Below are 56,105 nucleotides of genomic sequence, written 5' to 3' on the forward strand. Positions count from 1 at the left end.
GGTGATCACGGTGTCGGGGCGCGTGAGCGTTGAGTGCAGCGTTCCGCGGCCGGGGGCCGGCCCGCGCCACCCCCCGCGACGGGTCCGGGCGCGCGCCGGCCCCGCGCCGGGCCGCCGCCCGCCCGGCCGGCTGGCAGCCGCCGGCGCCGGCGGGCAGGATCGGGGTGTGCCCTCGCCGACCGAGGGGTCCGGTGCGCGCACGGCCCCCCGCATGACGCTGACCGTGGCCGCCGTCGCGCGCCGCCTCGGCGTCGCGCCGGCCACCCTGCGCACGTGGGACCGCCGCTACGGCCTCGGGCCCTCCGAGCACACCGCCGGCGCGCACCGGCGCTACTCGGCCACCGACCTGGCCCGCCTGGTCGTCATGCGCCGCCTGACCCTGGAGGGCGTGGCGCCCGCCGAGGCCGCCGGCATCGCCGCCACCACCGCGGTCGGCGACGGCGGGTTCGCCCTGGCCAGCGTCTCGACCATCCCCGCCTCGGTCATCGAGGCCGCCGTCACCGACGCCGCCGCCATCGCCGGCCCCGGCGGGGACCTGGACCCCTCCCGCGGGCTGGCCGCCCCGCTGCCGCCCCCGGGCGCGCCGGGACCCGCGCCCGCCGCGCTCACCCCCCGGCCCCGCGCCGGCCGCGACGACGGCCGCGACGAGCCCCGGGGCGACGGGCGGGCCGGCGAGCGCGACGAGCCGCGGGACGACGCGCGGGACGACGCCGAGGACGCCGACGACGTCGAGGTGCCCGCGCGGGCCTCGGCCGACGTCGGCGACTGGGCCGTGCAGAGCCTGGCCGACCGCTTCGGGGACGAGGTGCGCGCGCGCGGCGCGGCCGCCGCCTGGGACGCCGTCCTGGCGCCCGCCCTGGCCACCCGGGACACCGCCCTGACCGCCGCCGTCGACCGCGCGCTGCGCGCCACCGCGGTGCTGGAGTCCGAGCGGGCCGTGCTGCTGGCGACCCTGGAGGTGCCCGCCGGGCCCGCCGTGCCCGAGCCGTCGGCCGGCCTGCTGCTGCGCGCGGCCGCCGGCGCCCTGGCCGAGGCGGGGGCGGGCAGCCGCACCACGGGCGCCGGCGTGCCGGTGCGGATGCTGGCCGCGGCCGTGCGCCGCGCCCGGCCGCCCGCGGTGCTCCTGCACGCGCGCGTCCCGCGCTCCACCGCCGACCTGGACCCCCTGCTGCGGGTGCGCCCGGCCCCCCTGCTCGTGCTGTGCGGCACGGCCTGGTCCGGGGACGTGCCCGCCGGGTGCGTGCGCGCCGCGACCCTCACCGAGGCCGTCGCCCACTGCCTGGCTGCCGTCACCGCCTGAGGGGCCGCGGGCCGGCGCCCGACCACCCGTGCGACCACCGCGCCAGCACCGCGCCACCGCCCGGTCACCGGGTCGGCGGCGTTCCGCGCGACGGGCTCAGGTCACCCCACCGGTGTGCCGATGACACCACTGCGTGCCGCCTCCCGCGGTGCGCAGCGGTGCCACGGACGGCCCGCTCCACCGGAACAGGGAAGAGGTAAGGCGGTGGCAACGGTACTGGTCTGCGACGACCTGCCGCTGGCCCGCGAGGCCATGCGTCGCATGGTCGCCGCGGTGCCCGGTGTGACCCGGGTCGTCGGTGCGTCGTCGGGCGAGGAGGCGCTGCAGCGCTGGCCCGTCGAGCGTCCCTCGCTCGTCGTGATGGACGTGCGGATGCCCGGCATCGGGGGGGTCGAGGCGGCGCGCCGCCTGCTGGCCCGGCACCCCGAGGCCAACGTCCTCATGGCCACCATGGCCGAGGACGGCGACGGGGTGGCGCGCGCGGTCGCCGCGGGCGCCCGCGGCTACCTGGTCAAGGACGTCTCGCGCGAGGAGCTGGCCACGGCCGTCCTGCAGGCGCTGCAGGACGTCTCGCGCCGCCGCGGTGGCGCGCGCACCCGCGCGGTGCCCACCGGCCGCGCCCCCGCGCTCACCGAGCGCGAGCAGCAGGTGCTCGTCGGGATGAGCCGCGGGCGCAGCAACGCCGAGATCGGGCGCGAGCTGTTCCTGTCGGAGGACACCGTCAAGACGCACGCCCGCCGCCTCTTCCGCAAGCTCGAGGCCGCCGACCGCGCGCAGGCGGTGGCTGTGGGATTCCGCTGGGGTCTCGTACGGTAGGCGGGTGAGCCCCGGGGGCGACGAGGCCGGAGGCCGGCCTGCAGCGGACGCCGATCGGCGCGCCGCTGCGGGCGCCCCCGGTGACGCCGTCGACGTCCTGGAGGACACCCCCGGGTCCCGCGACGACCTCGACGGGAGCCTCCCGGAGGACCCCCCCGAGGACGTGCTGGAGGACCCGCTGGAGGACCCCGCCGCGGACCGTGTAACGGGACCGGCCGCCCCGCCGATGGACAGGGTGGATGCCGGGGGGCTCCAGGAACTGGCGGCCCGCGCCCTGACGGGGGAGCAGGGCGCGGTCGCCGACCTCCTGGCAGCGGTGCGCCGCCTCGTCCACCGTTACTGCCGGGCTCGGCTCGGGCGTCTGCCCGGTGCCGATCACGCTGCGGAAGACGCAGCACAGGAGGTCTGCATCGCCGTGCTGACGGCACTGCCCCGCTACAAGGACACGGGTCGCCCGTTCGAGGCGTTCGTGTACCGCATCGCGGCCAACAAGGTCGCGGACGCGCAGCGGGCTTCCTACCGGGCGCCGGTGCCCACCGACGAGGTGCCCGACGCGGCGACCGCCGAGCCCGGTCCCGAGCAGCTGGCCCTGGACGCCTTCGACGCCGAGACCGTCGGCCGCCTGCTGGACACCCTGCCGCCCAAGCTGCGCGAGATCATCACGCTGCGCGTGGGTGCCGGGCTGTCCGCCGAGGAGACCGGCCGCGCCCTGGACATGACCGCCGGCGCCGTCCGCGTCGCCCAGCACCGCGCCGTGCAGCGGCTGCGCAAGACCGCCCTGGCCGACGCCTCCCTGCGGGTGACGTCGTGACGCCGCGCCGCGGGCACCTGCGCGAGCAGCGCGAGGCCGCGCCCACCGTGCCCGAGCTGCTCGCCACCGACGCGCTGCTGGACCGCCTGGGCAACCACACCGCCACCGAGGAGGACCTGCGCGACGTCCTGGCGCGCGTCCTGGACGGCTACGCCCTGCACGCCGACCCGCGCACCGCGGGCGTGCGGGCGGTGCCGCTGCCCGAGGAGCTGCCCGCGCCGGAGGCCGAGCCGCCGGGGGAGGTGCGCGCCGGCCACCTGCGCGTGCTCACCGCCCGCCGCCGCACCCTGCAGCGGGCCGCCCGCGGCGGCGCGGCCGTCGCGGCCGCCCTCGCGCTGCTGGGCGGGACGGCCGCCGCGGCCGCCACCCACCGCGCCCCGGCCACCGTCGAGGAGAGCCTGGCCGCCGAGCGCCAGGTGCCCTCGTGGCTGCCGACGCAGGTGTACGAGGTGTTCGGGCCCAGCCGCGACCAGCTGGTGCAGCAGGAGGTGGCCCGCGCGTCGGCCGCCGCCAGCGCGGGGGAGACCGACGTCGCCGTCCAGCGCGTGCGCGACCTGGTGCGCCTGCTGGAGTCCGGCGGCGCCGACCCGGCGCTCGTCGCGGAGGCCAGCAGCGCGTTCGTGGAGCTGAGCCGGACGGCGGCCGTCGCGGTCGGGGCGAGCGCCACCGGCGACCCCGCCGCGGTGCCCGGCGCCTCCGCGGTCGCGAAGCTGCCCGAGCTGGTGCGCGCGTCGCGCACGGCGGCGCCGGTGCAGACGCCGGTGCTGCTGTACCCGCCGAGCACGGCCGCGCCGACGCGCCCGCCGGCCACCGACGGGCCGACCACCGCCCCGACCCGCCCGCCGGCGTCCTCGCCCGCGCAGCCGTCGCCGTCGGCGCCCCCGCAGACGCAGGCCCCGGCCCCGACGCAGACCTCGCCGCAGGCCCCGTCCCCGACGCGGCCGCCGTCGCAGGCCCCGGCCCCGGTCGTGCCGCCGGTGACGCCGAGCACGCCGCCGGTGACGCCCACGACGCCGCCGGTGACGCCCACGACGCCGCCCCCGGTGACGAGCCCGCCGACGAGCGTCCCGCCGACGGGCACGCCGGGCGAGGAGCCCACGGGCACGCCCGGCGACACCGCGGCCCCCGGCCCCACCGAGGTCCCCGGCGGGACGCCGACCGACCCGGTGACCTCCCCGGGCGGGCAGCAGGGCGAGGGCCCGGTGGCGACGCCGAGCACGGCCCTGGCCGTGCCCTCGCCCTCCCCGTCGCCGCAGCCGACGTCGTCCACGGGCGCGGCCGTGCCCACCGGCACGACCACGTCCAGCCCGACGGACCCGCAGGTCCCGAGCGCGGACGGAGCGGGCCCGGCGGCGCCGTAGCATCGACGGTGTGAGCGTGCACCCCGACAGGACCGCGGACGACAGCCACGACACCGGGTGGGCCGAGTGGGCCGAGCGCGACCCGTTCGCCCTCACCGGTCTCACCTACGACGACGTCCTCCTCCTGCCGGGGGAGTCCGACGTCGTCCCCTCCGAGGTGGACGCCTCGACGCGCGTGTCCAAGCGCGTGAGCCTGCGCATCCCGCTGCTCAGCTCGGCGATGGACACCGTCACCGAGTCCCGGATGGCCATCGCGATGGCCCGCCAGGGCGGGCTGGGCGTGCTGCACCGCAACCTGTCCGCCGACGAGCAGGCCGCCCAGGTGGACCTCGTCAAGCGCTCGGAGTCGGGCATGGTCACGCAGCCGGTGACCACCACCCCGGACGCGACGCTGGCCGACGTGGACGCGCTGTGCGCGCGCTACCGCATCTCGGGCGTGCCGGTCGTGGACGGCGAGGGCACCCTCGTCGGCATCGTCACCAACCGCGACCTGCGCTTCGAGGACGACTTCTCCCGCCCGGTGCGCGACGTCATGACGCGGATGCCGCTGGTGACGGCCCCGCGGGGGATCACCCCGGCCGACGCGATGCAGCTGCTGCGCAGGCACAAGATCGAGAAGCTGCCGATCGTCGACGAGCGCGACCGCCTCACCGGGCTGATCACGGTGAAGGACTACACCAAGAGCGAGCAGTACCCGCTGGCCACCAAGGACGCCGACGGCCGGCTGCGGGTGGCCGCCGCCATCGGGATCTTCGAGGACGCCTGGAAGCGGGCGATGGCGCTGGTGGACGCCGGGGTCGACGTGCTGGTCGTCGACATGGCGCACGGGCACTCGCGCGCGGTGCTGGAGATGATCTCGCGGCTGAAGTCCGACAGCGCCGTCGCGCACCTGGACGTGGTGGGCGGCAACGTCGCCACGCGGGCCGCGGCGCAGGCCCTGGTGGACGCGGGCGTGGACGGCATCAAGGTGGGCGTGGGCCCCGGCTCGATCTGCACGACGCGCGTCGTGGCGGGCGTGGGCGTGCCGCAGGTGACGGCGATCCACGAGGCGGCGAAGGCGGCCCGCCCGGCGGGCGTGCCGGTCATCGGCGACGGCGGGCTGCAGTACTCCGGCGACATCGCCAAGGCGCTGGTGGCGGGCGCGGACACGGTGATGCTGGGCTCGCTGCTGGCCGGCTGCGACGAGAGCCCCGGCGAGCTGGTGTTCATCAACGGCAAGCAGTTCAAGAGCTACCGCGGGATGGGTTCGCTGGGCGCGCAGCAGACCCGCCAGGGCGGGCGCTCGTTCTCCAAGGACCGCTACTTCCAGAACGACGTGGCCTCCGACGACCGGTTCGTGCCCGAGGGCGTGGAGGGCCAGGTGCCTTACCGCGGGCCGCTGGGGGCGGTGGCGCACCAGCTCGTCGGCGGGCTGCGCCAGTCGATGTTCTACGCGGGCGCGCGCTCGGTGACCGAGCTGCAGCGCACGGGCCGCTTCGTGCGGATCACGGCGGCGGGGCTGAAGGAGAGCCACCCGCACGACATCCAGATGACGGTGGAGGCCCCCAACTACTCGGGGCGCTGACCCGGGGCTGCTCCGGGCGCTGAACCGGGCCGGCGACCGGCCCCCGCGCGGGGGCCGGTCCCGGCGGCCGGGCGCCCCCGGGACCGGCCGGTAGCCTTGCGCGCGTGCAGGAGATCGAGATCGGCCGCGGCAAGCGGGGACGGCGCGCCTACAGCTTCGACGACATCGCCGTCGTCCCGAGCCGGCGCACGCGCGACCCGGAGGACGTGTCGACCACCTGGCAGATCGACGCGTACCACTTCGACATCCCGGTGCTGAGCGCGCCGATGGACTCGGTGGTCTCCCCGGCGACCGCGGTGGCGCTGGGCCGCCTGGGCGGCCTCGGCGTGCTCGACCTCGAGGGCCTGTGGACCCGCTACGAGGACCCGGAGCCGCTGCTGGCGGAGATCGCCGGCCTGGACCCGGCGGTGGCCACGCGCCGCATGCAGGAGCTGTACGCCGAGCCGGTCAAGCCGGAGCTCATCACCTCCCGGCTGGCGGAGGTCCGCGCGGCGGGCGTGACGGTGGCCGGGGCGCTGTCGCCGCAGCGCACGCAGGAGTTCTGGAAGGTCGTCGTCGACGCCGGTGTCGACCTGTTCGTCATCCGCGGCACGACGGTCTCGGCCGAGCACGTCTCGGGCAGCAGCGAGCCGCTGAACCTCAAGCGCTTCATCTACGAGCTGGACGTGCCCGTCGTCGTGGGCGGCGCGGCCACCTACACGGCGGCGCTGCACCTGATGCGCACGGGGGCGGCGGGCGTGCTGGTCGGGTTCGGCGGCGGCGCGGCGCACACGACCCGCACGACGCTGGGCATCCACGCCCCGATGGCCAGCGCGGTCGCCGACGTGGCCGCCGCGCGCCGCGACTACATGGACGAGTCGGGCGGGCGGTACGTGCACGTCATCGCCGACGGCGGCATGGGCACCAGCGGGGAGATCGTCAAGGCGGTCGCGTGCGGCGCGGACGCCGTCATGCTGGGCGCGGCGCTGGCCCGGGCCACCGAGGCCCCCGGCCGCGGCTGGCACTGGGGCCCGGAGGCCCACCACGCGGTGCTGCCGCGCGGGGAGCGCGTCCACGTCGGCACGGTGGCGCCGCTGGCCGAGATCCTCACCGGCCCCGGCCGCGCCGCGGACGGCACCACGAACCTCGTCGGCGCGCTGCGCCGCTCGATGGCCACGACGGGCTACTCCGACCTCAAGGAGTTCCAGCGCGTCGAGGTCGTCGTCTCCCCGTACCAGCCGACGCGCTGAGGCGCCGCGCCGTGACGCAGCAGCGCTGGACGCCGGACGCGGTGGGCCCGCAGACGGGCCGCACGGTGCTCGTCACGGGCGCCAACTCGGGCCTGGGCCTGGTGGTGGCCACCGAGTTCGCCCGCCGCGGGGCGGACGTGCTGATGGCCTGCCGCAACTCCGAGCGCGCCCGCGCCGCGGTGCAGCGGCTGCGCCGCGACGTCGCCGACTCCGGCCGCGAGGCCTCGGTGGAGGTCGTGGCCCTGGACACCGCCGACCTGGCCAGCGTGCGCCGGGCCGCCGCGGACGTGCTGCGGCGGCGCTCCAGCGTCGACGTGCTGGTCAACAACGCGGGCGTCATGGCGCCCCCGCTCGGCCGCACCGTCGACGGGTTCGAGACGCAGGTCGCCACCAACCACCTGGGCCACTTCGCGCTGACGGGCCTGCTGCTGCCGGCGCTGCTGTCGGGCGGCGGCGGCCGCGTGGTGACGGTCTCCAGCGTCGCGGCGCGCTCGGCCCGCCTGGACCGCGAGGACTACCAGAGCGAGCGCGGGTACCGGGCCTGGCGGGTGTACGGGCGCTCGAAGCTGTCGAACCTGCTGTTCGCGGCGGAGCTGCAGCGCCGGGCGCGGGCCGCCGGCCTGCCGCTGCTGTCGGTGGCCGCGCACCCGGGTGTGGCGCACACGAACCTGACGACCTCGGGACCGGTGCGCGACCGCGGCAAGCTCGTGCGCGCGGTGGCCGGGCGGGTCTCGCGGGTGCTCGGGCAGCCGGCCTCGCAGGGCGCCTGGCCGCTGCTGCGGGCGGCCACGGACCCGTCCGCGGCGGGCGGGGAGTACTTCGGCCCGGACGGGCCCGGGCAGGCGCGCGGGTACCCGGTGCGGGTGCAGGCCCCGGCCGCCGCGCACGACCCCGGCGACGCCGCCTGGCTGTGGGCGCGCTCGGCCGAGTGGACGGGCGTCGACCCGGCCGAGCTCAGGCGCGGCTGACCCCCGCGGGCAGCACGTCCAGCAGGGCGCGCAGCGCCGGCGGCGGGCCGGGCCGGTGCACGCGGTGCAGCTCGGCGCGGTGCCGCTCGGGGCGGTGGCCGTCCCCCTCGCCCAGCTCCAGGTAGCGCACGCCGTCCAGCCGCAGCCGCAGGACGCCGGCGGGCACGACGGCGGCGCCGACACCGGCGTCGACGAGGGCCAGCAGGGTGTGCACCTGGTTGGCGGTGGCGGCCACCGGCGGGTGCGCGCCCACGGCGGTGAACGCGGCGTCGACGAGGCGGTGCAGGGCCGGCGCGAGGTCGGGCGAGTGCGTGACCAGCGGGTGCGCGGCCAGCTCGGTGAGGGTGACCGAGGTCCGTCCGGCCAGCGGGTGGGCGGCGGGGACGGCGGCGACGAGGCGCTCGGAGCGCACGAGCCGCGCGCTCAGGTCCGTCCCGGGCGGCAGCCCGCGCACGAGGCCGAGGTCGAGGGTGCCCGCGGCGAGCCCGGCCAGCTGCGCGCGCGAGTCGGCCTCCTCCAGCTCCAGGCGCACCCCGGGCAGGCGCTCGCGCGCCGGGGCCAGGTGCTCGCCGAGCACGGTGAGCCCGGCCAGGACGGTGAACCCGACCCGCACCCGGCCGGTGCGCCCGGCGGCGGCCTCGCGCGCCGCGGTCCCGGCGTCGGCGGCCTCGGCGAGCAGCCGGCGCGCGTGCGGCAGGAACGCGGCCCCGGCGGCGGTGAGGACGGCCCCGCGCGGGGTGCGCTCCAGCAGGCGCGCGCCGACGGCCGCCTCCAGCTTCTGCACGGCGCGGCTCAGGGGCGGCTGGGTGCGCGACAGGGACTGCGCGGCGCGGCCGAAGTGGCCGGTGTCGGCGACGGCGACGAGCGCGCGGACCTGCTCCAGCGTGTAGTCCACCCGCTCATCGTGGCACCGCGATACCGGTCGTGCACCGGACGATGCCGGATCGATGTTGGACGCGCATGGCCCGGTCTTCCTACGGTGGCGGGACCCCGACCGACCCCGTCCCCTGGAGACCGCCGCGATGACGCTGCAGACCCACACCGTCGTCCCCGACCTCGCCGGCCTGCACCTGGGCCGCGGCGAGGCCAGCACCGACCGCGTCACCGGGATCCGCCTGTCGCGGGCGACGCTGCCGCTGGGCAGTCCCGTCAGCGACGCGAAGGTCTTCACCGGCCGGCAGCGCCCGCTGACCGAGGTCGCGTTCCTGTTCGCCGAGGTCGTCACCGAGAGCGGCCTGACGGGGCTGGGCTGGAGCTACTCCAAGCGCGCCGGCGGTCCGGGGCTGTTCGCCCACGCCCGCGAGATCGCCCCCGACCTGCTGGGGGAGGACCCCAGCGACACCGCCCGGCTGTGGACGAAGCTCGTGTGGGCGGGCGCCTCGGTGGGCCGCAGCGGCCTGGCCACGCAGGCGATCGCCGCCTTCGACGTCGCGCTGTGGGACCTCAAGGGCCGCCGGGCCGGGCTGCCGCTGGCCAAGCTGGTCGGCGCCCACCGCGACACCGTCGCCGCCTACAACACCTCCGGCGGGTTCCTGTCGGTGCCCCTCGAGGCGCTGGTGGACAACTGCCGCGCGGCGGTCGAGCGCGGCATCGGCGGCATCAAGCTGAAGGTCGGCCAGCCGGACCGCAAGGCCGACCTGGCGCGCGTGGCCGCCGTGCGCGAGGCGCTGGGCGACGACGTGACGCTGATGGTCGACGCCAACCAGCAGTGGAACCGCCAGGACGGCCTGCGGATGGGCCGCGCGCTGGAGCCCTTCGGCCTGGAGTGGATCGAGGAGCCGCTGGACGCGTACGACGCCGAGGGGCACGCGGCGCTGGCCGCCGCCCTGGACACCCCGGTCGCCACGGGCGAGATGCTCGCCAGCGTCGCCGAGCACGAGGAGCTGCTGCGGCTGCGCGCGGTGGACTACCTGCAGCCGGACGCCCCGCGGGTGGGCGGCATCACGCCGTTCCTGAAGCTGCTGACGCTCGCGGAGGTCGCCGGGGTGAGCCTGGCCCCGCACTTCGCGATGGAGATCCACGTCCACCTGGCGGCCACCTACCCGCACACGGCGTGGGTGGAGCACTTCGAGTGGCTGGAGCCGCTGTGGAACGAGCGGCTGGAGCTGCGGGAGGGCCGGATGGTCGTGCCCTCGCGCCCCGGCCTGGGCCTGTCGCTGTCCGAGCGGGCGCGCGCCTGGACGAGCGAGACCGCCGAGTTCGGCGCCCCCGTCCCCTCCTGACCCCACCTCCCGCCGTGATCATGGATGGGTGAAGCTTCACCCGTCCATGATCACGGCGGGGGCGGGGCGAGGTGAGGTGACGGAGAGGTGGGCGGTCGGGCAGGGGCGGCGGTCGGGGTCGGGGGCGGGCGGCGCCGGACCGGGGCGGTGGTGCGGGGCCGATAGCCTGGGACCCGTGAGCGAGCCCGTCGGCAGTGCGACCGAGCCGGTCCCCGGCACCACCCCGCAGGAGCCGCCGGAGGTCGCCGCCGAGCGCGCGCACCGCCCCGTCCTCGTCGTCGACTACGGCGCCCAGTACGCCCAGCTGATCGCCCGCCGGGTGCGCGAGGCGGACACCTTCTCCGAGATCGTGCCCAGCACGATGCCGGTGGCGGACATGCTCGCCAAGGACCCGGCCGCGGTGATCCTGTCCGGCGGCCCGGCCAGCGTGTACGCCGAGGGCGCCCCGCAGGTGGACCCGGCGCTGTTCGAGGCCGGGGTGCCCGTGCTGGGCATCTGCTACGGCTTCCAGGCGATGGCCCAGGCCCTGGGCGGCGAGGTCGCCCGCACGGGCGCGCGCGAGTACGGCGGCACGACGGCCACGGTCCACCCGGAGTCCTCGACGCTGCTGCGCGAGCAGCCGGCCGAGCAGTCGGTGTGGATGTCGCACGGGGACTCCGTGGCGCGCGCGCCGGAGGGCTTCCGCGTGGTGGCGCAGTCGCCCGGTGCCGAGGTCGCCGCGTTCGAGGACGACGAGCGGCGCCTGTACGGGGTGCAGTGGCACCCGGAGGTCAAGCACTCCGCGCACGGGCAGGACGTGCTGGTGAACTTCCTGCGCCACGGCGCGCGCGTGGACCCCGACTGGACGACCGGCAACGTCATCGAGGAGCAGGTCGCTCGCATCCGCGCGCAGGTCGGCGACGGCAAGGTCATCTGCGCGCTGTCGGGCGGGGTGGACTCCGCGGTCGCGGCCGCGCTGGTGCAGCGCGCGGTGGGCGAGCAGCTGACGTGCGTCTTCGTCGACCACGGCCTGCTGCGCGCCGGGGAGGCCGAGCAGGTCGAGCAGGACTTCGTGGCCGCCACGGGCGTGAAGCTGCACGTGGTCGACGCGGTGCAGCGCTTCGCCGACGCCCTGGAGGGCGTCAGCGACCCGGAGCAGAAGCGCAAGACCATCGGCCGGGAGTTCATCCGCGTCTTCGAGCAGGCCGCCCGCGACGTCGTGGCCGCCGAGGGCGGCAGCGGCGAGGTGCGCTTCCTCGTGCAGGGCACGCTGTACCCGGACGTGGTGGAGTCCGGCGGCGGCGAGGGCGCGGCGACCATCAAGAGCCACCACAACGTGGGCGGGCTGCCGGACGACCTGACGTTCGAGCTGGTGGAGCCGCTGCGCGCGCTGTTCAAGGACGAGGTGCGCGCGGTGGGCCTGCAGCTGGGCCTGCCGGAGGCGATGGTGTGGCGCCAGCCGTTCCCCGGCCCCGGCCTGGCCATCCGCATCGTCGGCGCGGTGACCCCGCAGCGGCTGGAGGTGCTGCGCGCGGCGGACGCCATCGCCCGCGCGGAGCTGACGGCCGCGGGCCTGGACCGCGAGATCTGGCAGTGCCCGGTGGTGCTGCTGGCGGACGTGCGCTCGGTGGGCGTGCAGGGCGACGGGCGCACGTACGGGCACCCGGTGGTGCTGCGCCCGGTCAGCTCCGAGGACGCCATGACGGCGGACTGGACTCGCCTGCCCTACGACGTCCTGCAGCGCATCTCCACGCGCATCACCAACGAGGTGCCCGAGGTGAACCGGGTGGTGCTCGACGTGACGAGCAAGCCGCCGGGCACCATCGAGTGGGAGTGAGCCGCTGACCCGCTGAGGCGGGGGCGGCTCAGCCGCCCGGCCCGCGCACGGCGCGGGCCAGGCGGCGCACGGCCTCGGGCACCTGGCCGGCGTCCAGCCCGGCCACGCACAGCCGCAGGTGGGCGGCCTCCTCCTCGGCGACGACGTAGTGCCGCCCCGGGCTGACGGCGACGCCCTCCGCGAGGGCGCGGCGGGCCACCTCGGCGTCCTCGGCGCCGCGGGGCAGGCGCAGCCACAGGGAGAACCCGCCGCGCGGCGGCGTCCAGGTGCACTCGGGCAGCTCGGCGGCCAGCGCGGTGCCCAGCGTGCGGACCCGGTCGGCCAGCGCGGCGCTGAGCGCGCGCAGGTGCGCGCCCCAGCCGGCGCCGGTGACCAGCTCGACGGTGGCCTCCTGCAGGGGCCGGGAGACGAACAGGTCGTCGACGACGCGCAGCGCGGTGATGCGCTGCAGGACGGGCCCGCGGGCGACGACGCAGCCGACCCGCAGGCTGGGCGCGGCGGTCTTGGTGAGGGAGTTGACGGTGATGACGCGCCCGTCGGTGTCGTCGCGCAGCAGCGACGGCGGCGGGGTGGGGCCGTGCCCGAGCCAGCGGGCGAAGTCGTCCTCGACGACGAACGCGCCGGCGCGCGCGGCGGCGTCCAGGACGGGCCGGCGGCGCGCGGCGGCCAGGACGTGCCCGTCGGGGTTGGCGTAGGTGGGCTGCAGGTACAGCACGCGCGCGCCGGTGGTGGCGAAGGCGCGCTCGAGCAGCTCGGGGCGCACGCCGTCGGCGTCGGTGGGCACCGGCACGGGTGCGAGCCCGGCGCTGCGCAGCAGGGAGATGACGCCGGGGTAGCCGGGGACGGCGACGAGGACGGGGCTGCCGGCGGGCACGAGCGCGCGCAGCACGGTGGACAGGGCCCCCTGCCCGCCGGGGGTGACGAGGACGTCCTCGCGGTCGGCGCCGAGCTGGTGGGCGAACCAGGAGCGCAGCTCGGGCAGCCCGGCGTGCGGGGGCATCGACCAGGCCCGGGGGCGGCGGGCGGCGCGCGCGGTGGCGGCGGCGAGGCGGGTGGTGGGTTGCAGGCCGGCGTCGAGGTAGCCGCGGGCCATGTCCAGGACGTCCTCGGGTGGGGCGGACAGGGCGGCGACGACGTCGGCGGCCTGCACGGGGGAGGCGCCGAGGGCCACGCGCTGCCAGTCGGTGTCGGCGGAGCTGGTGCGGGTGGGGCGGGCGACGTAGGTGCCGGCGCCGGGGCGGGTGGTGACGGTGCCGTCGGCGACGAGGGCGTCCACGGCGCGCTGGACGGTGACGGGCCCGACGCCGAGGTCGGCGACGAGCCGGCGGCTGCTGGGCAGCCGGGCGCCGGCCGGCAGCCCGCGCGCCAGCTCGCGCAGGTTCGCCACGACGACCGCCACACTGCTACCCGAGTCCACGGACAGGGACGGTAGCGCTACCCGAGCGGGCCGAGCGCCGCCGGGGGGCGTGACGCGGCCCACGCCGGGCGCGCCCGGGCGCCCGGCGCGGCCCACGTACGCTGGAGCGGTGCCCGGCCCGTCCCGTCCCGCCGCAGGTCCCGGGCGGGCGCGCGCGCTCGCGCTGACCGCCGTGGCGTGGACCGCGGTCGCCGTGTGCGTGGTCCTGGGCTGGTGGCAGTGGCGCAGCGGCAACGTCGTCGTCTCCGCCCCTCCGGCGCAGCAGCCGGTGGTGGCGGTCGAGGAGGTCGTGGCCGCGGGCGCCCCGGACGGGCGCGGCGTGCTCGTGCAGGACGAGGTGGGCCGCCGCGTCGTGGTCAGCGGCGTCTTCGACCCGGCCGTGGACCTGCGGGTGCCCTCGCGCCGGGTGGACGACGAGGTCGGCTCCTGGGTGGTGGGCGTGGTGCGCTCGAGCGCCCCGGACGGCACCGAGCGCGGCACGGCCGTCGTGCGCGGGTTCGTCCCCGAGGGCGCCCCGGCGCCGCCGCTGCCGGCCGGCCCCGTCGAGGTCACCGGTGTCGTGCAGCCCCCGGAGGGCTCGGACACGGTGCCCGCGACCCGGGCGCTGGGCCCGGGGGAGGTGCGCGTCGTCAGCGCCGCCGACCTCGTCAACCGCGTCGACTACCCGGTGGCGAACGCCTACGTCACCGACACCGCCCCGCAGGCGGGCCTGGTGGCCGTCCCGCCGTCCGACCCGGGGCAGGCCACCCGCCGGCTGGACCTGCGCAACCTGGCCTACGCCGCCCAGTGGTGGGTGTTCGCGGGCTTCGCGGTGCTGCTGTGGACGCGGTTCCTGCGCGACGACCGCCGCGACCGCGAGGCCCTGCGCGCCGCCGAGCCCGCTGAGCCCGAGGGGGCCGCCGGCCCCGCGGGGCCGGCCGAACCGACCGACCCGACCGATCCGCGTCCAGGAGGACGAGACATGAGCACCGCCCGATGAGCGCCGACGCCGGGCCCCGCGCCGACGGCGGCCCCGACGGCCGCGAGCTGCTGCCGGGCACCACGTCCACCCGCGCCAGCGCGCGCTCCGCGCTGACCCGCTACCGCGTCATGGCGTGGGTGACGGGCATCGGCCTGCTCGTCGTGGTCGCCGGCATGGTGCAGGAGTACGTCCTGCACGCCGGCGACGAGATCACGACGGTCATGGGGCCGGTGCACGGCGGCTTCTACATCCTGCTGCTCATCACGACGTTCGACCTGGGCACGCGGGTGCGCTGGGCGTGGTCGCGGATGCTGCTGACGGCCCTGGCGGGCACCGTGCCGTTCCTGTCCTTCTACGCGGAGCGGAAGAACCACCGCGCCGTCGAAGCCCAGCTCGCCGCCCGGTGAGCCTGACGACCGGCGAGCGGCCGGCGCTGCAGCGCGTCGTCGTGCACGCGGCGCTGCGCTCGCGCGGGCAGCTGCTCGTGGACGGCGACGGGGTGCTGCCGTGGGCGGTGCTGGCGCACGGGGAGACCCCGGCCGCCGGGGTGCAGCGCGCGCTGCTGGCGGTGGGCGCCCCGCCCGCGCGCCCGCGCGGGCCGCTGGAGGTGCGCCACGCGGTGCGGCGCGAGCCGGGCGGCACCGCCGCTGACGGCGTCGTCGTCCCGGCGGGGGGCGTGGACGTGCACAGCGTCCACGTCGTGCTGGCCGCGGAGGTCACCGACCACGCGCTGCGCGACGCGGCCCGCCCGGCGCGCTGGGCGCCGGTGCCGGAGCAGCTGCCCCTGGTGGCCGACGCCGCCGTCGCGGTGGGCGCCGCGGAGGTCGCGCGGGCCACGGGCGCCGCGGCGGGGTCGCCGGGCGCCGACGGGCTGGTGCCGGTGGTGCGCCAGCGGCTGGCCGCCTACGCGGTCGTCGTTAGCCCGGACCAGCGCATCCTGCTGACGCGGCTGTCCGAGCGCACGCCCAGCCCGGGCCGCTGGACGCTGCCGGGCGGCGGGGTGGACCACGGCGAGCACCCGGTGGACGCCGCGGTGCGCGAGGTGCACGAGGAGACGGGCATGGACGTCGTCGTCGACGGCCTGCTCGACGTGGCCTCGGAGCACTTCACGGGCCGCTCCCCGCGCGGGGTGCTGGAGGACTTCCACGCGGTGCGGGTGCTGGTGGCCGCCACGGCCACCCAGGTGCGCGAGCCGGAGGTCCTGGACGTGGGCGGCAGCACCGACCTGAGCCGCTGGGTGCCGCTGGACGAGGCGCCCGCGGTCGGCCTGGTGGGGGTCGCGCACCGCGGCGTGCAGTTCGCCCTGCGCCGCCGCGGTTGCTGAGGGCACGGCTGCCGGAGGCACCGGAAACCCGCTGTTCACGCGCGACCTGTTCCCCGGGCGCCGCGCCGGTGGCAGACTCCGCCCGCGTCACTCCGGCCCCACCGGCCCCGCGGACCCACGAGAGCGAGCCCATGCCCCACCCTCGTCGCGCCCACCCCCTGCTGCCCCTGACGGCCGCCCTCGGCCTGGTCGCCGGTACCGCCCTGTCCGGCGCGGCCGGCGCCGCGGCCTCGACCACCCCCTCGCCGGACCCGGCGCCCGGTGCGGTCGCCGACCTGCTGCCGCCGCCGGAGGACGGCCGCACCCGCGTGCAGATCGGCGCCTTCAACGACTTCCACGGCCGCCTGGAGGCCCCGGAGAGCACCGACGACGGTGAGCCGGTGGGCGGTGCGGCGCAGCTGGCGGGCGCGCTGGACGCCCTGCGCGCGCAGGAGGAGGGCACCGTCGTGGTGTCCGTGGGCGACAACATCGGCGCCTCGACGTTCCCGTCGTTCGTGCAGCAGGACGCGCCGACGATCGCGGCGCTGAACGCGATGGGCGTGGCGCTGTCGGCGGTGGGCAACCACGAGTTCGACGCCGGCTACGACGACCTCGTGGAGCGGGTGGGCGTGGAGGGCCGTCCGGGCCCCGGCGGGGAACCGCCGCTGGCGGCCTTCCCGTACCTGGGGGCGAACGTGGAGCTGGCCGACGGCGGGCCGGCGGTGCCGGAGTACGCGGTGCGCGAGGTCTCGGGGGTGAGCGTCGGGTTCATCGGCGTCGTCACGGCGGCCACGCCCAGCCTGGTCGCCCCGGACGGCATCGCCGGTCTGCGGTTCACCGACCCGGCCGAGGCCGCCAACCGCGTCGCCGACGCGCTCAGCGACGGCGACCCGGCCAACGGGGAGGCCGACGTGCTGGTCCTGCTGGCCCACGAGGGCTCGGCGGGCACCGACTGCGCGCAGGTGGCGACCGAGGGCGACTTCGGCCGGATGCTGCAGGCGCTGTCGCCGCAGGTGGACGCGGTGCTGTCCGGGCACACGCACCAGCTGTACGACTGCGAGGTGCCGGTGCCCGGGCGCGAGCTGCCGCGGCCGGTGCTGTCGGCCGAGGCGTACGGGGTGGCGCTGGACCGCCTCGTGCTGGACGTCGACGACGCCACGGGCGAGGTCGTCGCTCAGGCCCACGAGGTGCTGCCCGTGCAGGGCTTCGCGCCCGACCCGGAGGTGCAGGCGATCGTCGACGCGGCCGTCGAGGTCTCGCAGGAGGTCGGCGCGCGCCCGGTGGGCCGCATCACCGCGGACGTGACCCGCGCGTTCTCCGGCGCCGAGGACGACCGCGGCACCCCGTCCCCGCTGGGGTACCTGGTGGCGGACGCGCAGCTGGCGCTGACGTCGGGGGCGGGTGCGCAGATCGCCTTCATGAACCCCGGCGGCCTGCGCGACGACCTGCTGTTCGCCGGCGGCGAGGAGGAGGACGGGGTCGTCACCTACGCCGAGGCCGCCGCGGTGCAGCCGTTCGCGAACTCCGTGGTGACGATGACGCTGACGGGCGCGCAGGTGCGGCAGGTGCTGGAGGAGCAGTGGCAGCCGGAGGGGTCCTCGCGCCCGTTCCTGGCGCTGGGCGTCTCGCGCGGGTTCGCCTTCACCTACGACCCGCAGGCCCCGGTGGGGCAGCGGGTGGTCTCGGTGACGCTGGACGGCGCGGAGCTGGACCCGGCGGCGACGTACCGGGTCACGGTCAACAGCTTCCTGGCCGCGGGCGGGGACAACTTCTCCACGCTGGCCGAGGGCACCGACCGGGTGGAGCTGGGGCAGACGGACCTGGAGGTCCTCACCACCTACCTGGGGCTGCCGGAGAACCAGCCGCTGACGCCGGACACGGCGCCGCGCTCGTCGGTGGCGGCGGCCCCGGCGCCGACGACCCCGGCGCCCGCGCCCTCGCCGACGACGCCCGCCCCGGTGGTGCCGGCCCCCTCGCCGTCGCCGTCGGCGACCGCGAAGGCGCCGGTGCGCGGCGCGTCACCGGTCCGCGCGGGCGGGACCTCGCGCAGCGCGGGCACGCAGCGCACGGCCCTGCCGCGCACGGGCGCGGACGCGTGGCCGGCGCTCGCGGCGGGCGGTGCGCTGGTGGTGGTGGGCGGCGGGCTGCTCGTCGCGTCGCGGCGCCGCCCGGGGACGCGCTGACCACCCGCTGACACGCCGCCGACCCGCGCTGGCCGGGGTCCACGTCGCTGGACGGGGCCCCGGCCGGCGCTCGTTGTCTACACTCCGACCGTGGCTGGGACGAGGACGCGCGGGCGCGAGGCGGACACCCGCGCCCCCGAGGGGCTCGACGGCGCGCTGGAGGACGACGCGCAGGGGCGCGGGCCGGTGAAGTCGGCGGAGCGGACGGTGCGCATCCTGGAGGCGCTGGCCCGCCCGCCGTACACGTTCACGGTGGCGCAGCTGCAGGAGACGACGGGCTACCCGCGCTCCAGCCTGCACGCGCTGCTGCGCACCCTGGTGGACCTGCACTGGATCGAGCCGCCCACGCCGGGCGGCGGGTACGGCATCGGCGCGCAGGCCCTGCTGACGGGCACCGCGTACCTGGACCGCGACCCGGCGCTGCCGCGGGCGACGGCGGCCATCGAGGCGATCCGCGACGAGGCGGGCTGCACGACGCACGTGGCGCGCCTGGACGGCGGCAACGTCGTCTACCTGGCGACCCGCGAGGCGCCGGACCGGCACCGCTCGGCCTCGCGGGTGGGCCGCTACCTGCCCGCGTACGCGACGTCGCTGGGCAAGGCGCTGCTGTCCGAGCGCACGGCCGCGGAGCTGGACGTCCTGCTGCCGGGCGACGACCTGCCGCCGCTGACGGAGGCGACGGTGCGCACCCGCGCGGACCTGGAGCGCGAGCTGGAGGAGGTCCGCGAGCGCGGCTGGGCGCTGGAGCGCGGGCAGAACCTGCCCGGCACGGTGTGCGTGGGGGTGCGGGTGGAGTACCGCATCCCCGCCACGGACGCCATCAGCTGCAGCCTGCCCGCGGAGCTGGCCACCGACGAGGAGGTGGAGCGGGTCGCCGGGATCGTGCAGCGCCACGCCGGCCGCCTCGCGCGCGAGCTGCGGGCGGCCGGCGTGCGCTGAGGCGCCGGTCCCTCAGCGGGCGGGTGCCACCGCGCGCGCGGGCCGCTCGCGCTCCAGGGCGGTGCCCTCCACGTCCAGCACGGGCAGCCAGCCCAGCCAGCGCGGCAGCCACCAGGCCCGCCGGCCCAGCAGCGCCAGGGCCGCGGGCACGAACACCATCCGCACGACGATCGCGTCGGCGAAGATGCCGACGGCCAGCGCGAACGCGATGGGCCGGATCGTCGCGTCGCCCTCGGGCACGAACCCGGCGAACACCGAGAACATGATCGCGGCGGCGGCGACCACGACGGGCGCGGCCTGGCGGAACCCGGTCGTGATGGCTCGCAGCGGGTCGGCGCCGTGGGCGTGCGCCTCGTGCATCCGCGAGACGAGGAAGATCTGGTAGTCCATCGCCAGCCCGAACAGGATCCCGACGACGATGATCGGCGCCAGGCTGAGCAACGGGCCGGTCGTCTCGGCCAGGCCGAGGAACCCCAGCCAGCCCCACTGGAACACCGCGGTGGTCGCGCCGAGCGTCGTGCCGATGGTCAGCAGGAACCCCAGGACGCCGACGACGGGCACGAGGACCGAGCGGAAGACCAGCACGAGCAGCACGAACGCCAGCCCGACGACGAGGACGAGGTAGACGGGCAGCGCCCGGTCCAGCGTCTGCGAGACGTCGACGCTGACGGCGGTGGTGCCGGTGACGTACGACGCGGTGGCGCCGGCGGTGCCGTCGGCCTCGTCGGCGGCCAGCCGGTCGCGCAGCGCCTGCACGAGGTCGGCGGTCTCGTCCGTGTCCGGGCCCGTCGTGGGGACGACGGTGACGAGCGCGGCGGTGGCGTCGGCGTTCGGCTGCGGCGGGGTGGCCAGCGCCACGCCGGGCAGCTCGGCGGCCTCGGCGCTCACGGCGGCGGCGCGCTCGGGGGCGCCCTCGCCGTCGACGAGCAGGACCAGCGGGCCGGTGACGCCCGCGCCGAAGCGCTCGGACAGGATCTGCTGCGCCCGCGCCTGGGTGCTGTCGTCGGCGGGCAGCTGGTTCAGCGTCGTGCGCAGCGAGGCGACGGGCAGCGAGACGATCCCGAGGACGACGACGACCGCGACCAGGCTGGCCCAGCGCCGGGTGGTGGTGGTGCGCACCCAGCCGGCGTAGACGCCGCGGCCGGTGCCGTCGGCGTCGGCGACCTCGACGTGCCGGCCGCCCTCGTGCGTCAGGGCGCGGCGGGCGCGGCCGGGCAGCGCCCGCAGCCCGACGAGGCCGAGCACCGCGGGCACGAGGGTGAGGGCGACGAGGACGGCGACGACGATGGTCCCGGCGGCCGCCAGGCCCATCTCGGTGAGGAACGGGATGCCGGCGACGGTGAGCCCGGCCAGCGCGATGACGACGGTGGTACCGGCGGTCAGGACGGCCGAGCCGGCGGTGCCGGTGGCGACCGCGACGGCGTCGCGCACGTCGCGCCCGTCCCGCAGCTCGTGCCGGAACCGCGTGAAGATGAACAGCGCGTAGTCGATGCCGACGGCCAGGCCGAGCATGACGGCGAGGATCGGGGTGGTCGACTGCAGGTCGGTGAACCCGGTGAGGGTGGTGATGCCGAGCGCCCCGATGGCCACGCCGACGACGGCGGTCAGCAGGTTCATGCCGGCGGCCACGAGGGAGCCGTAGGTCAGGCCGAGGACGACGAAGGCGGCGACGACGCCGACGGCCTCGGCGGTGCCGCCCAGGTGGAACGGCTCGACCGTCGCCTCGCCGGTGGCCTCCACGGTCAGCCCGGCGTCGCGGGCGCCCTCCAGCGCCGCGCGCAGCGCGTCCTGCTGCTCCTCGGTGACCTCCGGGGCGGGCACGCCGTAGGTGACGGTGCTGTAGGCGGCGCGCAGGTCGGGGGAGACGGTGGGGTTCCGCGGGTCCAGCGGGTTCGTGGCGCTGACGACGCCGGGCAGCTGCCCCAGCTCGGTGACGAGCTGCGTGAGCGGGCCGGCGACGGCCGGGTCGGTGACCTCGGCGCCGTCGGGGGCCTGGACGACGACCTGGGCGCCGGCGCCGCCGGAGGTGTCGCCGAAGCGCTCGTCGATGAGCCGCAGCGCGGTCGTCGACTCCTGCCCGGGGATCTCGAAGGTGTTGACGGTCTCGCCGGACAGGGTCGCGGCGCCCACGCCGACGCCGAGCAGGGCGATGAGCCAGACGGCGACGACGGCGACCCGGTGGCGGAACGCCCCCAGGCCCAGCCGGTGCAGGAAGGTGGCCACGGGTCTCCTCAGCGGTGCGCGGGGTTCTGGTGGTGGTCGTCGGTGGTGGGCCCGGGGTGGCCGAGCGCGCCGCAGGCGGCGCGCACGAGCGCGGGGCGCACGTCCCCGTCCGCGCCCCGGCAGGCCAGCGCGGCGACGGCGAGCCCGCCGAGGGCGGTGACCACGCGGACGGCGCGCTCGTCGGGCGCACCGGGGACGTGACCGGCGGGCGGGTCGAGGTCGGTGCCGAACACCTGCCCGAGCACCCCGGCGACGTCGTCGAGGGGGTGCTGGGGCGACCCGTCGCCGTCGGCGCTGAGCGAGGCCAGCAGCAGGGCGATGAACCCGGGCCGGTCCAGGGCCGTGCGGGCGAGCAGGTCGAGGGCGGCGCGGTCGCGCGCGGGGCCGGGCGGGGCGCCGGCCACGGCGTCGCGCACCTGCACCACCAGGGCGGTGCAGCGCTCGACCACGGCGGCGCGCAGCGCCTCCTTGGTGGGGAAGCGGTGCAGCAGACCGGTCTTGGAGTAGCCGACGGCGTCGGCGATGCGCTGCACGGACGTCTGGTCGACGCCGTGCCGGGCGAACAGCTCGGCGGCGCGGTCGACGATCTCGTCGTCGATCTCCCGGCGGGTGGGTCGGACCACGCCTGGAGGTTACAGGACCGTCCCGGTCCATGATGGACCGGAGTGGTCCGGGGTCGACCTGTCGGAGCAGCGACCTACGCTTGTCCCACGATGAGCACACTCTTCGACGACCTGCCCCTCGGCGGCCCGGGAGCCGGCGGCTCCACCGGCCCGACCCCCGCCGACGGGTCGGAGGGGCCCGGCGCGCGCCGCCGCCCCGGCGCCGATCCCGCGGCCCTGCTGGCCGGGCTGAACCCCCAGCAGCGCGAGGCCGTCGTCCACAGCGGGTCCCCGCTGCTCATCGTCGCCGGCGCCGGCTCGGGCAAGACGCGCGTGCTGACGCACCGCATCGCGCACCTGCTCGCCGAGCGCGGCGTCACCCCCGGGCAGGTCCTGGCGATCACCTTCACCAACAAGGCCGCCGCCGAGATGCGCGAGCGCGTCGCCGCCCTGGTGGGCGACGTCGTCGGGATGGGCGCGCGCAGCATGTGGGTGTCCACGTTCCACTCCGCGTGCGTGCGGATCCTGCGCCGCGAGGCGCACCACCTCGGGATGCGCACGAGCTTCTCCATCTACGACGCGGCCGACTCCCAGCGGCTCATGGCGATGGTGTGCCGGGAGCTGGACTACGACCCCAAGCGCTACGCGCCGCGCTCGTTCTCGGCGATGGTCTCGAACCTGAAGAACGAGCTGGTCGACGAGGAGACGTACGCCGAGCGCGCCTCGGGGGAGAACGGCAACGACGTCGAGCGCAAGCTGGCCGCCGCCTACCGCGCCTACCAGCAGCGGCTGCGGCAGGCCAACGCCCTGGACTTCGACGACCTGATCATGACCACGGTGCACCTGCTGCAGGCGTTCCCCGACGTCGCCGAGCACTACCACCGCCGCTTCCGGCACGTCCTGGTCGACGAGTACCAGGACACCAACCACGCCCAGTACGTGCTGGTGCGCGAGCTGACGGGCACCGGCGACGGGCCCGTCCCGCGCGCCGAGCTGACCGTGGTGGGCGACGCGGACCAGTCGATCTACGCCTTCCGCGGCGCGACGATCCGCAACATCACGGAGTTCGAGGAGGACTACCCGGACGCCCGCACGGTCCTGCTGGAGCAGAACTACCGCTCCACGCAGACGATCCTGTCGGCGGCCAACGAGGTCATCGCCGTCAACGAGGACCGCCGCCCGAAGAACCTGTGGACGGCCTCGGGGCAGGGGGAGCGGATCGTCGGCTACGTCGCCGACGACGAGCACGACGAGGCCTCGTTCGTGGCCGAGGAGGTCGACCGCCTCGCCGACGAGGAGGGCGTGCGGCACTCCGACGTCGCGGTCTTCTACCGGACGAACGCCCAGTCGCGCGCCCTGGAGGAGGTGTTCGTCCGCACCGGCCTGCCCTACAAGGTCGTCGGCGGCACCCGCTTCTACGAGCGCCGCGAGGTCAAGGACGCCATCGCCTACCTGCGGCTGCTGGACAACCCCGACGACCTGGTGAACCTGCGCCGGGTGCTCAACGTGCCCAAGCGCGGCATCGGCGAGCGCGCCGAGGCGGCGCTGGCGGTGCTGGCCGAGCGCGAGCGCATCACCTTCGGGCAGGCGCTGGAGCGCGCCGACGAGGCCGTCGGGCTGGCTGCGCGCTCGCTGAAGGCCGTGCAGGGCTTCGCCCAGCTGGTCGCGGACCTGCGCACGCTGGCCGAGTCGGGCGCCGCGCCGGCCACCGTGCTGGAGGCCGTGCTGGAGCAGACCGGCTACCTGGCCGAGCTGCGCGCCAGCGGCGACCCGCAGGACGAGAGCCGCGTGGAGAACCTCGCCGAGCTCGTCGCGGTGGCCGAGGAGTTCGCCGACGAGCAGCCGGAGGGCACGCTCGCGGACTTCCTGGAGAAGGTGTCGCTGGTCGCCGACGCCGACCAGATCCCCGACGCCGACGGGCAGGGCGTGGTGACGCTGATGACCCTGCACACCGCCAAGGGCCTGGAGTTTCCCGTCGTCTTCCTCACCGGCCTGGAGGACGGCACGTTCCCGCACACGCGCTCGCTGGCCGACCCCGACCAGCTCGCCGAGGAGCGCCGCCTGGCCTACGTGGGCCTGACCCGCGCGCGCGAGCGGCTGTACCTGTCGCGCTCGGCGGTGCGCAGCGCGTGGGGCGCCCCCCAGCAGTACCCGGCCAGCCGGTTCCTCGACGACGTCCCGCCCGCGCTCGTGCACTGGAAGCGCGGCGCCTCGACGGGGTTCGGGGTGACCACCCCGCCGGCGGTCTCGCGGATCGCGCAGCGGCCCGGGGTGCGCTCGCCCGGCAACCGCCCGGTCATCAGCCTGTCGCCGGGCGACCGCGTCACCCACGACTCCTTCGGCATGGGCACCGTGGTCCGCGTGGAGGGGGAGGGGGACAAGACCGTCGCCCACATCGACTTCCGCGAGGGGACCAAGCGCCTGCTGCTGCGGTACGCGCCCGTGGAGAAGATCTAGGGGTTCCGCTCGCGCGGGCCGGTGCGGTCCTGGGACAGTCGCGCGTGCCCACCGGTGAGAGCCCGCCCGGCGCCGCGTCCGGACGCTGCGGCCCCCGGGTCCGCGTCGTCCACCTGACCGGCCCGGTGTTCGACGCCCTGGCCGCCGGTGACCTGGCCGCCGCGAACGCCGCGAGCCCCGTCCCGCTGACGCCCGTCTTCGCCGGTCCCGAGTGGCGCGGCGTGTGGCGGACGCGCAGCGAGCAGGTGCGCCGGGACCCCTCCAGCGCCGCCTGGGTCACCGGCGTCGTCTGGGACGAGGACCAGCAGCTCGCGGTGGGCCGCGCCGGGTTCCACGGCCCGCCCGACGCGGCCGGGACGGTGGAGGTCGGCTACGCCGTCGACCCCGCCCACCGCCGCCGCGGCTACGCGCGCGCGGCCCTGGAGGTGCTGCTGCGGCGCGCCCGCGACGAACCGGCCGTGCGCACCGTCCGGGCGAGCATCGCCCCCGCCAACACCGCCTCCCGGGCCCTGGTGCTCCAGTACGGCTTCGCCCCGGTGGGCGAGCAGTGGGACGAGGAGGACGGCTGGGAGGTCGTCCACGAGGTCGACGCCGGGGCCGCCTGAGCCCACCGTCGCACGGGCGGGGGGTCTTGCCGCAAGGGGGGCCGCCCGTCGCACACTGCCCGCTCCCGCCTCGCAGGAGGCACGGCCCGACGAGTGGAGCGCCAGCGGTGACAGGCGAGGGCACGACGGTCGACGCGACGTCCGCGGACGCGGCCCCGGACGGGCGGCAGGACCCCGGCGGGCCGTTCTTCCACGGCACGCGCGCGGCGCTGCGAGCCGGGGACGAGGTGACGCCGGGGCGCCCCTCGAACTTCCACGCCGGGCGCGTGATGAACCACGTGTACTTCACCGCGCTGCTGGAGACCGCGGTGTGGGGGGCGGAGCTGGCGGTGGCGCTGGCCGGTCCCGAGGGCGACGGCGGGGGAGGGCGCGGCCACGTCTACCAGGTCGAACCCGCAGGTCCCTTCGAGGACGACCCGAACGTCACGGACAAGAGGTTCCCGGGCAACCCCACGGCGTCCTACCGCTCCCGGCACCCCCTGCGCGTGGTGGCCGAGGTCCATGACTGGCAGGGGCACGAGCCCGAGGTCCTCGCCGCGATGCTCGACGGGCTCGCCCGCCTGCGCGAGCAGGGCCTCGACGTCATCGAGGACTGACACGTCCAGCTCGGTCGACGAGCGGTCCGGACCACGGCACCACGGTCCAGGAGCGCGCCGTTCACCGTTGCGCCCGAGCGTCCAGGGCCTCGGCCAGGCGCCGGGCGTCCCCGGCGGGCACGCCGATCAGACGTCTGCTGCGCCCGTCCTCGAGCACGAGCGCGCTGGTGTCGTACCAGCCGCCCTCGACCCGCACCGTGCGCACGCGGCTCCACGGGACGGTCCGGTACCTGGGCAGGCCGTCGCGCAGACCGACCCCCTCGGTCGTGAGCAGGGTCGACGGTGGCCACGCGAAGCAGGCGCAGAGCAGGTAGGCGAAACCTCCCAGCATGACGATCGCGAACACGACGTCGAAGGTGTCGGGGTCGCCGAAGAGCCGGGAGACGGCCAGCGCCACCTGCAGGCCGATGAGGCCCAGGAGCACCGTCCGCAGACCGCGGGCGGCTCGCAGGGGGTAGTACGACCGCAGCCCGCTCAGGTCAGGAGCACCACCCTCCCGCCGCTCTTCCACGGCAGCACCTTCCCAGGGACGGGAGGGCGGGAGGGCGTGGAGGTCGGGGCACCACCCGGACGCCGTGGTCCGAGCAGCCGCCCCTTCCTGAGCGGAGCAGTCGTCGCACCTCTGACCGTCACCGCTGTGCGCTACGGGCACGCACGCCGGGTGCGCGGTCCGGTGCACGGGTGTGCTCCGAGCCGGATCGCCCGCGCGGGCGGTGGTCGGCTGGCACCGTGGGCAGGTGAGCACCGCCCTGGAGCGTCCGTCGTGGCGCCGCGACCCCGCCGCGCTGACCGTGGTGGGGCTGCCCGTGGTGGGGGCGGTGGTGACGCTGGCGCTGCTGGTGCACCTGACCAGCTGGGAGCTGGTGACCGAGAGCGTCGGGGGGCTGGTGTTCGTCCTCGTGACCACCGTGTGGGCGCTGCTGCCGTTCGCCACGGCGGTCGTGGTGGGCGTGAGCGTGCACCGGTACTGGCGCGGGGGGATGGCCGTGGCGCTGGCGGGGACCGTGCTCCTGGTGGCGATGAGCGTGTGGATGTCGTGGGACGTGCTGACCTCGGAGTCGTCCACCGCGGTCCTGGCCCTGTTCTTCTTCCCGTTCATGCAGGCCGCGTGGGTGGGTGCGACGACGGCCGCCGCTGTCGGCGTCGCGAAGCTGCGGGGTCGACGGACGGCGCGCGCGGGAACGGTGTGAGCGGGACGGGTTTCTCGGTCGGGGCGTCCGCGCGCGTGCGGGGCACCGGCCCGGACCTGCCCGCGGCGCGGGTGGGACTGGTCGCGGCTCCCGAGCACCTGCTGCCGCACGACCAGGACGAGCTGGGCGACGTGGCTGAGTGGCCCGTGCCGGTGAGCCTGGACTTCGTCGGGTCCTCGGGCCAGGGCCGCGCCGCTGTGGCGAGCACGGTGTCGCAGCGGGTGCTCTCGCGAGGTGCCGCCCTGCTGCTGGACAGCGCGTCGGGCGGTCCGCCGTGGACACCGCGACCGGAGGCGCTGCGCCGGGGCCCGGACGACTGGGGGCTGCGCTGGCCCTTCGACGGGTGGTGGGTGTGGCCGGACCTGACCGGCGACTTCCCCGACGAGGCGACCTTCACGGTGCCGGCACCGTTGGAGTGGACCACCGGCGGCAGGGTCCACCGGGGCGAGGTGGTGCTGACGCTGGTCGTGCGCAGGTGCTGACCCGCTCGCGGGTGACGTCCCTCAGTGGGCGACGGCAGCGGTGGACGCCTCGGGCGCGCCGTCGTCCACCAGCCGCCACGGCTTCACGAGGACCACCAGCACCGCGGTGGCCAGCACGAGGGCGGCGACGATCACCACGCCCATGGCGCGCGCGTCGTTGCCGAGCACACCCACCAGGGGGGAGACCAGCGCGCCGACGCCGAACTGGGCCGCCCCCAGCAGCGCGGCGGCCGAGCCGGCCGCCTCGCCGTGGCGGGAGAGGGCGAGCGCCGGCGCGTTCGGCAGGGCGAGGCCCGCGCAGAACAGCACCGCCCACAGCGGCAGCGCCACCCCGAGCAGCCCGCCGGTGCTCGTGACCGCGAGCGCCAGGAGCACCGCCCCGGCGAGCAGGCTGACGAGGACGCCGGCCATCAGCACCTGCGCGGGGGAGGAGCGGCGCAGCAGCAGCGGGTTGAGCTGGGTGGCCCCGATCAGCCAGACGGCCCCGGCGCCGAACAGGAGCCCGAACTGCTGCTGGTCCAGGCCGAACTCGCCCTGGTAGACGAAGGAGGCGCCGGCCACGTAGCTGAACAGGGCGGCCATCGCCAGCCCCGCCACCAGGACCAGTCCCAGGTAGGTGCGGTCGCGCAGCAGGCCGCGGTAGGTGCCCGCGGTGGCGCTCAGGCGCAGCGGGGAGCGGGCCTCCGGCGGCAGGGTCTCGCGCAGCGCCCGCCCGCCCAGGACCAGCAGGAGCACCCCGTAGACGGCGAGGAGGACGAAGATCCCGCGCCAGGAGGTGAACCGCAGCACCTCGCCCCCGATGGTCGGGGCGAGCACGGGCGCGGCGCCGATCACCAGGAACAGGCGGGAGAGCATCGTCGCCGCGGCGCGGCCGGTGAACAGGTCGCGCACGATCGCCAGGGCGATGACGGCCCCGGCCGCGGTGCCCACGCCCTGCAGCACGCGCAGCGCGCCGAGGACGGCGATGTTGGGGGCCAGCACCACCAGCAGCGAGGCGAGCACGTGCAGGGCGGTCCCGGCCAGCAGCGGCCGGCGGCGGCCGAGGGCGTCGGAGAGCGGGCCGATCACCAGCTGCCCCAGCGCCAGCCCGACGAGGGTGCCGGTGAGGGTCAGCTGCACCGCGGCCTCGGTGATCTCCAGGTCGGTGACGATCGTCGGCAGCGCCGGCAGGTACATGTCGATCGTCAGCGGCCCGACGGCGACGAAACCGCCGAGCACCAGGACGGTGCGTCCCGTGCTGCGGGCCGGGCGGTCCGGGGCTGCGGCACCGGTGGTGGGCGCGAGGTGCGCTTCTGAGGTCATGTCCGGTCTTCCGTCGTGGGGCTGGGTCGGCCGGGCACGGAAGCCGGCGGCTCCCCGTCCACGCGGCGACGGCGACAACCAGCGCACGGGGTGGATCTGTTCCGCGGCTGCTGCGCCGGTGGTGCGAACTGCTGGTGGGTCGCGGGTCTGCAGCTGCCACGAGTCGCCCGCACGGTGACTGCCAGCGACCGCTGATCGGCGCGGTGAGCAGGCGCCGGGCAGGGGAGCGAGGAGGGCGCAGTGCCCTTCAGCGGGAGCCCGCAGGCGCCATGCTGATCCGGTGCCCCCTCCCGACGCGACGTCGCTCAGCACCCGCGTGGCGTGGGCGGTGCTGGTGGTGCTGGCCGCCCTGACCGGGTACCTGGCGTTCACCCTGCCTGTCCAGGTACCGCATCCGGATCTGGTGTGGCCGCTGATCTGGGTTGTGCCGCTGGCGGTGGAGGTGGTGATCGGTCACCTGCGGGTGCACCCGTGGTGGGTGCTGCTGCTGGTGGGAGTGCCCTTCCTGGTCGCCGGGATCCCCGGCCTGGCCATGAGCACCCCGCTGTGGATCATCGGGGTGCCCTTCCTCGCCCTCTGCACGGCCGCGTACCTGACGCTGGTCAACGCACTGGTGCTCCTGGCGCGCCGCAGGACCCAGCGCCGCGAGGCCAAACGCCGCCAAGCGGTGGCGCCGGCGCGGTGAGGTGACGGCACGAGTGCCGCGGGTGGCAAGCCGGAGCGGACGCGCGCTCGTGCGCTGCGGCCTGTACGGCTGGTTGGGCCAGGTGGGGGGTACGGCTGCGGTGGCGCCCACCGGTGCTCCACGCTGAGGCGGTGCCGATCGAGGACACCGCGCCGGCCACGGCTCCCACGCGCCTGCGCAGCGGGCACCGCCGCTTCGACGCCCGGCGCGCTGCCCGCTCCCGGCTGCTGGGCGCGCTGGTCGTCGACGCCGCCGTCCTGGTCGGTGCCGGGCTGTGGCTGCTGGCCGGGCGCTGGCCGGTGGCCCTCGCGTGGGCCCTGTTCGCGGCCGGTGCTGCGGTGTGGGCGGTCTGGGAGCACCGGCTCGAGCAGGTCGGTGCGGCACGGCTGGAGCGCTCGTGGCTGCACCGGGGACGGCTGTCGGTGGCCTCGGTCGTCGCGGTGGTCGCGATCGCGCTGGTGTCCGCGCTGACGGTGCGCCTCGGGGTGGGGTGGTCCTGGAGCGAGGTCGTGCTGCTCAGCGTGCCGGTGGCCCTCGCGGTGCTGACGACGTCGTGGCGGCGGGGGCGGCGTCCCCGACCTGGTCGATGAGTCGCCCAGCCGGCGACTCCGGCGGCCCTCGTCGGTGCGCACGTGCTGCGGCCTGGACGGTGGCGCTGGTGCTGCTGGGGGCGCTCAGCGGGTACGTGCTCGCCGCTCCTGAGCACACCAGCGCCGCGGTGCCGGTGTGGACGGCGGCCGGTGCCTGCGCGGGCCTGGCGCTGGCTGTGGTCGTCGGTCACCTCCGGGTGCACCCGTGGTGGCCGCTGGCGCCGGTGTGGGTCGGCTTCGTGGCCGGGATGGTCCCTCCGATCTCCGACGACGACGCCCTGTGGGCGGTCGCGGCGGTCGTGTTCGCCGGGCTGGCCTCGGGTTACCTGGTGCTGGTCAACGCGATCGTCCTGGCCGTGGTGGAGACGCGCGAGCACCGCCGCGGCACCGCCGCTGGCCGGGCCCGCGCGAGCAAGCGCTGAGAGCCTCGGCCCACCCTCCAGCCGGTGGCAGGTCCCTCCGTCGGTGGACGTCGTCGTACGAGCTGTCCAGCACGCTGGGCAGGTGCGCACCCCTTCCCGCCTCGCGCTCGCAGCCGCTTGCCTGCCGCTGCTGCTCACCGGCTGCACCTCGACGGCGCAGGCGGACGCGGACGCCGACGCCCGGGCCGCCGACGTCGGCCGCTCGCTGGACCGCACCGCGAGCGGCAGCGACGACCTCGACGACGTCGTGGGCTTCGCCCTGCGCGACGGGCAGGGTGCGACGTGGCCGGCGGTGGAGCTGCTGGAGGTGGCGCCCGGACCCGGCGGGACGGTCGAGGGCACCGTCGTGGAGGTGCGCATCACCGGGTACCGGGTCCCCGACGACGGTCAGGGCTTCGACCTGGGTCCGGACCAGGCCCCGGTGACGCGGAACTGCTACCGCTACGTGCTGCACGCGTGGGGCGTCGACGTCCGTCCGAGCACCGGGGAACCCCTCGCCGAGCGGATCGACCGTGACTGCGAGCAGCGCGAGGTCGTCGACGTGCCGCGACCGCCCCCGGTGCCGCACCTGACGGAGGCGGACACCGAGGCCCTGGAGGCGGCGCTGGCCCGACCCGGTGCCGCGGCGGTGCGGGCGGCGTTGGACGCTGCGCCGCGTCCCGGTGTGCGGGTCGACGTGGGCGTGCACGACGGCTGGGTGGGAGCGGCGCTGTCCGCGGCTCCCCGCGGCAGCGACTGCGTGCTGGGTCGGCGCGGACCGGACGGGCAGGTGCAGGTGTGGGTCCCACCCGCTGTGCTCGTCCAGCCGGGGGAGAGCGGTTGCGACGCGTCGACGGCCGCCGCGGGAGGTGCGGCGGTGCCACCGCACTAGACGGCTGACCTCCGGCAGCGGAGCGCCGCCTGAGCCGACGTCTCGCCGGCGCGGCCGTCGCTGACCGGGCTCCACCGTCTCAGCGCGCGGTTCGAGGCAGTCCGGTCCTCGGCACGAGCGTGCGGTCGCTGCTCGGCCTGGCCGTCTCGGGAGCGGCTCCTTCCCGAGACGGTGACCGCACGTGGACGACGTCGTGACCGCTCGGCGGGTCAGGGGGGCGAGGGCAGCGGGCGGTCAGTGGCCCGCGGCGTGGTGGGCGTTCGGGGCGTCGGTGCGGGCGTCCTCGCGCTGCAGGCGCTTCTCGCGCGACTCGCGCCCTTCCGCCCACACGCCCAGCAGCACCACGAGGCCGAGGGCGATGGCCGCCCACCCCTGCCACGCGCCCGTCGCCTCCTGGACCAGCAGGAAGCCGACGCCGGCGGTGAGCCAGGCCGCGGGCAGCACCGCGCCCAGCCACCAGGGGGAGCGCTTGGACACGACCAGGCGCTGCACCAGCAGCAGGGCCAGTCCGGCGGCGTACATCGCGAGGTGGGTGGTGCTCACGTGAGACCTGCTCTCGAAGTGGAGGTGGAGGCGCGGTAGGCGTGCAGGACGCGGTCGGCGGCGTCTCGGGAGACGACGCCGTCGACGACCACGCCGGCGAGGGGGCCGGGGCCGGGGACCGGGGTGCGCACGAAGGAGCGACCGCTGTCGGTGAGGGCTTCGAGCCACTGGTCCACGGTCTGCTCCCTCGCACGGTGTTCACGCTGAGGTCAACACTGTGCAGGCGGCAGGGGGACGGGTCAGGCGCTTCGAGGGACCGCGCCACGCAGCGGGCCGGATCGAGACCTTCGGAGGACTCGGGGTGTCGGTGGTGAGGCCGCTCGGTCATCGGTGTGAGCGCGCGGCCGGTGCTCGGCTCACCGAGGTGTTCAGCGGGTGAGGTCTTCTCCTGACAGGCCCGTCCCTGTCACCCTCGTCGCGTGGATCAGGGAGACGCCCTCGGCCGCGGGGTCCAGCGCGGCGTCCTGTCTGGAGCGCTGCTGGGCGCGGTGGTCGCCGCGCTGTGGAGCAGGTCGACGGTGAGCGGGGAGGACGCCAGGACGATCGCGATGACGTTCGTCGTGCTGGGCGCCCTCGCCGGGTCGGGCGCCGGGGCGCTGTGCGGCACGCTCATCGCGGGGGTCCACCGGGTGGCGCGGCGTCGCGGTGCGGGTGGGGCGTGGTGGATCAGCGCTGCCGCGGCGTCGATCGCCGGCGTGGTCGCTGTCGGGGGTTTCGGGTTGTGGCCCGTCCTGTTCCGAGGCGCCGTACCGCTGGGGCTGCAGGTGGGCTGGGTCCTGGTGTGCGCTGTCGTCGCGGCCTGGCAGGTCCGCAGCGTGCAGCGGCGCTCGCTGGCCGGGTAGCTCCGCCACCTCCAGCGGACCGTGGGGACGGCTGGGCCGACCCCTCGGGCGTTCGCGTCACCGACATCGACGACCTTCCCTGCTCGACGCGAGCAGGCGGCCGTCGTCCGCCGCCCCACCCGGTGCACCCGCCAGCAGGTGACCAGGTGCACCGCCCTGGTGGCCGGGTGGAGCAGACCGCCGGGCACACCTCACCGGCCGTCGCAGGAGCAGCCGCTCGCGCGGAGGCGGTCGGGCTCCACTGCGCGATCAGCACGTGCGCGGACCGCTCAGGTCGCCGGCTCCCCGGGTGACGACCCGTCGGTGCCCTGAACGCGTTCCAGCGCCCAGGGGATGCGCTCGGCCGGTGCGATGGCCCACTCCAGGACAGCTGACGAGGTCCTCAGCTGGACGACCCGCGCCCCGGGAGCGACCAGCAGCACCTCGGCACCGCGCACCTCGCGCGGCAGCGCAGCGTCCACCGACCGGACCGCGACGGTGACCGGACGCCGGCGCAGGAAGCGCAACCCGCCGACGGTGTGGGCGAAGTCCACCCGCCCTGGGTGCAGGGTCGCCACACCGGGGCGCCACCGCCTCGTCAGCCCGTCCTGGTGCCCGTCCACGACGCGCACGCCGCACTCCAGCCGATCACCGGCGGCCAGGCGCTCACCCACCCGCCGGGTGACCGCCGTGCCGACCCAGACGTTCAGCGGTGCGCCGACCAGGACGATGACCACGGCCGTGAGCGCGACGGTGAGCCCCCCGTCCTCGGGCGCTCCGAACACCCGCGCGACACCCCGCACGAGCACCAGCGTCAGGGCGAACGCCAGGAGGGCGCAGACGAGGACCACGGCGGCGAAGCGCAGTGGTCCGCGTGTGCGCCGGGTCCGGGGCGCCGTTGAGCTGTCGCGGTGCTCAGCCACGCTGGACACCCTGTCCCACCTGCTGCGTGGCCACCCCCGGGTCCAGCACGAGCTGGGCCGTCCGAGCGGGGTCCGCAAGGCCGAGCAGGTCCGCACCACGCCAGCCGACCGGCCACCCGGTGGCGTCGTGACAGGGCACGACGCCGGGGCGTCCAGCACTCACCTGGACCATCTCGGAACCGACCGTTCTCGAGAGAGCGACCGCGCCCGGACGGCGGGATGACCGTCGTCGGCTGAGAAGTGCCAGTCCGGCTCCCGTGATCGACAAGGCCAGGCGTCACTCGCTGATCGCGTTCGTCGTGCGCATCGTCGCTGTCGTCGTGGCTGTGATCGCCCTGGAGGCCACGGTGCCCGATCTGGGGCGGTGGTGGCGGTCGCTCATCGCCGCGCTGATCTCGCTGATCTCGGGCTTGGTGACCGAAGAGGTGCTGCGCCGGCGCGGTTCCTCTGCGGGTGCTGAGGGGCGACCGCCGCGCTGACCTGCGTACGTCGCCGACTGCTGCGTGAGTCGGCGACCCCGTGCCGGCGGACTTCCCAGTCGAAGATCGATCGCGCAGCAGCTTCGACCCGTCCTGCGACGGTGACCGCGGCCGGACGACGCCACGACCGTGGTGCCGCTGCCGGCTGACCTCAGGTCGCTGGAGGCGAGGGCCTGTCCTCCACGAACGGGACCGCTGACGCCGCGATCTGGCGCAGGCCGGGTAGGTGCAGCGTGGTGGTGGTCGGGGCCAGGGCCGGTCCCCAGGACACCTCGAAGCCGAGCCGGTCGTCGGTGGGCATGCCCAGGACGCGCACCGCGCAGGACAGGCGCAGCACGCCGTGACCGTTGTAGGTGTCGTTGCGCTCACCCAGGACCAGGCGTTGGGGCACGTGGTCGACGAAGGCGTGCACCAGGGGGTCGTTGGGCTGGCCGGGCCAGTGCTCCCACAGGGCGCTCTGCACGGCGGCCTCGGCCTCGCTGCGCGCGGGCAGGACCTGCGGGATGAACGCGGCATCGGCGCGGGCGACCAGCCAGGCGGTCAGCCGGTCGGGGTGGGCGAACAGGCAGCGCAGCCCGATCGCGATGCCGGGCACCTCGGCCAGCAGCACCGGCCCGTGCGCGATGGCGCCCAGGCTGCGCCAGGTCTGCTCGGAGTCCTCGATCTGCCACGGCTTCCACGGCTGCTGACCCGGCTCCCACGGTCGGGGGTAGGGGGTGCTCATGCCAGTCGCACCACCTTCTCGGCCAGGTCGTCGAGGTTGCGCAAGGCCAAGACCGTGGTGGTCATCGGTGCGCCCAGCTCGGGCCAGCCGGCCTCCACGGGAAGGCGTGCGTCCTCGGGAACCGTGGGCCACCACAGGTCCAGGTCCTGGACGTACGCCGGGGTCCCGGGGTCCTCACCGCCGGCGCCGCGGCTCGTGCGGTTCCTGCTGTCGTGGTGGGGCTCCAGCCGCAGCCACAGCTGTCCGTCGGGTCGAAGGCCCGCGGCCGGTGCCGGCACGCTCAGGCGTGGTGAGCTGATCGGCAGGCGGGGGACGTGGCGGTGGCCGCTGCGGCTGCCGAAGTGGATGCGGGACTCATCGGCGTCCCGGGCGGCCTGACCGACGGCCTTGACCTCCACCGACAGCAGCAGCCCGTCGGGGTAGGCGAAGACGCAGCGCAGGCCGATGCCGATGCCCGGGCCGGCGCTGAGCACGCACGGGCCGTGGGCCACAGCTCCCAGCCCGTCGTCGAAGGAGGACGACACCCCACCGCTCACCCGCTCAGACTGGCGCAGCCGGCGACCGTGGTCACCTGCGGCAGGTGCCGGTCGCCGCGCTCAGCGACGGGCGTAGAAGGGTCCATGACCATCCCTTGCCGTCATCAGCCCGGTCATCTCGCAAGTGACCGTTTTCAAGATCGCAACCGCGCCCGGACAGCGGCAGAGGGGGACCTCTGAACGACCGTCGATGTGTACGTCTGCTCTTCCTGTGCCGCTTGCAGCGTCCACTTGTGCGGCACACTGACGAACTCATCTGCGTGAGGAGTGCTCGTGACCGGCCAGCCGAAGACTGCATCGATGCGATCAGTTCTCGACGCGCAGGCGCCCGCCTCCAGCCCTCGACGTGCAGGTCGTCTGAGCCAGGTCGGTGCGGCCGTCCTCAACCTTGCGGGCATCGTGCTCCTGCTGGGTGGAGTGGTCACCACCGAGGCGACGACCACCCTCGCGGGCGCCGGCTTGACGTCCATGGGCACCGCACGCCTGCTGAGCGGTAGGCCACAGGGCAGCGCCGGGGAACCCCGCCTCATCCGTGGTCTGCAGGCCTGCGGGCTCCTTGCCATGGCCGCTTACCTGGTGATTCGTCTGACCGCCTGAAGCGTGCTCGAAGCCCGTAGCCGGAACGTCCTCGGTTCGGCATGAGCGTGCGGTCAGCGCTCGGCCAGGTCGTGCGACGACCGACCGTTCCTCGAGCTCCGACCCACGACGCCACCCGCGGTCGGGTGAACCCCCCCGACGTCCTGCCCGGTCGCTCACGGCACGCCGGCGTAGACGACCACCTCGTCCTGGGCGTCGCCGTAGCGGGTCCTCTTCTCCGAGCGCAGTCCGATCTTCGACGCCACCCGTCGGGAGGCGGTGTTGCCGGGGGCGGTGATCGCGATCAGGCGGGGCGCGTGCAGCACCTCACGTGCGTGCTCCCGCACCGCGGTGGCGGCCTCGGTCGCGATGCCCTCCCCCTGTCGGTCCGCGCGCACGTGGTAACCGACCTCCAGTTCGTCGACGCCGTCGACGTGCTGCACGGTCAGCCCGCAGTCGCCCAGGAACTGCCCGGTGGACCGCTCGACGAGCACCCAGAGGCCGAAGCCGTGCTCGCGGTAGGAGGCGCGGGTCCAGTCGATCCACGCCTTCGCCTCCGCCCGAGTGCGGGGCCGGGGGTAGTGGGCCATCACCACGGGGTCCGCGAGCAGAGCCGCTACGTCGTCGAGGTCGTCATCGCTCATGGGGCGCAGCAGCAGGCGGGCGGTGGGGGGTGGGACGTCCACGGCGGTCATGGTGCCGCTGACGAGGTCCTCCTCGCACGCGCTCCCGGACCCGGGTGCACCGTCGCCGACGGTGGTGCGGCGTCGCGTGGTGCTGGCCGTGCCCACCACCCAGCCCGCCCCCGGCCACGGACCCGGCCAGCGGGCCGGCCACCTGCTCGGCCACGCCCGCGTCTCGACCACCGCCCGCCTGCGGGCCGGCGCCGTCATCGGCGTCCCCGGAGCCACCCCGTACCGCAGCCGGCGGCGCACCGCGGTGGCGCTCGACGCTCCCAGCCCGAGGGTGGAGACGACGACGATCAGCAGGACGAGCCGGTCAGGCTCTGACCCCACGCTCACGGCCGCGGGCGTGGTGCGGTGGTTCATCCGCCTCGGCGTGCCCGGTGGACCGTACGGTGCCGCTATGGGGGACGACGGCGCGACCGGGAGCTCAGCCGCGGACGCGGCAGGACCGAGCAGCGCCTACGTCTCGGACGGCACGTGGACGCAGGAGGCCCTGGCCGACTACCGCCGACGCGCCCAGGAGCTCATCGCCGCCGTCACGGCTCACGTGGACCTGACGGCGCGGCGCGGCGGTCGGCAGCGCGAACTGCCCGCCTACTTCGCTTCGGCCGAGGGTGTGCGACGTGCGGTCGACGCCTTCACCGAGGCGGAGTTCGCCTGGTGCGGGTCGTTCCCGGTGCGCGCCGGTGGAGGGGGCGAGGAGGACGAGGAGTTCGACGAGGAGTTCGACGAGGGCCCCGTCGCGGACCCGTCGGTGGCCGAGGCCCCGGTGCTGTCCGTGCTGGCCCGGTGGGACTACGTCGTCACCGATGTCGAGGCTTTGCTGCGCCGCGGCCGGGAGGGCTACCTCACCGCCTGGCCGCAGGACACCGAGGACGACGCCGTCGTGCGGGTGCACGACCCGGAGTCAGCGGTCCGCGAGATCCTGCACGGACCCCAATTGCCCGTGCTCGACGACACACCTGGGCTGGAGCCCGCTGCGTCCTTCCTGGAAGTGGTCCGTCACGCCCGGGAGGACGAGGAGGCCGTGTGGGAAGACCCCTTCGGCGTTCTCGGTGAGGAGCAGCGGTAGGCGGACCCGCCCTCGACGTCGTCCGTTCTCCCTCCCCGCGCTGCGTCTCACGAGCGGTGACGGTCTCAACCGGTCAACGCAACGCCTCGTTGAGGACTTCAGAGGGTGTCTGCCATCCCAGGGTTTGTCGAGGTCTGCCGTTCAGGCGGGCGGCGATCTCATCCAGGTCCGCCTGGCTGAAGGCGCGCAGGTCCGCGCCCTTGGGCAGGTACTGGCGCAGCAGGCCGTTGGAGGGGGCACCTCCCACGGAGTGGGGGAGTCTCGTTCGAGCCGCGCTGCCAGGGTGAGCGCGGGTCGGCGAAGTAGACCTGCACGCCGGTCTCGATGCTGGGGGCACCTCCCGCGCGAAGCGTGGGGGAAAGCGGGCGTGCTGGGCCATCTCCATCCCGCGGTCCCAGGTCAAGGACTTGCGCAGCTGCGCGGGCATGCGCTGCACGGCCTGGGCCAGGGCCGGGCGCACCTGCTCGGCGGTGCAGCCGGCCGGCAGGGCCACCAGCATCACAAAGCGCGAGTGACGCTCGACCGTGCTGGTCGACGGGGGGGGGGCGATGGCGCTGGGGCGGGTGCCGAAGACCAGGTCGCCCTCCCAGTGCCCGGGCACCGCCCGGTCGGCGACCTCGGCCGGGCGCTGGCTGATCGGGACGGTGTCGACCAGCTGTCCGTGGCCGCAGGGGCGGCGTTTGGCGCGGGGAAAGCGCATGGCCCGCCCGCTGCGCAGCGCTTGAGTCAGTTCCTTGCGTAGGGCGCCTCTGGCCTGCACGAACAGGCTCAGGTAGATCGCCTCGTGGCTGACGCGCATGGCCTCACCGTCTTGATCGTCACCGAAGTCCACGCGCAGGCGGGCGGCGATCTGCTGCGGGGACCAGCCCTGGGCCAGTTGGACATCGAGTCGTACTCGACCCGGGCCCGCAGCCGCTCGTTGCCGGCGAGCTTGCACGCCTTGGGGCGCCGCCCGCGCTGCCAGGCGCGGGCCTCGGCGAGCCCGGCGCGGTATCGGCCGCGGCCACCGTTGCGGGTGATCTCACGGCTGATCGTCGAGGCCGCCCGGCCCAGGCGCCGGGCGATCGAGCGGGTGCTCTCGCGCGCGGCGATGCCACGACTGATCTCCTCCCGCTCGAGCGCGCTCAGCTGGTGACCCGCCCGGCGCCGCGCCGGCTGGCGCACCCCACCGGTCGCGGCCACGAAGCAGCGCACCGTCGCGGGCCGGTTGATGCCCAGCGAGCGTGCGATCGAGCGCAGCGACTCACCCGCACGCCAGCGCGCCCACACCTGATCCTGCTGATCCGCGGACAGCCCGAACGTCTGCACCGGCTCCACCTCCACACCCACCACACCATGATCAGAAGAGGGTGTTGCGTTGACCGGTTGAGACCGCCACCGTCTATGAGACAGCAGCTGCGCCCGGACGGCGGGATGACCGTGTCGTTGTCGGTGAGGGTGCGGGAGATCAGGTTGTCCAGCGCACTTCGCCATCGACGACACGGTCGGTGGGGTGCAGGCCCAGCCGGTGGGCGACGGTCGCTGAGGCGTGGTGGTCGGGGTGGACGTGGGCGCTGAACCGGTGAGCACCGCGTGCCGTGAGCCAGGCGACGACGGCCGCGGCCGCTTCGGTGGCGTACCCGTTGCCCTGATGGTCGTAGCCGACGACCCAGGCCAGCTCCGCTTGTACGGTCCCGGTGTCTTCTGCGGCCTGGTCTTCGACTCGTGTGAGGGTGGCCTGGACGGTGCCCAGCAGCGGGCCGCCGTCGCGGTGGCGCAGCATCCAGTTCAGCCAGCCGGATCGGCCGTCGGGTGAGGTGCCGAGAACTTGGCGGGCGAAGCGGGCGGCCAGCTGCTCGCGGGTATCGGGGGCTCCTCCGGTGAAGGTGTGCAGGCTGGAGTCGTTGAACAGAAGGAACGCTTCGTCGGCGTGTTCGCGTCGCAGCGGCTCGAGTAGAAGGCGACTGCTGTGCAGCTGCTCAGCCTCGGGCCACTGGTGGTTGATCATGTGTTGATCATGCAGGGTCGCCCGCGCCAGCTCGTGTCACACGATCGGCGGGATGACCGCGTGGTGTCCTCGATGTGGAGGGACAGGGTGGTCAGGGCCGCATGAGCAGGAGTCCGTCGCCCCAGCCGTCGATGATCTCCGTCGTGCGTTGGCGCCCTCCGGCTGCGTCGTGGGCCGCGCATCCTGCTTCGACGCGTACGAAGGCGTCCCGCAGCGCGGCCGGATCGCCGTCCAGGGTGCGTCGCAGCAGGGGCAGCAGGACGTCTGCGGGCCAGTCCGGCAGCGGGTGCTCGCGCAGCTCCCACGGCAGGTACTTGTGGTACGGCCGCACCCGCCCGGCGAGGGCGAAGACGACGTCGAGCAGCCACGGCATCGACTCCGCCGCATCCAGGCGGCATTCCAGCCGGTGACCGTCGCGGTCGGATTTCAACGCCCGGTAGACGTAGTTGAGCCAGCCGTCCAGGCGGCTGTGCTCCACCAGGACGGCTTCGATCTCGTCGGGGGACAAGGTGGCCTGGCGGTGCAAGGCTGCGGCGATGCGGCCGGCGGTGCGGTCCAGCAGCGTCGGGGCCCAGGCGAAGGACCAGCGGAACCCCCAGCCTCCTGATCCGAAGGCGGGTACCTGTTCCAGGTCGGTCAGAGTCACCGGCAGCTCGTCGACCGTGGTGGAGCGGATGGCCCAGCGTTGTTGAGCGGCTTCGTCGCTGAGGACGACGTAGATGTCGAGGTCGGAGCGGTCCGTGGCCATGCCACGGGCAGCGGAGCCGGACAGGACGAGCCCCAGCAGACCGTCACGGTGCTCGGTGTCGTTGCGCTCGGCCAGGCCGACGATGAGCCGCTGGTGGTCATCGCTGAGGTGGTCAGGTAGTTGCAGGTCCACGCATGCCCCGTCCGCCCCGACCGACCGGCCGGAGTCGGTCGAGGGTGCCACGCCGGCCTCGACGACTGCAAAGGGATTTCTCGCGGACAGGCATGTCGGGGCGGTCGTCGCCTCCTGGTCTGCGGGATGAGCGGGCGCCTACCTGCACGCCGCTCACCGCACGGGCGATGTGGCTCCACGCCCACCGTCGGAGGAAGACGTCGTGGTGGTGACCGTTCAGGAGCGTCCCCGATCCGCTGCAGCAGGAGCCCGAGCCAGCACCGAGTCGCGCACCTCGTCGCGCGGCGCAGCACTGTCGAGCCGGAGGACCGGACAGCTCACGGTGGCCAGCCACTCCTCGTGCGCCCTGCGACTGCGCCCGTCGAAGGTCGGGTCGTCGTACCTGCGAGCCCACGCGAGGAAGGTCTCCAGTGCGCCTTCGTCCACCGGACGCTGGCTCCGACGCACCCGCTCACGCGCCTCCAGACGCGCCATCCGCTCGGTCGGGTTCAGGGTCAGGAACACGACAGCGTCACAGCCTTCGACGACGGACTGCCCCCACCCGAGCATCGAGCCGGACAGGACCCACGCTCTGCGCGGGATGAAGACCTGCTGCATCAGAGCCACGCGGTCGGCCGGCGGCCGCTCGCTCGTGTACGGCGGGTCGCTGGGCCACCAGAAGTAGTCGTCGGCGTCGGCGTGCGGGACCGCCCAGGCATCGGCCACGGCTCTCGCCAGAGTGGTGGTCCCACTGCCGCTCGCGCCTGTGATGTGAAGGCGGCACGGTCGCACCTGGCCAGGGTGTCACGAAGATCCCGCTCACGGTGAGCGCTCTTCGCCAAGACCCCGACGTCGCGGGCTACTCAGGACCACGCACCACGCGGGATGACCGCGAGGTCCGAGTCCCTACTCGCATCTACCCCGGTGTGAGGTGTCGTTGCGGATGGTGGCGTAGAGCAGCATGTCCCGACGCTGACCCCCAATGCTCTGGTGGCTGCGTAGTAGTCCCTCCCGTTGGTACCCGGCGTGCTCAGCGGTACGGATCGAGCCCTTGTTCCACGGTTCGATGTGCAGCTCAATGCGGTGTGCGGCAGGGATGGTCCACGCGAACGAGGTCACCAGGCGCAGCGCCGCGCCGGCCAGACCGCGCCCTCGTGCTGATGCGACGAGGCTGTAGCCGGCGCTGAGGCGGCCTTCTTCGAGGTCGCGCACCCACAGCCCGATCTGCCCCCGGGCCTCGTCGGTGTTCGGATCGGCGATGGCGAAGGAGTACCCCACTCCCTCGGCCAGGCGGCCACGTTGGCGCTGTACCCACTGCAGGGCTTGCTCCTCATCTGCGTGAGCGGGCAGGCTCCCGGTGAGTGGGACGTAGGGGTCCTGGGACAGCTCCATCGCCATGACGACGTCCTCTGCGCGAAAAGGGCGCAGGACGACGACGGCCGCAGCGAGACGCGCCGGCTGAGGAGGAACACCGTCCATCACCTGTGGTCCCGCGGGAGTCATCTAGTGAGGGTAGAGGCGATGTCTAGCCGTGGTCACCGACTCTGTGATCTTCCGACATTCGACATGAGCGGAAGATCATCAAGCCTGCTGTGGCGCTGCGCGGTGACGGCCTGGCATCGCAGAAGCGACCCGTTGTGCGACCGTCGCTGCATCTGAGTCCAGTCACGAAAACGTGCTCGCCGGGACGTCCTGTCCCAGCGGAGCCGTCTACCGGTGGTGACGCTTGCGTTGCTTCAGCAGCTCTCGTGTGGTGACCGCCAGAACGGTGAGGCCTGCGACCACCAACAACAGGCTGAAGATGACCGCCCAACCACGGTTCTCGGTCAGGGTAAAGCCCCCGTAGCCCACAATGATGACGGCCAGGAGCCCCAGCGCCCAGGGGCGTACGCGGCGGTCAGCGCGCTCAGCGTCGCTGCTGGGACTGCCCATCGCCTGGGCATCGCATCGCCGTCACTAGGCCGGTGGCGGGCAGGCACGGTCTTCGGCCATGTGGGTGTCTGTCGTGCAGGCAGCCGGCTCGGCGATCAGCCAGGGTCGTGGTGCCCGTCGGCAGGGGTGGCACCCACCACGAGGAGACCGGCCGTGGTCGTAAGTCCCTGGCGCCTAGTCCGTCTTCAGGCTGCGGTACAAGGTGGCGCGCGAGACGCCGATGGCGGCGGCGGCCTCGCTGGTGCTGCGCCCAGCGGCCAGCAGGGAGCGGGCCGCGGCCAGCTTGGCGGGGGTCATGACCGGTGGGCGGCCGCCGTGGCGGCCGCGGGCAGCGGCGGCCTGCAGCCCGGCGCTGGTGCGCTCCCGCAGCAGGTCGCGTTCGAACTCGCCCAGCGCCCCGAACAGGTGCAGGACCAGACGGCCGGTGGCAGTGGTGGTGTCGATGGACTCGCTCAGGGAGCGAAAGCCCACCCCGCGCCCATCGAGGTCGTCGATGAGGGTCAGCAGGTGGCGCAGGGAGCGGTCCAGGCGGTCCAGGCGCCAGACGACCAGCACGTCGCCGGGTCCGAGGCGGGCCAGGACGTCGTCCAGGGCCGGGCGCTCTGCCAGGGCACCGGAGGCGGTGTCGGACCAGACCCGGTAGCAGCCGGCCGCGGTCAGGGCGTCGTGCTGCAGGGCGGGGTCCTGGGCGGTGGTGGACACGCGGGCGTAGCCGAGCAGGTGACCGGGTCGCGCGGCTGTGCGCTGGCTGGGCGTGGTGGTGGGCATGGGCGGGACCGTCTCAGAAGCCGCGGCCACCGCGCTGGTGAGCGGCCGGTTTCGGGCACGGGTTGTGAGACGGCGCGTCGCGGCCCTCAAGCCGCTTGGTCGGGGCGTCTCGGAATCGGTCACTTCTGCGAGGGCTGGGCTAGCTAGGCGGCGCCTTGCGCTGGCGCTTCAGCCGGGTGGCGAGCTGCACGCCTCTGGGCATCCTTGATCCACCACGAGCCGACCGGTGTCGGCTCGCTCAGTCGATGCGCGGAGGTCCCTTCGTGAGCCAGCAGTCGCAGCCATCCCCACGCGCCGGCCTCTTCGCCTCCGGGGCGTTCTTCAGCCTCATCGGGGTGGCGGTCTTCCTCTTCTTCACCGACGACCTCACCGATCGCTCAGCTCGGGGTGTGCCGGTGTGGGTGATCGGTGCCCTGTTGCTCGTCTGCGGCATCGGCCTGATCGTCGCCGGGCTGCGCCGAGGACGCGCCTAACGGAAGCAGCCATCGACGCTGCGCCCACGGACACCAGTGAGGCAGTGCGGCGGTGTACAGCTCACGAAGGATCGCTTGTGAGATGGCCGGTCGAGCACCGTTCGCATGCTCCTGTCGATGACTGAGTTGGGAGGCGCCCGGCAGCAGGGGCGATCTGCCGCCGCTCGGACCCGTCCGCAGGCGCTGCCTGCGGCGGCCTTGTTCAGCAGCACCATCGTCCGTCTCCGCGCTCCGCCCCCTCACCGGTCGCTGTCGCAGCCTCCACCACATCAGCAGACACCCGACCCGGCAGAGCACCCGGGAAGCACTCGAAGGTCCGGCGTCGCAGCCTGCATCATCAGGGAGTGCTCAACGACCCCAGCGCTCTACGTGCAGCACTGCGTGGCACCGTCCTCGACGACCTCCCGGTGAGGGAAGGTCCGTCCCGGACCTTCGTGGTCGAGGGCTTGTCCCCAGAACGCCTCCTGGAAGGGTGGCGCGTTGCCCGGGCCGCCCTCAGCGTCACCGGGCGGTGGCCCATCGCGGACAGCGGCACAGCCCACACCTTCCCGGACCGCAGTGACGCAGAGCTGGCGGACTTCGCGGCAGCCGTCGGCCGCAGTCGTCCGTGGGAGGTCTTTCGCTGGCACCACCACGAGGGACCGGCCGAGGCGCACGAGGTGGCTGATTGGAACTTCCCCGACCCGGGCTTCGCGCAGGCAGCCCTGCATGAGCTGACGATGCCGGTCGACTGGTCGGACGTGGACTGCTGGACCTACGAGCGTGCCCGCGCCGACTCGACCGTCCGAGAACGGCTCGACGAGGACCTCAAGCGCTACGAAGGGGGACGGAACTGGTACACCCCTCGCGTCGTGGACCTCGTGTTCCTGCCCAGTGAGGTCCCGTGGATGTCGGCCGCCTGGCTCTCCTACTTCGGGGCCATGGAAGGCAGGCCCGAGGCGCGGGTGCCCTTCGGGGCGGTGCTGCGCGAGTGGTACGAGAAGTGGGGAGCCGAACTCGTGGCCTGCTGGGGCACCATGCTGCAGTTCGTCGTGGGCCGGCCCCCCGCCTCGGGACGGGAGGCGTGGAACCTCAACCGCCAGATCATGACCATGGCCGGAAGCCTTCAAGATCCCCCGTGGATGCGAGCTCTCGCGCTGGAGCGCACCGACACGTGGTTCCTGCACGACCGGCCCTAGAGCGATCGGCAGCAGGTGCGGAGCCGGGACGGTGCAGGCGCCATCGTGTCACGGGTCGGGGCGGGTGCGGGCCTCGGTGACCATGAGGTTGTCCGCGGTCCACGACGCCCAGGACCGTGGATGACGGCCAACCTCGTCCACCATGACGTGTCCTGGCGATACGACGCCGTCGGCCTCCGCGATCCTGCCCCTGATAGTCATCACGCCCAGTGACTTCATGCCCAGTGACTTCACGGTCATCCCGCCGTCTGGGCGCAGCTGCTGTCTCATAGACGGCGAGTCGCGAGATCGCCCAGCCGTGCGCTGCCCGCGCACTCGTGCGACGAGCGAGTGGGTGGTCCGCCGCTCATCGCCCGCGGGAGCGGCTCGGGTGCGGCACGGTGGTTGCTGCGCACGCCGACACTTCAGGGGCGGCGAGAGCACGAGGGGGCGTGAGGCTGTGAGTGGTGGGCTGGAGACGCCGCCGGAGGGCGATGGAGTGGCCGTGGAGCGGGGCGTGGACCGGGACGCGGAGTGGTGTGAGGAGCTGGTCGCGTCTCTGCTGGGAAAGCACCTGCCGTCCCGGGTGAAGATCACCGTCGCCGCCGCCGACGCCGCGCTGGCCGTGGCCGCACTCGATGCCGACGAGGAGGTGCTGCGCCGCAGCGAGGCCCGTCTCGAAGCCCGCCTCGAGGCCGACTCGGGGATCGGCAGCGGAGTCGGCGTGGAGGGGCAGGTGGCGGTCTTCCACGTGGAGGTCGACCACCACCACCGCCCGACCGCCGTGGTCCGCCCCGGTCTGCGGCTGGTGCGGGCCGGAGTGCAGGTGCTGCTCGTCCGCCCGCTGGACGTCGTCGAGACGGTCAGCGACACCTGGCTGCAGCAGCTGATCGGCGGTCCGGATCCCGACCCCTACAGCTTCACGGTCTGCCCGGCGATGTTCACGATCGGCGGGCCGCGCGTCGTGCAGCAGCTGCTGGCCGTCGTCACCGACCGCACCGCCTCCCTGCGCTATCGCGCGAACGCAGCGCACGCCTGCTTCTTCCCCTTGCAGAACACCCCCGACGAGGCCCTGTGCCGCCAGGTGCTGCAGGTCGCCCTCGACCAGCTGCGCGAGGCGCTGCAAGCTTCCCCGTCCAGGACCCGGGCGCCGGAACACGTGGCCTACCTCGTCCGAGCCGTGGAAGCGGCGGTGACGCCGGTCGCACGCTGGCACGACGTGCAGTTCTGGCCGGCTCCGCCGCTGGATCAGCAGGTGCTGACCGAGTTGCTGGCCAGCCCCTGCCGCGACCTGCACTGGCCGGTTCTGCAGATCCTCAGGGTCCTGCCGGGCCCGTTGAACCCGGACACCGCGGCTGTGGTGGCCGAGGTCGCCTTGAGCCACGACGCCAAGCAAGGTGAGAGTGCCACGATCGTGACCGACGAGGCGGTCGAGGTCCTCGGACGCTGCCCCAGCACCGCGGTGGTGCAGCAGGCGCTGGAGCATCTGAGCCGCTCAACCAGCCTGGTGGTACGGCTGGGCGCGATGCACCACCTCGTCCAGCGGGGCGGGCCGGCGGTGGCCAGGGACGTGTGGGCCCAGCTCCTGCTCGAGCGGTCGCTGCCCGCCCGCAGGTACGCCACCAACCTCATCGCCCGCCACGGCAGCGCCCAGGACGTCTCCGCTGCGGTGGACGCGCTGAAGCTGGTGTGGAGGTCCAAGCACGTACCCGCCCGCGAGAACGGCCGATCCGGCCCGCTGCTGGAACCTCCGTGGGGGTCGGAACTCCTGGACTTCCTGTGGCGGCACCGTCAGCATCCAGTCGCCGCCGCCGAGGTCGAGCGCCTGCGTCGGCGATGGCCCAGCGCTCGTCCTGAGCTCACGGCCTGGGTGGCCGAGCACCTTCCCGACCTGGCCCCGACCTCGACCTCGACCAGACACGGCAACCGACCTGCGACGTCACCCGGTCGTAGCGCCGTCCGGTCGCAGCCGCCGTCTCGGAATGGGTCGGCTGTGCGACACAGGAGCCGGTGGCGCAGCTGACTGATCCTCACCGTCCAGACGCGGGGTGCTGACGCAGCCGGGTGCTCCTGCGGGCGCGCACCAGGCGTCGAACCAGGGCGGTCACAGCACTGGTTGGGGTCAGCGCGGCAGCGGCCAGCACGCCCACGACGACGACGGCGACACCGGCGAAGGGATCAGGGTCGAGGACCCCCAGGGCGATCATCCCGGCCGCGACCGCGGCGCTGGGCAGCACGATGCCCGTCCACTGGCGCACCAGCAGGTCGGTCACGAGCTGGGCGGCCACCAGCAGCAGGCCCGCCAGCAGGTAGTGCCCGGCCCCGGCCGGGGACGCCGAGGTGCCCGTTGGCGCATCCAGCGCCCACCCGAAGAGCGCGTACCAGGCACCGGTGCCCAGTCCCAGGGACGCAGCGGTCGCGATGGCTGAGCGCCACGAACGCGTCCGCAACCCGGGCGCAGCCGGCCGGTGCGCCGGGGGCGACTGCCACGGTGAGGTCACTGCTGCTCCTGGTGCTCGTGCGCTGGCGCGGTAGGTGCGGCAAGTGGTGAGCGTCGCTGCAGTCCCGGCGGCGGCCCAGCGTGTACCCGCGGCGGGTGCACCACCTGGGGCAACCTGCCAACACGCCGGTACAGGCGCCAGTACCTCGCGGCGATGTCACTCACGTGCTGCGCCAGCAGTGCGGCGCTGCTGGCGTGCTTCCACCACGGCCACGACGATCGCGTTGACCAGCACCAGGTAGCCCAGCGCCAGCCCGGCGAACATGACGACCGCGACCGCCCACAGGGCGTCGTCATCTGAGAGCGGCGGGGCCATCCCGGCCACGAACCCGACCCACACGGGCGCCAGCGGCCACCACGGGTGCACCTTCACGTGGGCGATCGCCACGGCCAGCGCCAAACCCAGGCAGGCGGTGCCCGTGGTCCACACCAGCACCGCGTCGCTGGTGTGCTCCGGGGCGGCGAACACGTACCCGGTGACCACGGCCAGCAGCGTCACCGCCACTGTCCACGCGCCGGCGCCAGGCCACCGGGACCGGCCGGCGCGCACCAGGCGGTCACCACCTGCAGCAGACGAGCTCACCTGCCCACCGTGCCCGATGCCGGGTGCTGTGGGCCGCGGCTGGCTGATGCCGCCCCCGCACGGCTCACCGACCCACCAGGACGCAGCCAGGTGGACACCAGCAGTGATCGCAGCCTGTCCTCGCGCGCAGCGGCCACCGCGCTGCAGTGCCTCACGGCTCTGACCAGTCTCAGAACGGGTCGTTTGTGAGAGGGCCAAGCCAGGTGCTGGAGGCGTCATCGCATTGGAGAACGGAGTGGAGGCACAGCCGCTTCCTAAGCTGAACACGTACCCGTGCTGATCGAGGTGGTGACCGTCGTCGACGCCCCGGCCGCCGTCGTCTTCGACCTGGAACTGGACGTCGACGTGCACGCCGCCTCCCTGCCCGGCAGCGGCGAGACGGCCACCACCAGCACCGGCTCGCGCCACCTCGGTCCCGGCGACGAGGTGACCTTCCGGGCCCGCCACTTCGGTGTGCGCTGGCGCACGACCAGTCGCGTCACCGCGCACGAGCGCCCGCACCGGTTCGTCGACGAGCAGGTCCGCGGACCCTTCCGCTCCCTGCACCACGAGCACCTCTTCGAGGCCGTCACGGCCCAGCGCACCCGGATGACCGACCGCTTGAGCATCACCGCCCCCGCCGACCTCCTCAGTGAGGTGGTCGCGCACCTCGTGCTGGCGCCCTACCTGCGCCGGCTGCTGCGGCGCCGGGCCGCTCACATCGCGCGTGCTGCGGAGTCCGCGGGGTGGTGAGTCGGCAGAGGCGGTGGCTGACGGTCGAGTGTCCGGGGCGGGCTGCAAGATGGCGGCCGTGCCCGCACGTGACCTGACCCCTGCCGCCCACGGTGACCGTGAACAGGGTGGTGGCCGGTCCGGTGAACTGCCGGCGGGCTACGGGGAGCTGCTGGAGTCGCTGAAGGAGCGGGTGCGCGCCTCGCGGGTGCGAGCGGCGCGCGCGGCCAACACCGAGCTGCTCCGGCTCTACCACTCCATCGGACGCGACATCGTGATCCGCCAGCAGGAGCACGGCTGGGGCGCGAAGGTCGTCGACCGCCTGGCTGAGGACCTGCGAGCCGCCTTCCCCGACCTGCGCGGCTTCTCCCGACGCAACCTGCACTACATGCGGGCTGCAGCCCTGACATGGCCGACCGAGGCGGACTTCGTGCAGCAGCCTGCTGCACAAATGCCCTGGACCCACGTCACCACGTTGCTGGACCGCCTGGACGCCCCTGACCTGCGCAACTGGTACGCCAGCGAGGCCCTGCAGCACGGCTGGTCCCGCGACGTGCTCGCCCACCAGATCATGTCCCGCCTGCACGAGCGCGTCGGGGCCGCGCCGTCCAACTTCACCGCCCAGCTCCCCGCCGCGGACTCCGAACTGGCCCAGCAGCTGACGCGAGACCCGTACGTCTTCGACCACCTGGCGCTCACCGACCGCGTCAGCGAGCGGGCTCTGGAGCAGGGGCTCGTCGACCGCCTGCAAGCCACCCTCACGGCGTTCGGGCACGGCACGGCCTTCGTCGGGCGTCAGGTCCGCTTCCAGGTGGGCGAGGAGGAGATGGTCGTCGACCTCCTTCTCTTCCACGTCCCGCAGGTCCGCTACATCGTGGTCGAGCTCAAGGTCGGGCGCTTCCCCCCGCCTACACCGGTCAGCTCGGCGCCTACGTCGCCCTCGTCGACGACCGCCTGCGCGATCCCGCCGTGCACGCCCCCACCGTCGGGATCCTGCTGTGCCGCGACCGCGACGAGCAGGTCGTGCGCTACGCCCTGGCGGGCGCCCCCGCCGCCATGGCGGTCGCGACCTACACCTACGACACCCTGCCGCCGGAGCAGCGTGCTGCGCTGCCCGACCCCGACCGGCTGGGCGCCGACCTCACGGACGCCCTCACCGCGGCCCTGCGCGACGCTGAGGCTCTGCACGAGGGAACGCCGTCCGATGACGGTGGCGACACTTCGTCCCGGCAGGCCGACGACGGCCGCTGACGACGAGCCGTCGTCCGGGCAGCACGAGCACTACCGTCGAGCCGTGACCGTCGTCGGCCTCCCCGAGCTGCGCCGGCGAGCCTGCGACCTCGTCCGCCGCGTCGAAGCCGGCGAGGAGGTCACCACCACCGTGGGCGGCCGGGCCGCTGCCCGGCTCGTGCCCGCCACCGCCCGGTCCTGGCGCACCTGGAGCGACGTCGAGGAGCTGTTCTCCGGCCCCGCCGACCCGACCTGGGAACGGGACCACGACCTCGCCGACCCCGAGCTCCTCGGGCGCGTGCGACCGTGATCAGGGCGGTCGTCCCCGTCTGACCGGCGCCTCGTCACGCCGCACGGTTCTCCACTCGTCGTACGTCGTTCCCGGCGAGCGGGAACCTCGGCTCCACCGGCCGGCACCGCCTGCCGAGGGCGAGGGGTCAGGACGGCCCCTCCACCGTCGCCAGCACGACGGGTTCCTCCTGACCCGGCCAGGTGCCGCGCAGCGCGAACCCCGTCGCGGATCCCGCCGGCGTGACGACGCGCGGCAGGACGAGCCTGACCCCGGCGTCGACGACGGTCGTCGTCCCGCCGTGGCGGACGACCGGTGCCGTCAGCGGCGGAACCTCGCCCACCCGGAGGTTTCCGCTCCCGCGGACGTGCGTGGTGGACGGTTCCAGCACCAACCCGTGCTCGGTCGCGGCGTACAGGTCGGCCTCGCGGCCACCGGTGAGGACCGTGGCGACCAGGACGGTCAGGAAGACCGGGTCGTGGCAGCCGTCGTACACCCAGCGGTCGCCGAGCGTCGTGTGCGTCATCGTCGTGATCAGGGAGTCCCCGGCTCCCGCCCGGCGCGCCCCGCGGTAGGTCAGCGGCACCTGCAGGACCTGCCCGTCGGCGGTGCCGAGCAGGTGCGTCTCCATCCCGACCTCCCCGTCGGGGTCGTCGAACCGGTACGACCCGAGCCGGGTGAGGGCGGAGGTGTCGGCGTCCGCGGCCCACGGCTGGTGCGGCACCCAGGCCCGCAGCAGTTCCAGCTTCGTGGGCACGATCGTCGCGGGGTGGTGGACGGCCATCGCGCGATCCTGACAGCCGGCCTGCGCCAACTTCGCGACACGCCGTCGCGGAGGCCGCGACACGCCGCCCGCCGCGCCGTGCCCGCAGGCCGGCTGTCAGGTCTCGACGCACGCTCGTCGTGGTGCCCCTCCACGACGAGCGTTCCAGCGCGGCATCACTACCGTCGCTGACGTGCACAGCCTCGACGACCCGCCTCCGGAGGCCACTGCCACCCGCAGCGCCGTCATCGTGCCGGTGCCCGCGGCCGAGGACGTCGTGGGCGAGCACCGCACCCGCCTGGACCGCGCTGCCGGCTGGGGAGTCCCCGCGCACCTGACGGTCCTGTACCCCTTCGTGCCGCCGGCCGAGCTGGACGAGCGCGTGCTGGACGCGCTGGCTGCCGCCGTCGCCACCGTGGAAGCCGTCGAGGTCGTCTTCGCCGGCACTGCCTGGTTCGGCTCCGAGGTGCTGTGGCTGGCGCCGCACCCGGAGGAGCCGCTGCGGCGGTTGACCGGGGCCGTCCACGAGGCGTTCCCCGACCACCCGCCCTACGGCGGTGCCTTCGACGGTGTCCAGCCGCACCTGACCGTCGCCGAGCGCGCCCTCGGTGGCGCCGGCGCCCTGGAGGCGGCCGAGGCGGACGTGCGCACCCGGCTGCCGTTCCGCCAGCGCCTCGACCACGTCCTCCTCATCGTCGGCTCGGAGCGGCCGCGCTCGTGGCGGACGCTGCGCCGCTTCGAGCTCGGTGAGGGAGCGTCGGCTCAGGCGGTGGTGACCTCGCGGTAGTGCTCCACCATGGGGAAGGGGGAGTAGAAGCGGTGCAGCAGCCGCCTCCACTCCTGGTACTGCGCGGACCCGCGAAAACCCTCGGTGTGGTCCTCCAGGCGGTCGCACTGCACCAGCAGCAGGTAGGTGTCGGGACGCTCCAGGCAGCGCGACAGCGTGAGGCGCTGGAAACCGGGTGCTCCGGAGATGATCGCCTTCGCCGCGTCGAGAACGCCACTTCGAAGGCGTCGGCCTGGCCGGGTCGGACGTCGAGGACGGCGTGCTCGAGGATCACGCCGTCCATCCGTCGTGGACGGACGCGGTACCGGCGGCGCGCGGCGCTCGACGACGACCGCGTCCGCACCGCCTGCCGCTCTGCCTGGCAGCATCACCGCGTGCCCGAAACCGGAACTGCCCGCCCCGACGACGTCGTCGACCGACCTCTCAGGGTGCAGTTCGAGGCGTTCCTCGACGAGCACCGCGCCGCGCTGGCCGCCTGCCTGGACGGCCTGAACGAGGAGCAGGCCCGCGCGCGCCTGGTGCCCTCGCGGACCACGCTGCTGGGGCTGGTCAAGCACGCGACGTTCGTCGAGCGCGTCTGGTTCGGCGAGGCGGTCACCGGGCGTTCCCGCGCGGAGCTGGGCATCGAGGCCGGGCCCGACGAGTCGTTCGTCCTGCACGAGGGCGACACGGTCGCCGCAGTCCTCGAAGCGCACCGGCGGGCCTGCGAGGACTCCCGCCGAGCGGTCGCCGCCCTGGGCCTGGACGACGTGCTGCCGGGGAACCGGCGCGGTCCGCTGCCGCTGCGCTGGGTCTACCTGCACGTGCTGCGCGAACTGGCCCAGCACTGCGGGCACGCGGACGTCCTGCGCGAGCAGCTGCTGGCCGGGCGGGACGGCTGAACTATCAGGGTGCGGGCCGCAGGCGTGCGGCGATCCGCTGCACCGAGCCCGGCACCGCGGCGGCGGCGCGGATACGGCCCGGCGCAGCCGGGTCCTCCCGCCGGTGCGGCTACGGTCGGCCCGTCCACGAGGTGGGCGCGCTGTTCGGCGCTGCCCCGACCCCGCAGGAGGAACCCCGGTGACCCAGGTGAAGGTCTACGGCCGCGACCACGTCCTGCGCCCGCTGCGCGCCCGGCTGTCCGACGTCGTGCACGCCGCCGCCGTCGACGTCCTCGGCCTGCCCGCCGCCAAGCGCTTCCACCGCTTCTTCCCGATGAGCCCCGGGGACTTCCCCACCCCCGACGGGCGCAGCGAGAGGTACACGGTGATCGAGGTCCTGATGTTCACCGGCCGGAGCGTGGCGACGAAGAAGGAGTTCTACCGGCGCCTGTACGACGACTTCGCCGGGCACCTGGGCATCGAGCCGGTCGACCTGGAGATCACCCTCCTGGAGACGCCCCGCTACGACTGGGGGATCCGCGGGCGGGCCGGTGACGAGCTGGACCTGACCTACCGCGTCGAGCGGTGAGTCGGGTTCGGCCGTGCACCCGGCTGACAGCCAGCCTGCAGGCACGACGCGACACGCCGTCGCAGCACGGGCGACACACCGTCCGCCGCGTCGGTCGCGCAGGCTGGCTGTCAGAAACGACGACCGGGGAGGGGGATGGGTGCCCGCGGACGCTGAGCCGTACCCGTGGAACGCGCTGCTGGGGCGTCTGGTCGGCCTGCGCCTGTTCTCGGTGCAGTTCGTCCTCGACCACGTCCAGCTGCGCTTCGACGGCCCGGAACTCGACGAGCCGGTCCTGACCTGCGTGGTGATGCCCGCCGTGGAGGCCGCGGGCCGGCGGACCGCGCCCGGCGGGGCGGGGTACGCCGACGCGCTGGTGTCCCTCGTCGCCGGGACCGTGCTGGAGACCGCCGAGGCCGCCGGCCGCGGGCTGCGGATCGACCTCACGAGCGGGCGGGTCGTCGTGGACCCGCGCCGCGAGGACCTCGTGGGGCCGGAGATCGCGCTGCTGACGGGTTTCCGGGACGGCGGCTGGGGGTGCTGGCGCCCGGGCGAGGACGCCTTCGACCACCTGGCGTGAGGAGCGGCACCACCGCGCTGCGCCCGCGGCCGGGTACGGTCGGTGACGTGCGCCGACAGCTGCTGCCAGCCCACCTGCTCCTGCCCGCCGTCCTGCTCGCCGGGTGCTCCGGCGGCGGGGACGGCTCCGGGCAGGCCGCGCCCGAGGACACGGGGACGCCGGCCGCCACCTCCAGCGACGAGCCGACGCAGGAGTCGACGGACGAGCCGTCGGACGAGTCCACGGCCACCGCCACCAGCAGCGCCAGCACGGCGCCGGCGGTCCCCGACGAGCCGATCGCCACGGTCCCCGGCGGCGAGCCCGGCATGGTCGTGGAGGTCTACTCGCTCGTGCGTTCGGGGGAGTCGGTCACCGCCACCATGGCCGTGACCAACGAGGGCGAGGAGGACTTCGTGCTGTCCCGGCAGTTCGCGGCGACCGCCGAGGACGAGTACGACGTCTCCGGCATCTCGCTGTTCGACCCTGCGGGCCTCAAGCGGTACCTGGTGCTGCGCGACGTGAACGGCGAGTGCCTGTGCAGCGACGTCGGCAACGGCGTCTTCCGCCCCGGCGAGCGCATCTCCTTCTCCGCCACGTTCCCCGCCCCGCCGGAGAGCGCCGAGGTGGTCACCGTCGAGACCCCGATGGGCGCCCTGCCGTCGGTGCCGATCTCGTGAGGCGCGCCGCGGCGGTCCTGTGCGCCGGCGCGCTCGTGGTGACGTCCGCCCCCGCGGCCGCCGCGTCCCCGGCCGCCGTCGTCGACGTGCGCCCCGACGTCCGGGACGTGGTCGCCACCGTCCTCGACGTGCGGCCCGAGGTCGTCGACGTGGCACCGCGCACGGACGAGGGCGTCGAGATCGTCCTGGGCGCCGACGTCCTGTTCGCGTTCGGCTCGGCGGACCTGCCCCTCGGGGTGGACGAGCTGCTGGCCGGTGTCGTCGAGCGCGCGGCCGCGGCCCCCGGGCGGATCGTCGTCGCCGGCCACACCGACGGCATCGGCGACGACGCCTCCAACCAGGTCCTGTCCGAGCAGCGCGCCCGCGCCGTCAGCGACTACCTGGGCCAGCGCGTCCCGGGGGCGCAGGTCGAGAGCGCCGGGTTCGGGGAGACGCGGCCCCTGGTCCCCGAGCTCACCCCCGCCGGGGACGACGACCCGGCGGCACGGGCCGTCAACCGCCGGGTGACGATCACCCTCGAGGACGCCTGAGGTCCCGGCGCCTCAGGACGCCGCCACCGGCGACGCTCCGGCGCCCGCCCGCCGGCGCGGTGTTCCCGCCAGGAACCGGTCGATCCGCTCCACGGCCGCGTCCACGTCCCAGCCGCCCGCGCCGCGCGGCAGGGCCTCGGCGTGCGCGCGGGGCAGCCGCGCGACGAGGTCCGCGGCGTCCTGCGTGCCGCGGGAGGCGTCCTCGCCGACGAGGACCAGCACGGGCACGTCCACGGTGGCCAGCAGTTCGCGCAGCGGCGCTCCCGAGGCCCACGCGACGGCCTCCGCGTCGGCGACGTACGCGCCGGCCCGGCTGGTCAGGTCCACGTCGCGGTGGGTGGGGGGCGTCTGCTGCCGCAGCCGCGGCGGCATGTGCTGCAGGTAGTGCCACACCGCGCTGTGCGGGTCCCCGGCGCGCACGCACCGGTCGACGCCCTGCGCCCACTCCTGCACGTCGTGGTGGTGCGAGGGCGGTTCCAGCGGCGGTTCCCACAGCACCAGCCCGTCCACGGGCAGGCCCCGCGCGGCCGCGGCCAGCGCGACCGCGCCGCCGGCGCCCAGACCGGCCAGGACGCCGCCGCCGGTGACGCGCAGCAGGGCGTCCACGGCGGCCAGCTCCCGGTCCAGGTCGACGCGGCCACCGACCCGGTTCGCGCCGCGGCCGAGCCGGTCGTGCACGACGGTCGTCCACCCGCGCCGGGCCAGGCCCTGCGCGGTGGCGGTGGTGGCGGGGTCCTTCACGGGGTGGGCGTCGGCCTCGGCGACGAAGACGACGGCCGGTCCGTGGCCGTGCCGCTCGTGGGCGACCGTGTCCCCGCGGGACGTGGTGACGAACTCGCTCATCGACTCCTCCTCGAGCCGGACGTGCGGTGCCGCTGGTGCCCCCGAGGGTAGTCCCGCGGAGCCCGCGCGGCGACGGGTCGGAAGCCCCTGGTGCGTCCCGTCCGCCGGGTCCTCCCGGCGGACGGGACGCCGGGATCAGATCGCGACGTCGAGGTCCACGTCGACGGCCGCGGTCGCGGTGGCGACCTGCGCGCCGGCCCCGCCGCCCATCGAGCCGTACCACTGCGTGGTCCGCACGCTGCGCGCCTGGAAGCGGCTGAAGCCCGGCGCGCTGCCCGCGGCGCAGGTGAAGGGGAAGTGCCCCTGGTAGCTGCGCAGCAGCTGGCCGAACCCGAGCTCCGTCCGCAGCGCGGTCGCGGTCCGCGACGCCGGCACCTCGGCCAGGCCGACGTAGCCGAACGACCCGGCGCCCGGCGAGAAGGTGTCGTTGCCGACGGTGAACTCCTGCAGGTACCGCTCGCTGCCGTCGACGAGCGTGCCGCCGGCGGTGAAGCAGCCGCCGTAGACGCCGCCGGTCATCGACGTGGCCGTCACAGTCGCGCGGCTGTTCGCGGCGACGGTGGTCACGACGTCCCCGCCGCGCACCCGCAGCGACAGGCCGGGCGCCACGTCGAGCCTGCGGTCCAGGACGTTGTCGCCCTCGTTCGACTCGGCGATGCGCTTGGCGTCGTCCACGTGCGCGCGCACGGTGCGCGGCCCGGCCACGGCCGGCCACGTCGCGCCGGCGGGGCCGCCCACGGCCGACAGCGTGGTG

60 protein-coding genes and 4 pseudogenes (1 of these 64 running past the window's edge) are annotated in these 56,105 nt (G+C 75.1%); 39 read left to right on the forward strand and 25 right to left on the reverse strand.

All coding sequences use genetic code 11. The features are described 5' to 3' along the window. Positions 1-211: 211 nt before the first annotated feature. The 7 genes and pseudogenes from AB8M62_RS20110 to AB8M62_RS09530 form a co-directional block, all read left to right on the forward strand. Positions 212-409 (forward strand): annotated as a pseudogene (locus tag AB8M62_RS20110) (MerR family transcriptional regulator); the annotation flags it as partial. Between the two features lie 1,095 nt (positions 410-1,504). Further along, a complete protein-coding gene (locus AB8M62_RS09505; RefSeq protein WP_369055757.1) occupies positions 1,505-2,116 on the forward strand; it encodes a response regulator transcription factor in 612 nt (203 codons plus the stop codon). A gap of 4 nt (positions 2,117-2,120) precedes the next feature. Continuing rightward, entirely contained in the window at positions 2,121-2,927 is an 807-nt protein-coding gene (gene shbA, locus AB8M62_RS09510; RefSeq protein WP_369069348.1) for an RNA polymerase sigma factor ShbA, read from the forward strand. Continuing rightward, positions 2,924-4,288 (forward strand): hypothetical protein, encoded by a 1,365-nt coding sequence (locus tag AB8M62_RS09515; protein WP_369069349.1) that lies wholly within the window; start codon positions 2,924-2,926, stop codon positions 4,286-4,288. Before shbA ends, AB8M62_RS09515 begins: the two co-directional genes overlap by 4 nt. 124 nt (positions 4,289-4,412) lie before the next feature. After that, positions 4,413-5,852, forward strand: coding sequence for an IMP dehydrogenase (gene guaB, locus AB8M62_RS09520; protein ID WP_373694906.1), 1,440 nt, complete (start codon positions 4,413-4,415; stop codon positions 5,850-5,852). A 104-nt stretch (positions 5,853-5,956) separates the two neighbouring features. Continuing rightward, positions 5,957-7,081, forward strand: coding sequence for a GuaB3 family IMP dehydrogenase-related protein (locus tag AB8M62_RS09525; RefSeq protein WP_369056212.1), 1,125 nt, complete (start codon positions 5,957-5,959; stop codon positions 7,079-7,081). A gap of 11 nt (positions 7,082-7,092) precedes the next feature. Continuing rightward, the gene (locus AB8M62_RS09530) at positions 7,093-8,049 is read left to right on the forward strand and encodes an oxidoreductase (RefSeq protein WP_369069351.1); all 957 of its coding nucleotides are present in this window, start codon (positions 7,093-7,095) and stop codon (positions 8,047-8,049) included. On the opposite strand, the gene AB8M62_RS09535 is transcribed toward AB8M62_RS09530, so the two are convergent. Next, on the reverse strand, positions 8,036-8,944 hold the full coding sequence (locus tag AB8M62_RS09535) for a LysR family transcriptional regulator (protein WP_369069352.1): 909 nt from the start codon (positions 8,942-8,944) through the stop codon (positions 8,036-8,038). The two genes, AB8M62_RS09530 and AB8M62_RS09535, sit on opposite strands and share 14 nt — an antisense overlap. Before the next feature lie 127 nt (positions 8,945-9,071). Here AB8M62_RS09535 and AB8M62_RS09540 point away from each other — a divergent pair, with 127 nt between their 5' ends. Together AB8M62_RS09540 and guaA are read left to right on the forward strand one after the other, a co-directional pair. Beyond that, complete coding sequence (locus AB8M62_RS09540; RefSeq protein ID WP_369069353.1) at positions 9,072-10,271, forward strand: L-talarate/galactarate dehydratase; 1,200 nt, start codon at positions 9,072-9,074, stop codon at positions 10,269-10,271. Between the two features lie 175 nt (positions 10,272-10,446). Then, positions 10,447-12,087, forward strand: a complete 1,641-nt coding sequence (guaA, locus tag AB8M62_RS09545) for a glutamine-hydrolyzing GMP synthase (protein ID WP_369056216.1) — start codon at positions 10,447-10,449, stop codon at positions 12,085-12,087. A 28-nt stretch (positions 12,088-12,115) separates the two neighbouring features. Here the strand turns inward: guaA and AB8M62_RS09550 are convergent, their stop codons facing one another. Beyond that, the gene (locus tag AB8M62_RS09550) at positions 12,116-13,504 is read right to left on the reverse strand and encodes an aminotransferase-like domain-containing protein (protein ID WP_369056217.1); all 1,389 of its coding nucleotides are present in this window, start codon (positions 13,502-13,504) and stop codon (positions 12,116-12,118) included. 109 nt (positions 13,505-13,613) lie between these two features. Here AB8M62_RS09550 and AB8M62_RS09555 point away from each other — a divergent pair, with 109 nt between their 5' ends. The 5 genes from AB8M62_RS09555 to AB8M62_RS09575 all read left to right on the forward strand — a co-directional run bounded on the left by AB8M62_RS09555 (position 13,614) and on the right by AB8M62_RS09575 (position 18,890). Further along, entirely contained in the window at positions 13,614-14,483 is an 870-nt protein-coding gene (locus AB8M62_RS09555; protein WP_369069354.1) for an SURF1 family cytochrome oxidase biogenesis protein, read from the forward strand. Then, positions 14,480-14,872 carry a DUF3817 domain-containing protein gene (locus tag AB8M62_RS09560; RefSeq protein ID WP_369069355.1) on the forward strand — a complete coding sequence of 131 codons (393 nt, stop codon included), beginning with the start codon at positions 14,480-14,482 and terminating at the stop codon, positions 14,870-14,872. Before AB8M62_RS09555 ends, AB8M62_RS09560 begins: the two co-directional genes overlap by 4 nt. Further along, on the forward strand, positions 14,869-15,789 hold the full coding sequence (locus AB8M62_RS09565) for an NUDIX hydrolase (protein ID WP_369069356.1): 921 nt from the start codon (positions 14,869-14,871) through the stop codon (positions 15,787-15,789). The genes AB8M62_RS09560 and AB8M62_RS09565 overlap by 4 nt, the downstream gene beginning before the upstream one ends. A gap of 131 nt (positions 15,790-15,920) precedes the next feature. Further along, complete coding sequence (locus tag AB8M62_RS09570; RefSeq protein WP_369069357.1) at positions 15,921-17,951, forward strand: bifunctional metallophosphatase/5'-nucleotidase; 2,031 nt, start codon at positions 15,921-15,923, stop codon at positions 17,949-17,951. Between the two features lie 90 nt (positions 17,952-18,041). Beyond that, complete coding sequence (locus AB8M62_RS09575; protein ID WP_369056222.1) at positions 18,042-18,890, forward strand: IclR family transcriptional regulator; 849 nt, start codon at positions 18,042-18,044, stop codon at positions 18,888-18,890. A 12-nt stretch (positions 18,891-18,902) separates the two neighbouring features. Here AB8M62_RS09575 and AB8M62_RS09580 read toward each other — a convergent pair whose 3' ends face one another. Both AB8M62_RS09580 and AB8M62_RS09585 read right to left on the reverse strand, forming a co-directional pair. Next, positions 18,903-21,113, reverse strand: coding sequence for an MMPL family transporter (locus tag AB8M62_RS09580; RefSeq protein WP_369069358.1), 2,211 nt, complete (start codon positions 21,111-21,113; stop codon positions 18,903-18,905). Positions 21,114-21,121: 8 nt separating this feature from the next. After that, positions 21,122-21,736 carry a TetR/AcrR family transcriptional regulator gene (locus AB8M62_RS09585; RefSeq protein ID WP_369069359.1) on the reverse strand — a complete coding sequence of 205 codons (615 nt, stop codon included), beginning with the start codon at positions 21,734-21,736 and terminating at the stop codon, positions 21,122-21,124. Positions 21,737-21,826: 90 nt separating this feature from the next. Between AB8M62_RS09585 and pcrA the strand changes: the two genes are divergently transcribed. The 3 genes from pcrA (at position 21,827) to arr (ending at position 25,373) form a co-directional block, all read left to right on the forward strand. Beyond that, on the forward strand, positions 21,827-24,172 hold the full coding sequence (gene pcrA / locus AB8M62_RS09590; protein ID WP_369056225.1) for a DNA helicase PcrA: 2,346 nt from the start codon (positions 21,827-21,829) through the stop codon (positions 24,170-24,172). A 44-nt stretch (positions 24,173-24,216) separates the two neighbouring features. After that, on the forward strand, positions 24,217-24,777 hold the full coding sequence (locus AB8M62_RS09595; protein ID WP_369069360.1) for a GNAT family N-acetyltransferase: 561 nt from the start codon (positions 24,217-24,219) through the stop codon (positions 24,775-24,777). 107 nt (positions 24,778-24,884) lie between these two features. Beyond that, on the forward strand, positions 24,885-25,373 hold the full coding sequence (arr, locus tag AB8M62_RS09600; protein ID WP_369056227.1) for an NAD(+)--rifampin ADP-ribosyltransferase: 489 nt from the start codon (positions 24,885-24,887) through the stop codon (positions 25,371-25,373). Between the two features lie 61 nt (positions 25,374-25,434). On the opposite strand, the gene AB8M62_RS09605 is transcribed toward arr, so the two are convergent. Continuing rightward, complete coding sequence (locus AB8M62_RS09605; RefSeq protein ID WP_369056228.1) at positions 25,435-25,884, reverse strand: PH domain-containing protein; 450 nt, start codon at positions 25,882-25,884, stop codon at positions 25,435-25,437. A gap of 226 nt (positions 25,885-26,110) precedes the next feature. Here AB8M62_RS09605 and AB8M62_RS09610 point away from each other — a divergent pair, with 226 nt between their 5' ends. Then, positions 26,111-26,563 carry a hypothetical protein gene (locus AB8M62_RS09610; RefSeq protein ID WP_369069361.1) on the forward strand — a complete coding sequence of 151 codons (453 nt, stop codon included), beginning with the start codon at positions 26,111-26,113 and terminating at the stop codon, positions 26,561-26,563. Further along, the gene (locus tag AB8M62_RS09615) at positions 26,560-27,045 is read left to right on the forward strand and encodes a hypothetical protein (protein ID WP_369069362.1); all 486 of its coding nucleotides are present in this window, start codon (positions 26,560-26,562) and stop codon (positions 27,043-27,045) included. The genes AB8M62_RS09610 and AB8M62_RS09615 overlap by 4 nt, the downstream gene beginning before the upstream one ends. Positions 27,046-27,066: 21 nt before the next feature. On the opposite strand, the gene AB8M62_RS09620 is transcribed toward AB8M62_RS09615, so the two are convergent. Then, on the reverse strand, positions 27,067-28,347 hold the full coding sequence (locus AB8M62_RS09620; RefSeq protein WP_369069363.1) for a multidrug effflux MFS transporter: 1,281 nt from the start codon (positions 28,345-28,347) through the stop codon (positions 27,067-27,069). A gap of 280 nt (positions 28,348-28,627) precedes the next feature. Here AB8M62_RS09620 and AB8M62_RS09625 point away from each other — a divergent pair, with 280 nt between their 5' ends. The 4 genes from AB8M62_RS09625 to AB8M62_RS09640 all read left to right on the forward strand — a co-directional run bounded on the left by AB8M62_RS09625 (position 28,628) and on the right by AB8M62_RS09640 (position 30,915). Beyond that, positions 28,628-29,032, forward strand: coding sequence for a hypothetical protein (locus AB8M62_RS09625; protein ID WP_369069364.1), 405 nt, complete (start codon positions 28,628-28,630; stop codon positions 29,030-29,032). Between the two features lie 131 nt (positions 29,033-29,163). Continuing rightward, positions 29,164-29,622, forward strand: coding sequence for a hypothetical protein (locus tag AB8M62_RS09630; protein WP_369069365.1), 459 nt, complete (start codon positions 29,164-29,166; stop codon positions 29,620-29,622). Positions 29,623-29,690: 68 nt separating this feature from the next. Beyond that, complete coding sequence (locus AB8M62_RS09635) at positions 29,691-30,044, forward strand: hypothetical protein (protein ID WP_369069366.1); 354 nt, start codon at positions 29,691-29,693, stop codon at positions 30,042-30,044. A gap of 82 nt (positions 30,045-30,126) precedes the next feature. Beyond that, the gene (locus tag AB8M62_RS09640) at positions 30,127-30,915 is read left to right on the forward strand and encodes a hypothetical protein (RefSeq protein WP_369069367.1); all 789 of its coding nucleotides are present in this window, start codon (positions 30,127-30,129) and stop codon (positions 30,913-30,915) included. A 234-nt stretch (positions 30,916-31,149) separates the two neighbouring features. Here the strand turns inward: AB8M62_RS09640 and AB8M62_RS09645 are convergent, their stop codons facing one another. Then, positions 31,150-31,458 (reverse strand): hypothetical protein, encoded by a 309-nt coding sequence (locus AB8M62_RS09645; protein ID WP_369069368.1) that lies wholly within the window; start codon positions 31,456-31,458, stop codon positions 31,150-31,152. After that, positions 31,455-31,634 carry a hypothetical protein gene (locus AB8M62_RS09650; protein ID WP_369069369.1) on the reverse strand — a complete coding sequence of 60 codons (180 nt, stop codon included), beginning with the start codon at positions 31,632-31,634 and terminating at the stop codon, positions 31,455-31,457. Before AB8M62_RS09650 ends, AB8M62_RS09645 begins: the two co-directional genes overlap by 4 nt. Before the next feature lie 243 nt (positions 31,635-31,877). Between AB8M62_RS09650 and AB8M62_RS09655 the strand changes: the two genes are divergently transcribed. Further along, entirely contained in the window at positions 31,878-32,300 is a 423-nt protein-coding gene (locus AB8M62_RS09655; RefSeq protein WP_369069371.1) for a hypothetical protein, read from the forward strand. Positions 32,301-32,569: 269 nt separating this feature from the next. On the opposite strand, the gene AB8M62_RS09660 is transcribed toward AB8M62_RS09655, so the two are convergent. Further along, on the reverse strand, positions 32,570-33,130 hold the full coding sequence (locus AB8M62_RS09660; protein ID WP_369069372.1) for a hypothetical protein: 561 nt from the start codon (positions 33,128-33,130) through the stop codon (positions 32,570-32,572). A 329-nt stretch (positions 33,131-33,459) separates the two neighbouring features. Here AB8M62_RS09660 and AB8M62_RS09665 point away from each other — a divergent pair, with 329 nt between their 5' ends. Continuing rightward, positions 33,460-33,681 (forward strand): hypothetical protein, encoded by a 222-nt coding sequence (locus AB8M62_RS09665; RefSeq protein ID WP_369069373.1) that lies wholly within the window; start codon positions 33,460-33,462, stop codon positions 33,679-33,681. Between the two features lie 151 nt (positions 33,682-33,832). Here the strand turns inward: AB8M62_RS09665 and AB8M62_RS09670 are convergent, their stop codons facing one another. Beyond that, positions 33,833-34,405 carry a hypothetical protein gene (locus tag AB8M62_RS09670; protein WP_369069374.1) on the reverse strand — a complete coding sequence of 191 codons (573 nt, stop codon included), beginning with the start codon at positions 34,403-34,405 and terminating at the stop codon, positions 33,833-33,835. Further along, on the reverse strand, positions 34,402-34,941 hold the full coding sequence (locus tag AB8M62_RS09675; RefSeq protein WP_369069375.1) for a hypothetical protein: 540 nt from the start codon (positions 34,939-34,941) through the stop codon (positions 34,402-34,404). The genes AB8M62_RS09670 and AB8M62_RS09675 overlap by 4 nt, the downstream gene beginning before the upstream one ends. A gap of 273 nt (positions 34,942-35,214) precedes the next feature. Between AB8M62_RS09675 and AB8M62_RS09680 the strand changes: the two genes are divergently transcribed. Further along, the gene (locus tag AB8M62_RS09680) at positions 35,215-35,538 is read left to right on the forward strand and encodes a hypothetical protein (protein WP_369069376.1); all 324 of its coding nucleotides are present in this window, start codon (positions 35,215-35,217) and stop codon (positions 35,536-35,538) included. A 155-nt stretch (positions 35,539-35,693) separates the two neighbouring features. Here the strand turns inward: AB8M62_RS09680 and AB8M62_RS09685 are convergent, their stop codons facing one another. Continuing rightward, complete coding sequence (locus AB8M62_RS09685; RefSeq protein ID WP_369069377.1) at positions 35,694-36,539, reverse strand: GNAT family N-acetyltransferase; 846 nt, start codon at positions 36,537-36,539, stop codon at positions 35,694-35,696. A gap of 64 nt (positions 36,540-36,603) precedes the next feature. Between AB8M62_RS09685 and AB8M62_RS09690 the strand changes: the two genes are divergently transcribed. Further along, entirely contained in the window at positions 36,604-37,275 is a 672-nt protein-coding gene (locus AB8M62_RS09690; protein ID WP_369069378.1) for a hypothetical protein, read from the forward strand. A gap of 73 nt (positions 37,276-37,348) precedes the next feature. Here AB8M62_RS09690 and AB8M62_RS09695 read toward each other — a convergent pair. The 7 genes and pseudogenes from AB8M62_RS09695 to AB8M62_RS09725 form a co-directional block, all read right to left on the reverse strand. Beyond that, positions 37,349-38,583, reverse strand: a pseudogene (locus AB8M62_RS09695) (IS30 family transposase). 139 nt (positions 38,584-38,722) lie between these two features. Next, positions 38,723-39,262, reverse strand: coding sequence for a GNAT family N-acetyltransferase (locus tag AB8M62_RS09700; protein ID WP_369069379.1), 540 nt, complete (start codon positions 39,260-39,262; stop codon positions 38,723-38,725). Positions 39,263-39,353: 91 nt separating this feature from the next. Next, entirely contained in the window at positions 39,354-40,142 is a 789-nt protein-coding gene (locus AB8M62_RS09705) for a nucleotidyltransferase domain-containing protein (protein WP_369069380.1), read from the reverse strand. 216 nt (positions 40,143-40,358) lie between these two features. Continuing rightward, positions 40,359-40,913 (reverse strand): P-loop NTPase family protein, encoded by a 555-nt coding sequence (locus AB8M62_RS09710; protein WP_369069381.1) that lies wholly within the window; start codon positions 40,911-40,913, stop codon positions 40,359-40,361. Between the two features lie 114 nt (positions 40,914-41,027). Next, entirely contained in the window at positions 41,028-41,624 is a 597-nt protein-coding gene (locus tag AB8M62_RS09715) for a GNAT family N-acetyltransferase (RefSeq protein WP_373694901.1), read from the reverse strand. Between the two features lie 207 nt (positions 41,625-41,831). Next, positions 41,832-42,053, reverse strand: a complete 222-nt coding sequence (locus AB8M62_RS09720; RefSeq protein WP_369069382.1) for a hypothetical protein — start codon at positions 42,051-42,053, stop codon at positions 41,832-41,834. 174 nt (positions 42,054-42,227) lie between these two features. Continuing rightward, the gene (locus tag AB8M62_RS09725) at positions 42,228-42,821 is read right to left on the reverse strand and encodes a recombinase family protein (protein WP_369069383.1); all 594 of its coding nucleotides are present in this window, start codon (positions 42,819-42,821) and stop codon (positions 42,228-42,230) included. Between the two features lie 263 nt (positions 42,822-43,084). Between AB8M62_RS09725 and AB8M62_RS09730 the strand changes: the two genes are divergently transcribed. From AB8M62_RS09730 to AB8M62_RS09740, 3 genes are all read left to right on the forward strand, one after another. Further along, a complete protein-coding gene (locus AB8M62_RS09730) occupies positions 43,085-43,294 on the forward strand; it encodes a hypothetical protein (RefSeq protein WP_369069385.1) in 210 nt (69 codons plus the stop codon). A 659-nt stretch (positions 43,295-43,953) separates the two neighbouring features. After that, positions 43,954-44,472 (forward strand): DUF4253 domain-containing protein, encoded by a 519-nt coding sequence (locus tag AB8M62_RS09735; RefSeq protein WP_369069387.1) that lies wholly within the window; start codon positions 43,954-43,956, stop codon positions 44,470-44,472. Positions 44,473-44,968: 496 nt separating this feature from the next. Then, positions 44,969-46,474, forward strand: a complete 1,506-nt coding sequence (locus AB8M62_RS09740) for a hypothetical protein (protein WP_369069388.1) — start codon at positions 44,969-44,971, stop codon at positions 46,472-46,474. Positions 46,475-46,481: 7 nt separating this feature from the next. On the opposite strand, the gene AB8M62_RS09745 is transcribed toward AB8M62_RS09740, so the two are convergent. Next, complete coding sequence (locus AB8M62_RS09745) at positions 46,482-46,952, reverse strand: hypothetical protein (RefSeq protein WP_369069389.1); 471 nt, start codon at positions 46,950-46,952, stop codon at positions 46,482-46,484. A 156-nt stretch (positions 46,953-47,108) separates the two neighbouring features. Continuing rightward, entirely contained in the window at positions 47,109-47,450 is a 342-nt protein-coding gene (locus tag AB8M62_RS09750) for a hypothetical protein (RefSeq protein ID WP_369069390.1), read from the reverse strand. A 357-nt stretch (positions 47,451-47,807) separates the two neighbouring features. Between AB8M62_RS09750 and AB8M62_RS09755 the strand changes: the two genes are divergently transcribed. From AB8M62_RS09755 to AB8M62_RS09765, 3 genes and pseudogenes are all read left to right on the forward strand, one after another. Then, positions 47,808-48,266 carry an SRPBCC family protein gene (locus tag AB8M62_RS09755; RefSeq protein ID WP_369069391.1) on the forward strand — a complete coding sequence of 153 codons (459 nt, stop codon included), beginning with the start codon at positions 47,808-47,810 and terminating at the stop codon, positions 48,264-48,266. Between the two features lie 49 nt (positions 48,267-48,315). After that, a pseudogene (locus AB8M62_RS09760) lies at positions 48,316-49,496 on the forward strand (PDDEXK nuclease domain-containing protein). Then, on the forward strand, positions 49,450-49,785 hold the full coding sequence (locus AB8M62_RS09765; RefSeq protein ID WP_369069392.1) for a type II toxin-antitoxin system Phd/YefM family antitoxin: 336 nt from the start codon (positions 49,450-49,452) through the stop codon (positions 49,783-49,785). The pseudogene AB8M62_RS09760 and the gene AB8M62_RS09765 overlap by 47 nt, the downstream one beginning before the upstream one ends. A 127-nt stretch (positions 49,786-49,912) precedes the next feature. Here AB8M62_RS09765 and AB8M62_RS09770 read toward each other — a convergent pair whose 3' ends face one another. Beyond that, positions 49,913-50,548 carry a CG0192-related protein gene (locus tag AB8M62_RS09770; protein WP_369069393.1) on the reverse strand — a complete coding sequence of 212 codons (636 nt, stop codon included), beginning with the start codon at positions 50,546-50,548 and terminating at the stop codon, positions 49,913-49,915. A gap of 172 nt (positions 50,549-50,720) precedes the next feature. Here AB8M62_RS09770 and AB8M62_RS09775 point away from each other — a divergent pair, with 172 nt between their 5' ends. Next, a complete protein-coding gene (locus AB8M62_RS09775; RefSeq protein ID WP_369069394.1) occupies positions 50,721-51,314 on the forward strand; it encodes a 2'-5' RNA ligase family protein in 594 nt (197 codons plus the stop codon). On the opposite strand, the pseudogene AB8M62_RS09780 reads toward AB8M62_RS09775, so the two are convergent. After that, positions 51,290-51,588: pseudogene (locus AB8M62_RS09780) on the reverse strand (antibiotic biosynthesis monooxygenase family protein). The gene AB8M62_RS09775 and the pseudogene AB8M62_RS09780 sit on opposite strands and share 25 nt — an antisense overlap. Positions 51,589-51,688: 100 nt before the next feature. On the opposite strand from AB8M62_RS09780, the gene AB8M62_RS09785 reads away from it, so the two are divergent. The 5 genes from AB8M62_RS09785 (at position 51,689) to AB8M62_RS09805 (ending at position 54,508) form a co-directional block, all read left to right on the forward strand. Further along, positions 51,689-52,195, forward strand: a complete 507-nt coding sequence (locus AB8M62_RS09785; RefSeq protein ID WP_369069395.1) for a DinB family protein — start codon at positions 51,689-51,691, stop codon at positions 52,193-52,195. 178 nt (positions 52,196-52,373) lie between these two features. Beyond that, the gene (locus AB8M62_RS09790; RefSeq protein ID WP_369069396.1) at positions 52,374-52,763 is read left to right on the forward strand and encodes a tautomerase family protein; all 390 of its coding nucleotides are present in this window, start codon (positions 52,374-52,376) and stop codon (positions 52,761-52,763) included. A 139-nt stretch (positions 52,764-52,902) separates the two neighbouring features. After that, positions 52,903-53,322 carry a hypothetical protein gene (locus AB8M62_RS09795; protein WP_369069397.1) on the forward strand — a complete coding sequence of 140 codons (420 nt, stop codon included), beginning with the start codon at positions 52,903-52,905 and terminating at the stop codon, positions 53,320-53,322. Positions 53,323-53,369: 47 nt separating this feature from the next. Next, complete coding sequence (locus tag AB8M62_RS09800; RefSeq protein WP_369069398.1) at positions 53,370-53,978, forward strand: hypothetical protein; 609 nt, start codon at positions 53,370-53,372, stop codon at positions 53,976-53,978. Continuing rightward, positions 53,975-54,508, forward strand: a complete 534-nt coding sequence (locus AB8M62_RS09805) for an OmpA family protein (protein ID WP_369069399.1) — start codon at positions 53,975-53,977, stop codon at positions 54,506-54,508. Before AB8M62_RS09800 ends, AB8M62_RS09805 begins: the two co-directional genes overlap by 4 nt. Positions 54,509-54,520: 12 nt before the next feature. Here the strand turns inward: AB8M62_RS09805 and AB8M62_RS09810 are convergent, their stop codons facing one another. Continuing rightward, a complete protein-coding gene (locus tag AB8M62_RS09810; RefSeq protein ID WP_369069400.1) occupies positions 54,521-55,351 on the reverse strand; it encodes an alpha/beta fold hydrolase in 831 nt (276 codons plus the stop codon). 135 nt (positions 55,352-55,486) lie between these two features. Then, positions 55,487-56,105 carry the 3' portion of a CARDB domain-containing protein gene (locus AB8M62_RS09815; RefSeq protein ID WP_369069401.1) on the reverse strand. 287 nt of this gene lie beyond the right edge of the window, so the window shows 619 of its 906 coding nt (coding positions 288-906); its start codon lies off the right edge, out of view — the gene reads right to left on this strand; its stop codon occupies positions 55,487-55,489.

Source organism: Kineococcus terrestris, from assembly GCF_041020755.1.
In the GTDB taxonomy this organism is placed as follows: domain Bacteria; phylum Actinomycetota; class Actinomycetes; order Actinomycetales; family Kineococcaceae; genus Kineococcus; species Kineococcus terrestris.

Bases quoted from the DNA above. Each gene is read 5' to 3' on its own strand.
- AB8M62_RS09540 (WP_369069353.1), top strand. From the start codon at position 9,072: ATGACGCTGCAGACCCACACCGTCGTCCCCGACCTCGCCGGCCTGCAC.
- AB8M62_RS09560 (WP_369069355.1), top strand. From the start codon at position 14,480: ATGAGCGCCGACGCCGGGCCCCGCGCCGACGGCGGCCCCGACGGCCGC.
- AB8M62_RS09570 (WP_369069357.1), top strand. From the start codon at position 15,921: ATGCCCCACCCTCGTCGCGCCCACCCCCTGCTGCCCCTGACGGCCGCC.
- pcrA (WP_369056225.1), top strand. From the start codon at position 21,827: ATGAGCACACTCTTCGACGACCTGCCCCTCGGCGGCCCGGGAGCCGGC.
- AB8M62_RS09620 (WP_369069363.1), bottom strand. From the start codon at position 28,347: ATGACCTCAGAAGCGCACCTCGCGCCCACCACCGGTGCCGCAGCCCCG.
- AB8M62_RS09670 (WP_369069374.1), bottom strand. From the start codon at position 34,405: ATGAGCACCCCCTACCCCCGACCGTGGGAGCCGGGTCAGCAGCCGTGG.
- AB8M62_RS09690 (WP_369069378.1), top strand. From the start codon at position 36,604: ATGGGGGACGACGGCGCGACCGGGAGCTCAGCCGCGGACGCGGCAGGA.
- AB8M62_RS09700 (WP_369069379.1), bottom strand. From the start codon at position 39,262: ATGATCAACCACCAGTGGCCCGAGGCTGAGCAGCTGCACAGCAGTCGC.
- AB8M62_RS09715 (WP_373694901.1), bottom strand. From the start codon at position 41,624: ATGACTCCCGCGGGACCACAGGTGATGGACGGTGTTCCTCCTCAGCCG.
- AB8M62_RS09720 (WP_369069382.1), bottom strand. From the start codon at position 42,053: ATGGGCAGTCCCAGCAGCGACGCTGAGCGCGCTGACCGCCGCGTACGC.
- AB8M62_RS09725 (WP_369069383.1), bottom strand. From the start codon at position 42,821: ATGCCCACCACCACGCCCAGCCAGCGCACAGCCGCGCGACCCGGTCAC.
- AB8M62_RS09765 (WP_369069392.1), top strand. From the start codon at position 49,450: ATGACGGTGGCGACACTTCGTCCCGGCAGGCCGACGACGGCCGCTGAC.
- AB8M62_RS09770 (WP_369069393.1), bottom strand. From the start codon at position 50,548: ATGGCCGTCCACCACCCCGCGACGATCGTGCCCACGAAGCTGGAACTG.
- AB8M62_RS09810 (WP_369069400.1), bottom strand. From the start codon at position 55,351: ATGAGCGAGTTCGTCACCACGTCCCGCGGGGACACGGTCGCCCACGAG.